The following is a 57,032-nucleotide window of genomic DNA, read 5'->3' on the forward strand; positions in this document are numbered from 1 at the left end:
GCGACGTCCTATACGCCATGCTCCGCGACAAGATCCCCTACCAACCCCGCCCAACGGCACCGATCCCCGCTTGACGAAACCCATAGGGACACCCCCCCGTGGGCGGGCGTGGCGGCGACCGACCCCTGGTTCGGCCACCTTTGCTCTGCTTCACCCCAGGAAACGCCGGCCGTCCGGTGTCCGGACGCGGGGTGTTGCCCCCGCTGAAGCAGAGCAAAGGGGGAATCGGGTGCCCCCCGTCCGCCGGTGCGGGGGCGTGGCTGATCCACTCGGGCTCACGGAAGTCGGGGCGTCCGGGTGGTGCGGATACCGCGACTTCCCGGACGTCGAGTGGATCAAGCGGCGTCGAGTGGATCAAGCAGTGTCGAGTGGATCGAGCGGCTGAGCGTCAGGCCGTACCCCAGGTGTAGGTCTGCTTGCGGAGCTTGAGATAGACGAACGCCTCGGTGGAGAGCACGCCCTCGACGGCGCGCAGCCGTTGCAGGATCTCCAGCAGGTGGTCGTCGTTGCGGCAGACCACCTCGGTGAGCAGGTCGAACGAGCCGGCGGTGATGACGACGTAGTCGACCTCCACCAGTTCGGCCAGGCGGTCGGCCACCGCCTCCAGATCGCCGTCGGTGCGCAGGCCGATCATCGCCTGTCGGGGGAAGCCGAGCTGGAGCGGATCGGTGACCGCGACGATCTGCATCACCCCGGCGTCGAGCAGCCGCTGGACCCGCTGGCGTACGGCGGCCTCGGAGAGCCCGACCGCCTTGCCGATGGTGGCGTACGGCCGGCGTCCGTCCTCCTGGAGCTGCTCGATGATCTGCTTGGCAACGTCATCGAGCAGAGCGTGGCTGGCGCCGTCACGGACGGTGACCCGCCGCCCGCCGTTGCCGTTCTCCTGCTGCCGGTTCGTCATCGACCGCTCCCCATGTCCGTTCCCGCGCGGTTAGCCTAGTGCCTCGCGCAGTCTGGCGTATTTCGTCGTCTAGAGCTAATCCCGCAACGGAATCCCTTGTAAGGAAGGTCACCCCATGTCAGGATCAGTCGTCAATCGCACCTGACCCTCCCGCCGGCGCCGTCACCCCCGTCCCCGCCGCCGACGATGACCCCCTTTAAGGAGTCGTCACATGCGTAGTCCCCTCCGGCCCCTTTCCCGGCGCGGCCTGCTCACCGGCACCCTCGGCTCGGCCACGATGCTCGCCGTCGGCGGCGCCCTGACCGGCTGCGGCACCAAGGGCGCCCAGCAGACCGAAGCCGGTTGCGTCAGCGAAGACCTCTCCGGCACCGAGAAGAAGCTCGCCTTCTCGAACTGGCCGCAGTACATGGACGTGGACGAGAAGGACGAGTCGAAGCGGCCCACCCTCGACGCGTTCATCGCCAAGAGCGGCGTCCAGGTGACGTACACCGAGGACGTCAACGACAACAACGAGTTCTTCGGCAAGGTGCAGAACCAGCTCGCCGGCTGTCAGCCCACCGAGCGCGACATCATGACCCTCACCGACTGGATGGCCGCCCGGATGATCCGGCTCGGCTGGATCCAGAAGCTCGACAAGTCCAAGATGCCCAACGTCGAGGCCAACCTGCTGCCGTCGCTGAAGGGCCGCTCCTTCGACAAGGACAACCAGCTCGCCATCCCGTGGCAGTCGGGCCTGGCCGGCCTCGCCTACAACGGCAAGGTCACCAAGGAGATCCGGACCGTCGACGAGCTGCTCACCCGCCCCGACCTCAAGGGCAAGGTGACCGCGCTGTCGGAGATGCGCGACACGATGGGCCTGCTGCTCCAGTCGAACGGCCACGACCCGTCGAACTTCACCGCGGCCCAGTTCGACGACGCGCTCAACAAGCTGAAGAAGGCGGTCGACTCCGGCCAGATCCGCAAGTTCACCGGCAACGACTACGCGCCCGACCTGGCCAAGGGCGACATCGCCGCGTGCGTCGGCTGGTCCGGCGACGTCATCCAGCTCGGCTTCGAGGACGAGAAGGTCAAGTTCGTGGTGCCCGACTCCGGCGTGATGCTCTGGTCGGACAACATGCTGGTGCCGAACAAGGCCACGCACAAGGGCAACGCCGAGCAGCTCATGAACTACTACTACGAGCCGGCGGTCGCCGCCCAGCTCGCCGCGTACGTGAACTACATCTGCCCCGTGCAGGGCGCGCAGGCCGAGATGGAGAAGATCGATCCGGAGCTGGCCGCCAACCCGCTGATCTTCCCGGACGAGGCGATGCTGTCGAAGTCCAAGGTCTTCATGGCACTGGACGAAAAGCAGGAGCGCGAGTACGAAAGCAAGTTCCAGCAGGTCATCGGGGCCTGACGACGGGATGGGCGGGAAGACAGTGGGACGCGAGACTCCGGCCGGCGACCTGCGACTGGCCAACCTCACCAAACGGTTCGGCATCTTCACCGCGGTGGACGACCTGAGCCTCACCATCCCGCAGGGCTCGTTCTTCGCCCTGCTCGGGGCGTCCGGGTGCGGCAAGACCACCACGCTCCGGATGATCGCCGGCCTGGAGGAGCCGACCAGCGGGCAGGTGCTGCTCGGCGACCGGGACATCGCCCGGCTGCGCCCGTACAAGCGGCCGGTGAACACGGTCTTCCAGAGCTACGCGCTCTTTCCGCACCTGAACATCTTCGAGAACGTGGCCTTCGGGCTGCGCCGGCGCGGCATCCGCTCGGTCGACGACGAGGTCATGCGGATGCTGTCGCTGGTGCAGCTCGACGACTACGGCAGCCGCCGGCCGGCCCAGCTCTCCGGCGGGCAGCAGCAGCGGGTCGCGTTGGCCCGCGCCCTGATCAATCAACCGCAGGTGCTGCTGCTGGACGAGCCCCTCGGTGCGCTCGACCTGAAGCTGCGCCGGCAGATGCAGATCGAGCTGAAGCGGATCCAGACCGAGGTCGGCATCACGTTCGTGCACGTCACCCACGACCAGGAGGAGGCCATGACGATGGCCGACACGGTCGCGGTGATGAACGCCGGCCGGATCGAACAGCTCGGCGCGCCGGCCGACATCTACGAGTACCCGGCCACCGCGTTCGTGGCGAACTTCCTCGGCCAGTCCAACCTGCTGGCCGGCGAGGCGGCCGGCACCACCGGCAGCGAGGTGCCGGTGACCGCCCACGGCGCCCGCTACTCGGTGCCCGCCGACCGGGCCCGCGCCGACCGCGGGCCGGTCCACCTGGGCGTACGCCCGGAGAAGCTGCACCTGGTCGACTCCGTCGACCAGGTCCCCGCCGGCCACCAGCACGTCACCGGGGTGGTCACCGACGCCTCCTACGTCGGGGTCAGCACCCAGTACCTGCTGCGCACCGGTTGGGGTAGTGAGCTGTCGGTCTTCGCCGCGAACAGCGGCGCGACCTCGCGGCTGGCCGTCGGCGCGGAGGCGGTGGCGCACTGGGACCCGCGGCACGCGTTCCTGCTGCCGCGGGAGCCGGGCGAGACCGACCGGACCACGCCGGTACTGGACGAACCGGTCGGTGTGACGCCATGAGCCTCGCGCACATGACCACCGGGCAGCCGGCGGCGGCCCCGCCGCCGGCCGCCCGGCGCGGGCGGCACCGGTTGCTGCCGTACCTGCTGCTGCTTCCCGGCGGGGCCTGGCTCTTCGTCTTCTTCGCCGTGCCGCTGTTCCAGCTCGCCGCCGCGAGCCTCTACGACCCCACCGGCTCGCTCTCCACCGGGTACGCGCTGACCTGGGCGTTCGGCAACTACCCGGACGCGCTGACAGCGTACTGGCCGCAGTTCGCCCGGTCGTTCCTCTACGCCGGGCTGGCACTGGTGCTCGCCCTGCTGATGGGCTACCCGCTGGCGTACGCGATCGCGCAGAAGGCCGGCCGGTGGAAGAACCTGCTGCTGGTCTGCGTGGTCGCGCCGATGTTCACCAGCTTCCTGGTCCGCACGCTGGCCTGGAAGACGATCCTGTCGGACAACGGCTGGCTGGTCGGGCTGCTGCGCGACATCCACCTGCTCGGGCCGGACGGCCGGCTGCTGGCCACGCCGTTCGCGGTGGTGCTCGGCCTGACGTACAACTTCCTGCCGTTCCTGGTGCTGCCGCTCTACGCCAGCCTGGAACGGCTGGACTACCGGCTGCTGGAGGCGGCGAGCGACCTGTACGCGAGCCCGGTCCGGGCGTTCCGCAAGGTCACCCTGCCGCTCTCCATGCCCGGCCTGGTCGCCGGAACGCTGCTCTTCTTCATCCCGGCCAGCGGTGACTACATCAACGCCGAGCTGCTCGGCACCCCGAACGAATACATGATCGGCAACGTCATCGACTCGGCGTTCCTGGTCCGGCTCGACTACCCGCAGGGCGCGGCGCTGTCGTTCCTGCTGATGGCGGCGATCCTCGCGGTGGTCTTCGTCTACCTGCGCCGAGCCGGCACGGAGGAGGTCCTGTGAGCGCGAGGAGTGCAGCGCAGCGGAGCCCCGCAGCCATGAACGAAAGGGGAACGCTGTGAGGTTCTCCCGTTGGCTGGCTGACCGTTGGGTGATGGGCCTGGCGCTGCTGGTGCTCGGCTACCTGTCGCTGCCGATCGTGGTGGTGGCCGGGCTGTCGTTCAACCGCCCGTCGAGCCGGCTCTCCTACGACTTCAACGAGTTCACCCTCGACAACTGGCGCAACCCGTGTGCCACCTCCGACATGTGCGACGCGGTGGTGCGCAGCGTGCAGATCGGCTTCATCGCCACCGTGGTCGCCACGCTGCTCGGCACGCTGATGGCGTTCGCGCTGGTCCGGCACCGCTTCCGCGGCCGGGCCGGGATCAACGTGCTGATCTTCCTGCCGATGGCCACCCCGGAGCTGGTGATGGGCACCTCGCTGCTCGCCCTCTTCGTCTCCGCCGGGGTGCCGCAGGGCTTCTGGACCATCGTCATCGCGCACGTGATGTTCTGCGTCTCGTTCGTGGTGGTCACCGTCAAGGCGCGGCTGGCCGGGATGGACTCCCGGCTGGAGGAGGCCGCGATGGACCTCTACGCCAACGAGTGGCAGACCTTCCGGCGGATCACCCTGCCGCTGGTGCTGCCCGGCATCGTGGCCGCCGCGCTGCTCGCCTTCTCGTTGAGCTTCGACGACTTCATCATCACGAACTTCAACGCCGGCACCACCGTCACCTTCCCGATGTACGTCTGGGGGGCCGCCCAGCGGGGCATCCCGCCGCAGGTCAACGTCATCGGCACGGCGATGTTCGTGATCGCGCTGCTGCTGGTGCTGGCCAGTACGCTGCGTGGCCGGCGGACCCGCCGGGCCGCCCTGCCGGTCAGCCCGGTGGGCGGCGGAACCGGCCGGCGCCCGTCATGACCCGTCCCGGCATCGGCCGGGCGCTGGCCGACGCGGCGCCCGTGCCGTACTGGCTGGACCGCCCGGAACGGCCCGACCCGCTCCCGCCGCTGCACGGCACGCACACCGCCGACCTGCTCGTCGTCGGCGGCGGTTACAGCGGGCTCTGGACCGCGCTGCTGGCCAAGCGGGACGACCCGGGTCGGGACGTGCTCCTGGTCGACGCGGGCAGCTGCGGCTGGGCGGCGTCCGGACGCAACGGCGGGTTCTGCGCCGCCTCGCTCACCCACGGGCTTGCCAACGGGGTCGAGCGGTTCCCCGGCGAGATCGACGAGTTGGAACGGCTCGGCCGGGAGAACCTCGACGCCATCGCCGCGACCGTCGCCGAGTTCGGCATCGACTGCGACTTCGAGCGCACCGGCGAACTGGCGGTCGCCGTCGAGCCGTACCAGCTCGACGGGCTCGCCGAGGAGGCCGAGCTGGCCCGCCGGTACGGCCACGACGTGCGGCTGCTCGACGCCGACGAGGTACGCGCCGAGGTCGACTCGCCGACGTACCTCGGCGGGATGTGGGACCGCGACCGGGTGGCCATGCTCGACCCGGCGAAGCTCGCCTGGGGGCTGCGTCGGGCCTGCCTGAGCGTCGGGGTGCGGATCGCCGAGCACACCCGGGTGACCGGGCTGCGCCGCGACGGGGCCGCGCTACGGGCCAGCACCGCCGGTGGCCGGGACGCCGCACCCGGGCACGTCCGCGCCCGGCAGGTCGTGCTCGCCACGAACGCGTTCCCGCCGCTGCTGCGCCGGCTGCGCTCCTGGCTGGTGCCGGTCTACGACTACGCGCTGATGACCGAGCCGCTCGGCGAGGACGAGCGGAAGTCGATCGGCTGGGCGAACCGCCAGGGTCTCGCGGACACCGGCAACCAGTTCCACTACTACCGCATCACCACCGACGGACGGATCCTCTTCGGCGGGTACGACGCCGTCTACCACTACGGCAACCGGACCACGCCGGCCCTGGAGCAGCGCTGGGACACCTTCAACGCGCTCGCCGACCACTTCTTCACCACGTTCCCGCAGCTGGACGGTCTGCAGTTCAGCCACCGGTGGGGCGGGGTGATCGACACCTGCACCCGGTTCTGCCCGTTCTTCGGCACCGCCTACGACGGGCAGTTGGCCTACGCGGCCGGCTACACCGGCCTCGGCGTCGGGGCCACCCGGTTCGGCGCCCGGGTGATGCTCGACCTGCTCGCCGGCGGGGACACCCCGCTGACCCGGCTCGACCTGGTGCGCAGCACGCCACTGCCGTTCCCGCCGGAGCCGTTCCGCGCGGCCGGCATCAACCTCACCCGCTGGTCGCTCGCCCGCGCCGACGCGCGCGAGGGGCGGCGCAACCTCTGGCTCCGTACGCTCGATCGTTTTGGTTTGGGGTTCGATTCCTGATGCGCATCCTGCTCGTCGGCGCCGGTGGCGTCGGCTCCGCCGCCGTATCCATCGCCGCCCGCCGCTCCTTCTTCGAAACGATGGTGGTCGCGGACTACGACCTGGGCCGGGCGAGCCGGGCCATCGCCGAACACGACGGCCGATTCGTCGCCGCCCCGGTGGACGCCTCGTCGGCGGAGGCCGTCGCCGCGCTCTGCCGGGAGCACCGGATCACCCACGTGCTCAACGCCGTCGATCCGCGCTTCGTTCTGCCGATCTTCGAGGGCGCGTTCGCAGCCGGGGCCGACTACCTGGACATGGCGATGTCGCTGTCCCGCCCGCATCCCACCCGCCCGCACGCGGAGACCGGCGTGAAGCTCGGCGATGAGCAGTTCGCGCGGGCCGACGAGTGGGCGACGGCCGGCCGGCTGGCGCTCTGCGGCATCGGCGTCGAGCCCGGGCTCTCCGACGTCTTCGCCCGGTACGCCGCCGAGGAGCTCTTCGCCGAGATCGACGAGATCGGGGTACGCGACGGCGCGAACCTCACCGTCGACGGCTACGACTTCGCCCCGTCCTTCTCCATCTGGACGACCATCGAGGAGTGCCTGAACCCGCCGGTGGTCTGGGAGGCCGACCGCGGCTGGTACACCACGGCGCCCTTCTCCGAGCCGGAGGTCTTCGAGTTTCCCGACGGGATCGGCCCGGTCGAGTGCGTCAACGTGGAGCACGAGGAGGTGCTGCTCATTCCGCGCTGGGTCGACGCGAAGCGGGTCACCTTCAAGTACGGCCTCGGCGACGAGTTCATCGAGGTGCTCAAGACGCTGCACAAGCTGGGGTTGGACTCGACCGCGCCGGTCCGGGTCGGCGGCGCCGCGGTGTCGCCCCGGGACGTGGTGGCCGCCTGCCTGCCCGATCCGGCCACCCTGGGCGAGAGGATGCGCGGCAAGACCTGCGCCGGCACCTACGTCACCGGCACCGGCGTCGACGGCCGCCCCCGGCGGGTCTACCTCTACCACGTGGTCGACAACGAGTGGTCGATGAAGGAGTACGGCCACCAGGCGGTGGTCTGGCAGACCGCGGTCAACCCGGTGGTGGCGCTGGAGCTGCTCGCCAACGGCGACTGGGCCGGGACGGGCGTGCTCGGCCCGGAGGCGCTGCCGCCACGGCCCTTCCTGGACCTCCTGACCGGATACGGCTCACCCTGGGGGATGCAGGAGCGATGAGTCGCTACGGAGCCATGTACGGACCCGACCTGACCTTCCTCGGGGTGCCCGCGTGTGACCTGTACGAGCCGGCGTCGTTCGCCGACGCGGACGTGGTGATCGTCGGGGCGCCCTTCGACGGCGGCACCTCCCACCGGCCGGGCACCCGGTTCGGGCCGTCGGCCATCCGGCAGGCCTGCTACCTGCCGCACGACGGCTCCCGCCCCTCGCTGGCGCTGCGCGTCGACGGCCTGCAGGACCTGCGGGTGTACGACGCCGGCGACGTGGAGATGTTCGCTGGCGACATCGAGCGGTCACTGGGCGCCCTCGAAGCCGCGGTGTACGCGGTCGCCGCGTCGGGCGCCATTCCGATCGTGCTCGGCGGCGACCACTCCATCGCCCTGCCGGACGCCACCGGGGTGGCCCGGCAGCACGGGCTGGGCCGGGTGTCGCTGGTGCACTTCGACGCGCACGCCGACACCGGCGACATCGAGTTCGGCAGCCTGCACGGGCACGGCCAGCCGATGCGCCGGCTGATCGAATCCGGGGCGGTGCGCGGCGACCGGTTCCTCCAGATCGGACTGCGCGGCTACTGGCCCGGCCCCGAGACGCTGTCCTGGATGGCGGAGCAGCGGATGCGCTCGTACGAGATGACCGAGCTGGTGGCCCGGGGGCTCGACGACTGCCTGTCGGAGGCCTTCGCCATCGCCACGGACGAGTGCGAGGGGGTGTTCCTCTCCGTCGACGTGGACGTGGTCGACCCGGGCATGGCGCCGGGCACCGGCACGCCCGAGCCGGGCGGGCTCACCTCCCGCCAACTGCTCGACGCGGTCCGCCGCTGCTGCTACGAACTGCCCGTGGTCGGGGTGGACGTGGTCGAGGTCGCCCCGCCGTACGACCACGCCGACATCACCGCGTACCTGGGCAATCGGGTGGTGCTGGAGGCGCTGTCGGCGATCGCCCGCCGCCGCCGCGACGCCGCCGGTGGTACGCCCTGGGATCCCCGCCAGCCCCTGCTCGACGGCCGCTGACCACACCGGCACCCCTGCCGGCCCGGTTGCCGGCTTGCTGGTCGGTGGTCGGCGGCCGGGCGGCGGGCGGCGGGGCGATAATCGGTCGATGGGCCAGACCACCGCCGAGCAGTCGCCACCCCGCCGCCCCGACGCGCGGGCGGCCATCCTGGTCACGCTCGGCTGGTACGCCGCGGTCATCGCGGCCGGCTTCGGCGGGGCCGCCCTGCTCTCCGGGGCCGTGCCGGCCGGCTGCGGCGACGAGTGCACCTCGGAGCGGGACGGCTGGCTGCTCTTCGGCCTCTACACCGTGACGCCGGCGCTCTTCGTGGCGATGCTGGTCAGCCTCGTCCTGCTCCGGCTGACGGTCACCCGTCTGCGCTCCGCCCTCGCGGCGGGCACCCTCTCCGCCGTACCCGTGCTGTTGCTCGCCGGCGGTCTGGCCGCCCTGGTCCTGCGGTAGTCCTGACTCCGCCGCGATCGGCTCGGTCTCCGCTGGCCGATCGGATGGTGACCGAGGGCGAGTTGTTGAGGCCGCAACCACTTTCGGTGACGATCGCTAACCGCGCTGCCTCCATCTTCGACGGCCGTTGCAGGTGAAGCGGCAGGTAGGAGGATCTCCGGAACGCCTGTGACGACGAGACTCGCGGCGTGACACATCAACCGCCACCATTTCCCCCGACGCCGGGCGGGTTCGTCGTGCCGCCCCGCCCGAACTGGTTCCGCCGGCTGAGTCCCGCGCAGCGCGCCCTGACGATCGTCGGCGCCGCGGCGCTGTCGCTCGTGTTGCTCTGCTGCGGAGGGACGACCGTCATCGCCGCCGTGTTCGGGGATCCGAAACCGAGCCAGTCGAGTAACGCCGCCGCCCAGCAGGGAGAGCCGATCGTCGCCGCACCGAACGGCGAGCCGACGAACGAGGCCCCGGGGCTGCCGGCCGAGCCCGCCAGCCCGTCGCCCTCCGCGACGTCCGCCACGCCGCCGCCGGCCGCCCAGCCCAGCCCGAAGGTGGAGACGCGCACCGTCACCGAGACGGCGACCATCAGGTACGGCCAGCGCACGGTGAAGGACCCCAATCTGGCCGAGGGCAAGCGAGTCACCCGGACCAACGGTGCGAACGGGGTGCGCACGCTGACCTACCAGGTGACCCTGACCGACGGCGTGCAGACCGCCAAGAAGTTGGTCAAGTCCGTGGTCACCAAGAAGCCGGTCACCCAGGTCGTCGCGGTAGGCACCAAGCCCGCGTCGAACTGCGATCCCAATTACAGCGGCTGCGTCCCGATCGCAAGCGACGTCGACTGTGCCGGCGGCGGTGGCAACGGCCCCAAATACGTGACCGGCCCCGTCAAGGTCATCGGCGACGACATCTACGACCTGGACCGAGACAACGACGGCTACGGCTGCGACGACTAACCCCCACCCCACCCCCACCCCCACCCCCACCCCCACCCCCCACCCCCACCCCCGCCCCCGCCCCGTCGATCATGCAGTTGTGGTGCCAGCTTGTTGGTGATCCGGGGCTTTTGCGAGGCACCACAACTGCATGATCGGCGCGGGGTGGGCGCGGGGTGGGCGCGGGAGTAGCACGGCGGGGGCCGGGGGCGGGGAGTTTCCACAGGAGGGTGGGTTGTCCACAGGGGCGCCTGCTCGGGGTCGAGCGCAGTGCTGGGGTGCGGCAGCGTGCCGGGGCATGCCAGAGCTGTACCGCTACTCGGATCTGCTGAGATCGGGCGTCACCCGGGAACAGGTGCGACAACGACTCGAGGCCGGGCAGCTGGGTCGGCTGTCGAGAGGGGTCTACGGCTCGACTGTCGATCCGATCCGCCGCCTGCCGGCGCTCTTCCGGCGGCTCCCCGAAGGAGCCGTCGTCGGGTTCTCCACCGGCGCTCAACTACACGGCTTCGGGACTGTCCGCGGGAACGTCCACGTGATCGTGCCCGCCGGTGTGGTCGTACCGAGGATCAGAGGCATCGTCGCCCACGAGGCCGTGCTTCCGGTGCGCGACCCGGTACGGCTGGCCGGAGTGCCCTGCGCGCCGGCTGCCCGATGTGCGGTCGACCTTGCCCGGACGGTACGCCGCATGGATGCGATGCCGTTGCTGGACCGGTGTCTGCGGGTGGGAGCGTGCCGGCCGGAGGAGCTTCTGACTGAGGTCATGCGGCATGCCCGGTTGCGCGGCGTATGCCAGGCCAGGCAACTGGTGCGGCTCGCCGACCCGCGTGCGGAGTGTCGGCAGGAGAGCCAGTTGCGGCTTCTGCTGATCGATGGCGGCCTGCCGGCACCCGAACCCCAGCTGTGGGTGCGGGACAGGAACGGCATCCCGCTCTACCGGCTTGATCTCGGCTACCGGAAACGCCGCGTCGGCGTCGAGTACGACGGCCAGACCCACCTCGACCGCGACCGCCTCCGGCGTGACCGGTCACGCATGAATTGGCTCGCGGCCAACGGATGGCGGATGCGCTACTTCACCGACGTGGACCTCTACCAACGCCCGCAACAGATCCTCGCCACCATCACCCCCCTCCTCCACCCCTGACCCCGCCCCTGCCCGGCCTCTGCCCGGTCGATCTTGCAGTTGTGGTGCCTCACAAACCGTGCGATTTGCCAGCAAGCAGGCACCACAACTGCAAGATCGCCGGGGGCGGGGGCGGGGGCGGGGGCGGGGGCGGGGGTGGGGGTTAGGTGGCTAGGTGGGAGCGGATCAGGAACCTCACGCCTTCGGGGGCTTCGAGGGAGAAGCCGCTGCCTCGGCCGGGTACGACGTCGACGGTGAGGCGGGTGTGTTTCCACAGTTCCCACTGGCTCGTCGACATCCAGAACTCGACCGGCTCCGGCACGCCGTCGATGCGCAGCGAGGCGAGCAGCACGTCGGAACCGCCGGTGCGGAACTCGCCGGCCGGGTAGCACATCGGGGCACTGCCGTCGCAGCAGCCGCCGGACTGGTGGAACATCAGCGGCCCGTGCTGCTCCCGCAGTGATCGGAGCAGCACGGCCGCGGCCGGCGTCACGCCCACCGGATCATCCATCAGAAGAAGCCGAGCTTCTTGGGGGAGTAGCTGACCAGTAGGTTCTTCGTCTGCTGGTAGTGCTCCAGCATCATCTTGTGGTTCTCCCGGCCGATGCCGGACTGCTTGTAACCGCCGAACGCGGCGTGCGCCGGGTAGGCGTGGTAGCAGTTGGTCCAGACCCGGCCGGCCTGGATCGCCCGCCCCGCGCGGTAGGCGGTGTTCATGTCCCGGGTCCAGACACCCGCGCCGAGCCCGTAGAGCGTGTCGTTGGCGATCTTCACGGCGTCGTCGAGGTCGGCGAAGGAGGTCACCGAGACCACCGGGCCGAAGATCTCCTCCTGGAAGATCCGCATCGAGTTGTCGCCCTCGAAGATGGTTGGTTCAACGTAGTATCCGCCCGACAAGTCGCCACCCAGGTCCGCACGCGATCCGCCGGTCAGCACCTTCGCGCCCTCCTGCCGGCCGATGTCCAGGTAGGACAGGATCTTCTCGAGCTGGTCGTTCGACGCCTGCGCGCCGATCATCGTGTCGGTGTCCAGCGGGTGCCCCTGCTTGATGGCCCCGGTGCGGGCGACGGCCGCCGCCAGGAAGTCCGAGTAGTGGCCCTGCTGGATCAGCGCCCGGGACGGGCAGGTGCACACCTCACCCTGGTTGAGCGCGAACATGGCGAAGCCCTCGAGCGCCTTGTCCAGGAAGTCGTCGGAAGCAGCGCTGACGTCGTCGAAGAAGAGGTTGGGGCTCTTGCCGCCCAGTTCCAGGGTGACCGGCTTGATGTTCTCGCTGGCGTACTGCATGATCAGCCGCCCGGTGGTGGTCTCGCCGGTGAACGCCACCTTGGCCACCCGCGGCGAGGAGGCCAGCGGCTTGCCCGCCTCGACGCCGAAGCCGTTGACCACGTTGACCACGCCGGGCGGCAGCAGGTCGGCCACCAGCGACAGCCAGTAGTGGATGGACGCGGGGGTCTGCTCGGCCGGTTTGAGCACGACGGCGTTGCCGGCCGCGAGGGCCGGGGCCAGCTTCCAGGTCGCCATGAGCAGCGGGAAGTTCCACGGGATGATCTGTCCGACCACGCCGAGCGGTTCGTGGAAGTGGTAGGCGACGGTGTCGTCGTCCAACTCGCCGAGGGAGCCCTCCTGGGCCCGGATCGCCCCGGCGAAGTAGCGGAAGTGGTCGATGGCGAGCGGGATGTCGGCGGCCAGCGTCTCGCGTACCGGCTTGCCGTTCTCCCAGGTCTCGGCGATTGCCAGGGATTCCAGGTTCTCCTGCATCCGGTCGGCGATCCGGTTGAGGATCAGCGACCGTTCGGCGACCGAGGTGCGGCCCCACGCGTCGGCGGCGCCGTGCGCGGCGTCGAGCGCCTTCTCGACGTCGTCGGCGGTGCCCCGGGCCACCTCGCAGAAGGTCTGCCCGGTGACCGGGGTGGGGTTCTCGAAGTACCGTCCGCCGTGCGGCTTGACGTACTCGCCGCCGATGAAGTGGTCGTAGCGGGACTGCCAGTGGGTGGGCGCGTCGTAGCGCGTCATGGTTACCTCCGCCGTCAAGGTGCGGTGAACGGCGGCGACGTTAGTTTCCCCGACGTTGCAGCCACGTTGCGCGCGACAGGTCGTACTCCCCGGCGAGCTGTTGGATGCGGGCCACCGCGAGGGGCCGGCGCGGCGCGCCCGGCGGCAGCGCCCGGGCCAGCGCCTGCCAGGCGGCCAGGTCGTCGGCGCCGGCGGGTGTCGCGGTCCAGGTCGTGAGCAGCGCCGGGTCCGCGGCGGCCAGCACGGCCGCGCGGAGCTGGCCGTCGATCAACCGGCGCAGGCGCGTCACGCCCGGTGCGTCCGACCCGGGCAGCAGAGCGCCGGGGTACGCCTCGAGCGCGCCCGCCGGGTCGCCCCGGTCGAGCAGTTCGATGACGGTACGGAAGTCGGCGCGCACCCTTGCCCGCAGCCGGTACGGGCGGGAGTCGAGCAGCTCCGGGCCGAGCACCCGGCGCAGCCGGGACAGCTCGGCGCGCAGGGTCACCGGGTGCAGCCGGTCGTCGCCGTACAGGTCGAGGCCGAGCTGTTCGCCGGTGCGCCCCTCGGGGTGGTCGATCAGCAGCGCCAGCAGCTCGCTGTGCCGTCGGCCGAGCCGGATCCGCCGCCCGTCGACGCGCAGCTCCGCCTCGTCCCGGCCGAGCGCGGCGACGGTGACCACGCCCGGCTCGACCGGATCGTCGGCCACGAGCTGCGCCTCGGCGGCCCGGGCGGTGGCCCGCACCAGGGCCAGGCTCTGCGGGTTGGCCAGGTGGTCGCCGCCGGTGATGTCGACCGCGCCGAGCAGCCGGCCGGTGCCCGGGTCGTGGATCGGCGCGGCGGCGCAGGTCCAGCGCTGCACCGGCCGGCTGAAGTGTTCGGTGGCGAAGATCTGCACACTGTGGTCGACCGCCAGGGCGGTGCCGGGGGCGTTGGTGCCGGCGTGCGCCTCGTCCCACCGGGCGCCGGGCACGAAGTTCATCCGCTCGGCGTGCCGGAGCACCCCGGGGTGCCCCTCCACCCAGAGCAGCCGCCCGTACGCGTCGCAGACCGCCATCAGGTGGGCGCCGTCCTGCGCGATGCCGCCGAGCAGGTCGCGGAAGAGCGGCAGCACTCGGGCCAGTGGGTGGGCGGATCGGTAGCTCTCCAGCACGTCGTCGGTCAGGTCGACCGGCGGCGTGGTCTCCGGGTCGAGCAGCGCCCCCGCGGAGCGGCGCCACGAGTTGGCGACCACGTCGCGCAGCCGCCGGTCGGTGCGGAGGGCTGCTTCCGGGCCGCCGGCGAGGAAGGCCTCGTGCGCGGCGCCGACCTGCGCGATCCGCTCCACCGGATCGACGCCGAATTCCAGGGCGAGCCACGGGTCGGCCATGGGCGACCTCCTCCGGCCCATCGTGACGCAGCTCACCCCCCAACGCCAAACGCGCGTGGTCGCGGGGACGCAGGCGGTCGGACGACGCGGCAGGGCCGCCACCGCCCCCGGGGTGGCTTGCGGGCATTTGTCCCCGGGGCGGTGGCGTGGAGGATGGCTGCGGCGGGCGCTTACAGAACCCTTAACTCCTGCCTGAGACGGTGTGCCGGACGACGACGGAACCACGGGAGCGGAAGCGTGCGGGTGCTGGTGGCGGACGACGAGTACTGGGCGCTGCTCACCGGCGCGCCGCACACCCGCTACGGGCCGATCTGACCCAACGTTGGGATCACGGTTCCGGCCGGCGGTGAACGATTCGGCGCTCCCCATCCGTACCAGGCGTCGTAGGACACCACCGGACGACGGGAGACAACGGTGAAGGTGCAGCGCAAGCACGTGCTGGCGGCTGGTGTGGCGGTGGCCGCCGTGGCGGCCGTGGCGGTGGGCACCGGCCTCGGGTTCGCGGACACCGCACCGGCACGGGCCTCGGTGTGCCAGGGGTCGGTGACGTTCTCGGCTGAGGGCGGGGCGCCGGCGGCGACCAGCGACCGGTTTCCGGTGGGCACCCGGCTGCGGGTGACCAATCTGGACAACAACAAGGCGGCCACGGTGACGGTGACCGGCCCGTCGGGCAGCTGCGTGCTGCTCAACGCCGCCGCGATGGAGCTGGTCCGCGAACCGGGCAAGAACGTCATCCGCCGCAACGTGGTGGAGCGGGTGGACGACGCCGCCGCCCAGCCCGCCCCGGCGCAGCCGGACGGCTCGGTCCGACCCGGTGCGGCCTCGCCCGGCGCGCCCGGTCCGGCCCCCCGCTCGGCCTGCTCGGGGGCGATCACCTTCTTCGCCGAGAGCGGGGCGGCGCCGGCGGCGACCAGCGACCGCTTCCCGGCGGGCACCCGGCTGCGGGTGACCAACCTGGACAACAACAAGGCGACCACGGTGACGGTGACGGGCCCGTCGGGCAGCTGCGTGCTGCTCAACGACGCCGCGATGGAGCAGATCCGGGAGCCGGGCAAGAACCTGGTCCGCCGCAACACCGTCGAGGTGCTGCGCTGACGGAGGCGGGAAGCAGGGGCCCGGATGCGGGCCCCTGCTGCCGGCTCAGCCGAAAGCGGCGTCGAGGATGTCCAGACCCCGGGTCAGCTCGGCGTCGGAGATCACCAACGGGGGCAGGAAGCGCAGCACGTTGCCGTACGTGCCGCAGGTGAGGGTGAGCAGCCCGGCGGCGTGACAGGCCGCCGACACCGCCGCGGTGGCGGCCGGATCCGGGGTGAGGGTGCCCGGCTGCACGAGCTCCACGGCGAGCATCGCGCCGCGGCCGCGTACCTCGGCGACCCGCGCGTCCCGCTCGGCGATGGCCCGCAGCCGAGGGGCCAGCACCGACTCGATCCGCCGGGCCGCGGCCGTCAGGTCCAGCTCGTGCATGGTCTCGATGCTGGCCAGCGCGGCGGCGCAGGCGATGGGGTTGCCGCCGTACGTGCCGCCGAGGCCGCCGACGTGCACCGCGTCCATCAGCTCGGCGCGGCCGGTCACCGCGGCCAGCGGCAGCCCGCCGGCGATCCCCTTGGCCAGGGTGATCAGGTCGGGCTCGACCCCCTCGTGCTGGCAGGCGAACCAGTCGCCGGTGCGGCAGAACCCGGTCTGGATCTCGTCGGCGACGAAGACCACCCCGGCGGCCGTCGCCCACTCGCGGAGCGCGGGCAGAAACCCCGGCGCCGGTACGACGAAGCCGCCCTCGCCCTGGATCGGCTCGATCAGCAGCGCGGCCACGTTCTCCGCGCCGACCTGCTTCTCGACCAGCTCGATCGCCCGGGCCGCGGCCGTCGCGCCGTCCAGCCCGCCGTCGCGCAGCGGGTACGACATCGGCACCCGGTAGATCTCTCCGGCGAACGGCCCGAACCGGTGCTTGTAGGGCATGTTCTTCGCGGTCAACGCCATGGTCAGGTTGGTCCGGCCGTGGTACGCGTGGTCGAAGACCACCACGGCCGGCCGCCCGGTGGCGTGCCGAGCGATCTTCACGGCGTTCTCCACCGCCTCGGCACCCGAGTTGAACAGGGCCGACCGCTTCTCGAACCCGCCCGGGGTCAGCGCGTTGAGCTGTTCGCAGACCGCCACGTACGACTCGTACGGCGCGACCATGAAGCAGGTGTGGGTGAAACGCTCCACCTGCGCCCGCACCGCCTCGACCACCTTCGGGGCCGAGTTGCCGACGTTGGCGACCGCGATGCCGGCGGCGAAGTCGATCCACTCCCGCCCGTCGACGTCGGTGATCGTGCCGCCGGCCGCGGAGTCCACGTAGGACGGAATGACGCTGCCGACCCCCCGGGCCACCGCGCTCCCACGCCGTTTGTGCAACTCGTCCGATGTCGTCATGAGTGTCAGCCCTCGATGTTGTGCATGACGTGCTTGATCCGGGTGTAGTCCTCCAGGCTGTAGACCGAGAGGTCCTTGCCGTGGCCGGAGTGCTTGAAGCCGCCGTGCGGCATCTCGGAGACGAACGGGATGTGCGTGTTGACCCAGACGCAGCCGAAGTCGAGCCGGCGGGTCATCCGCATCGCCCGGCCGTGGTCCCTGGTCCAGACCGACGCCGACAGGCCGTAGTCCACGCCGTTCGCCCAGCGCACCGCCTCGTCCTCGTCGGAGAAGCGCTGCACGGTGATGACCGGCCCGAAGACCTCGTCCTGGATGATCTCGTCCTGCTGCCGCAGGCCGGAGACGACGGTCGGGGAGTAGAAGTAGCCGCGCTCGCCCACCCGGGAGCCGCCGGCCTGGATCGCGGCGTGGTCGGGGAGCCGGTCCACGAAGCCGCTGACCCGGCTCAACTGGTTGGCGTTGTTCAGCGGGCCGTAGAGCACGTCGGCGTCGTCCGGTGCGCCGGTCTTCGTGTTGCGGGCCTGCTCGGCCAGCGCCGCCACGAAGTCGTCGTGGATGCCGGGGCCGGCCAGGACCCGGGTCGCCGCGGTGCAGTCCTGCCCGGCGTTGAAGTAGCCGCCGACCGCGATCGCCTCGGCCGCCGCCGCCAGGTCCGCGTCGTCGAAGATCACCACCGGGGCCTTGCCGCCCAGCTCCAGGTGGGTGCGCTTCAAATCGGGGGCGGCGGCGGAGGCCACCTCCATGCCGGCCCGGGTCGAGCCGGTGATCGACACCAGCTGCGGGGTGGGGTGGGAGACGAGGGTACGGCCGGTGTCCCGGTCGCCGCAGACCACGTTGAACACGCCCGGCGGGAAGAACTCCGCGGCGATCTCGGCCAGCAGCAGCGTCGACACCGGCGTGGTGTCCGACGGCTTGAGCACCACCGTGTTGCCGGCTGCGAGGGCCGGGGCGATCTTCCAGACCGCCATCATCAGCGGGTAGTTCCAGGGCGTGACCTGGGCGCAGACCCCGATCGGCTCGCGCCGCACGTACGAGGTGTGCCCGGCCATGTACTCGCCGGCCGACCGGCCCTCCAGCATCCGGGCCGCCCCGGCGAAGAAGCGGAACTGGTCCACCGACGGCGGCAGTTCCTCCTCGGCCGTCAACTGACGCGGCTTGCCGGTGTTGCGGACCTCCGCGTCGACCAGGTCGGCGGCCCGGGCCTCGACCGCGTCGGCGAGCTTGAGCAGCGCCTTCTGCCGCTCGGCCGGGGTGGCGTCCCGCCAGCCCTCGAAGGCGCCGGCGGCGGCCTTCATCGCCGCGTCCACGTCGGCGGCGCCGGAGACCGGTGCCTGCGCGAAGACCTCACCGGTGCACGGGTCGACCAGGTCGGCGTACCCGCCGTCCACCGGGTCGACGTACTGGCCGTTGACGAAGTTGCGCAGCTGCTGCTGGTCACTCATGAGGAGTCTCCGAGGGGTGGCCGAGGATGAGGTCAGCGGAGGTTATCGCAATCTGACTGCCATCTTCGCTACTGAATTCGCGGCAGACAAGGCCTTGGGCGACTGTTTCCGTGAGCCGACGGCGTCGTCTACGCTGCGCACGTGGAGCCGAGAGCCTGCTACGTCGCCGGTCGCCCCGTTCACGGTGAGGGCGACCTGACCGTCCACCATCCGTACGACGGCCGGGTGGTGGGGCGTACCACCCTGGCCACGCCCGACCAGGTCGAGACCGCCGTCGCGGCGGCGGCCGAGGTGGCCGCGGAGGCCGCGGCCCTGCCCGCGCACGCCCGCGCGGCGGCCCTGGACCACGTGTCGCGGCGGCTCGCCGAGCGGGCCGAGGAAGTCGCCGCGCTGATCACCGCCGAGAACGGCAAACCGCTGAAGTGGGCCCGCGCCGAGGTCGGACGGGCCATCTCCACGTTCCGCTGGGCAGCGGAGGAGGCCCGGCGGTTCTCCGGCGAACTGCAACGCCTCGACACCGATCCGGCCGCGGGCGGACGGATCGCGCTGGTCCGCCGGGCGCCCCGTGGCCCCGTGCTGGGGATCGCGCCGTTCAACTTCCCGCTCAACCTGGTGGCGCACAAGGTGGCCCCGGCGATCGCGGTCGGTGCGCCGATCATCGTCAAGCCCGCGCCGGCCACCCCGCTCTCCGCGCTGCTCCTGGGCGAGCTGCTCGCCGAGACCGACCTGCCGCCGGGGATGTTCTCGGTGCTGCCGCTGCCCAATGAGCGCGCCGCCGAGCTGGTCACCGACCCGCGGCTGCCGGTGGTCTCGTTCACCGGCTCCGGCCCGGTCGGCGCGGCGATCCGCCGTTCGGTGCCCGAGAAGCACGTCACCCTGGAACTGGGCGGCAACGCGGCCGCGGTGATCTGCGCGGACTGGACCTCGGACGAGGACCTGACCTTCGCCGCGCAGCGGATCGCCACCTTCGCGAACTACCAGGCCGGGCAGTCGTGCATCGCTGTGCAGCGGGTCTACGTGCACGAATGGATCTACGACGGTTTCCTGCCACGGCTGGTCGCCGCGGTGCAGGAGCTGCGCACCGGCGACCCGACCGACGAGCGCACCGACGTGGGGCCGCTGGTCTCGGAGGACGCCGCGCGCCGGGTCGAGGCCTGGGTGGACGAGGCCGCGGCGGCCGGCGCGACCATCGAGGTCGGTGGCCGGCGCGACGGCGCGACGTACCCGCCCACCGTGCTCACCGGAGTGCCGACCGACGCCAAGGTCGTCGCCGAGGAGGTCTTCGGGCCGGTGCTGGTGGTCTCCCGGGTCACCGACGACCAGGCCGCGTTCGCCGCGGTCAACGACTCGGCGTACGGGTTGCAGGCGGGCGTCTTCACCCACGACATCCAGACCGCGTTCCTCGCCGGTCGGGTGCTCGAGGTGGGCGGGGTGATCGTCGGGGACGTCCCGTCCTACCGGGCCGACCAGATGCCGTACGGCGGAGTGAAGGGCAGCGGCGTCGGGCGCGAGGGCCTGCGCAGCGCCATGGACGACTACACCGAGCCCCGCGTCATGGTCCTCACCGGCCTGCGCCTCTAGCCCAGCCTGACCGCCGGCGTTGCTCCGTGCCGGCCGCTGGCGGCTGGCCTGCGCCGGCCGCCGATCGGCGTCCATGGCGGGGCCTGCGGCGTCGGTCACCAGGTGCCGTCGTCGCGGACCCGGGCCGGCGCGCGGCCGAGCAGCAGGGTGGTCAGCGCCTCGTCGACGTCCGCGCCCAGGAACCACTCGCCGGCCTGGTCCAGCGCGAAGACCCGGCCCCGCTCGTCGACGGCGAAGATGCTGTCGCCGTGCTCGGAGCCGAACGGGAAGAGCCGCACACCCAGCACGGCGCCGAAGTCGGCCAGGACGTCGGCGCTGTGCGCGCCGTGCAGCGGGTTGGTGGTGAACCGGTTGATCCAGACCTGCTCGCCCGGCCCGCGCCGGCGGCTCGCCAGCGCCGGGAAGGTGGTGATCGCCCGTACGGCGGTGGGAAACGCCTCGTGCTGGTGCTGCCGGCCGACGATCTCGCAGGTCTCCCCGATCGCGCCGGTCGCCAGCGCCGCGTTGAAGATGCTGTCCTCCCAGCCCGCGTCCATCAGCGCGTCGCCCACCTCGGCGGGAAAACGCCCGGGGTGGTGCGGCGGACGCGACTCGGGCCGCCACACGGTGGTGAACGCCAACTCCGCCCAGGAGAAGACGTTGAAGAAGACCAGGAAGTTCAGGCACGAGTCGCAGGGGCGCTCGGCCGCGCCGCCGGCGGGGTCGCCCGGCTCACGAACCCGGAACACCTCGAAGCGGGCCGCACCGAGCAGCGTCTCGGCGTCGCCCATGCCCATCGGCGCGATGCCCTCGGCGGCGCGGCGGTGGTCGTACTCGTGCAGCACGTCGGAGACCACGATCAGCTCGGCGTGCCGGTCCCCACCGCGGGTCAGGTGACCCGGGGGAAGCTCGTCCAGATAGCGGCGGACCAGGGGATGGTGCCGCAGCCGCACGTCACCCTTCGCGCCCTGGGCCCGGAACAGCCGGCCGGCGACGTTCAGGTGCGCGGTGGCGGCCGGGGTCGGCAGCCGGCGGATCTCCCGGAGCACCTGGCTGGCCGGATCGACGGTACGCGGCGGGGTCGGCCCGGTCGGGCGGGTGCGCCGGTACATCTCCTCGACCACGGCGGGCGGCACCCGCGGCCAGGTGGTCACCTCGCCGGTCTCCCGGTCGACCACCGTCGTCGGCAGGTCTCCCGGCAGCGTCCGCGCCCGACCGGACACTGTGGACGAGATGACGAAGCCGAGGTCGAACTCGGCGACGATCGGGGTGCACTCGTAGCCCAGGCGTTGCGAATCGCGACGGGCCCAGACAGCGGCGAGTTGCTCGGCCTGTTCACGGTCGATCACGCATCGAAACTACCGGACCCCACGGATTTCGTGGCGCCCGGTATGGTTCGCCCTACACACGGTGACGGGGAGGGCGGCGTGGCGGAAAGCCTTGACCGGGAAGGGAATCAGCGCCTCCGGGCGCGGTTCGACGAGGTGTACGGGCAGTACCAGCAGCTCAGATCCGGTTTGGACGAACTGCGGGGCCGGCTCGCCGAGCTTCGGGTGACCGAACGCTCAGCCGACGGCCGGGTGAGCGCGACCGTCGGGCCCCGCGGCGAGCTGATCGCGGTGGAGCTGCATCCCGCCGTCTACGGGGACCGGGACGCCGCAGCGCTGAGCCGGACGATCACCGAGACCGTACGGCGGGCGAACGCCGCCGTGGCGACCGCCACCCAGGATCTGGTGGCCGGCTACCTACCCGCCGGCTCGGGCTCGATGGAGTTCCTCCGCACCGGTGACTTCAACGCGCTGCTGAGCCGGGCCGACACCAGCCTCGGCCAGGGCAGGTGACCGACGTGACCGACGGGCAGCTCTGGCTCGACCCCGGCCGGGCCCGACGCGGGGGTGCCGACCTCTCCCTCGCCGGCGAGGCGGTGACCGCGCGGCGCGCACAGGTCGGCGGCGGGATCGCGGCGGCGAGTGGGCAGCGGCCGTGGGGCCGGGACGACATCGGGGCGGCGTTCGAGCGGGCCTACCGGGGAGCGGAGGAAACCGTGCTGCGGGTCTGGGGCGGCGTCGGCCGGTGCCTCACCGGCCTCGGCGCAGACGTGGTGCGTTCGGTCGACGCCAACCTGGAGGCCGACGTCGCCGCCGGCGGGCGGCTCGACCGGATCGCCGACCCGCGGCGCCACCCGCGCTGACCGGCGGAGGCCCCGATGAGCCTGCTGCCCAGCCCGGTCCCGCACCCGCTGGACTACTCACCCTGGGACCTGCCCGGCTGGATGTACGAGGCGCTCGACTGGGTGGTCGGCGTCGAGTGGCCCGAGGGGAACGAGCGCGCCGTCTGGGACCTCGCCGACCAGTGGTACGCGGTGGCCGCCGCGCTGGCCGGCCCACAGGCCGACGCGACGGCCGCCGCCGCCGAGGTGCGCAGCGGCTACGGCGGCATCGGCGCGGTGGCGGAGGCCTTCGATGCGGCCTGGCGGCGGGTGGCCGAGGGCGACGAGGCGCCGCTGCCCATCCTGCTGGCGGTGAGCACCGATCTGGGTCGGCTCGTCGAGGAGTGCGGCTGCGACATCGAGGGCGCCAAACTTGAGGTCTGGATCGAGCTGGGCATCCTGGTCGTCGAACTGCTGTCGGTGGCCGTCGCCGCGGCGCTGACCGCCGGCGCGGCCTCACCCGCCGCCGGCGCCGCGATCACCGCCAGCCGCTTGATCGTGCAGCAGATCTTCAAGCGGCTCACCGCGCAACTCGCCCGCAAATCCCTTCAGCACGGGCTCCGCGAGGCCGGCGAGCGGGCGGCCAAACAGGTGACCGAGGCGGGCGTACGCGGACTCGCCCGGCGAGCGGCTGTCGGCGGGCTGACCGAGGCGGGTGAGGAGGCCGGGGTCAGCCTCGCCACCCAGGCGTACCAGAACTCCACCGGCCGCCGGCACGGTCTGGACCTGACCGACCTCGGCGCGTCCGCGGTCGGCGGGCTCGCCGGCGGGGCGGCCGCGCCGCTCGCGGGGCTCGGCCGGCACGCGAGCGGGTGGCCCGCGCGGGCCGGCGAGCATCTGGGCCGGGAGATGGTCGGCGAGGTGATCGCCGAGAACGCCGCCGGGCTGGCGACCGGGCAGGGCCTGACCTCGCTGGAGGACGCGGCCCGGGCCGCCGTCTCCGGTGGGGCCGGCTCGGCGACCGCGCAGGCCGACACCGCCCTCCGGGCCCGACTCGACGGTCAACTCTCCGCGCTGGGGGACACCGCGCTGACCTCGGCCGACCTCACGCCGGGACCGGCCGCTCAGCCGGTGCCGCCGGTCGGTCTGTCCGACCTGGATTTACCTCTGTCCCGCCCGGCGGTCGAGGCTCCGGGGCCGGACGCGACGGGCCACCCCGAGCTGCTGGCCAGCGCGGGCTCGGGCGGTGTGCTGGCCGGCGCGGCCCTGCCGGCGGATCCAGAACTGGCCCGCCCGGCCTCGACAGGCCCCGCGGAGCCCTCGACGCTCGGCCCGCCCGCCGCGAACTCGATCGACAGCACAGGCCGCCCGGCACCGGCCTCCGCCGACGTCACGCTGTCCGGGTCCACGCCGGTCACCGCCGGCGTTGCGGCACCCGAATCCGGGCTCGCCGCCGGTGACGCGGCGTCCGTCCCCGGTCCGGCCGCTGCCGGTGGCCCGGTCTCCGTTCCCGGTCCGGTGCCCGCCGGTGGCATGGTGTCCGTGGAACCGTTGGCCGGCGCGCCAGCAGTCAGCACGCCGGTGGCCGCAGCGCCCGCTGCCGTACCGATGCCGGTGACCGCGCCGACACCGAATCCAGCGCCAGCTCTGTCAACCGTGCCCACCCCGGGCTTCCCGGCGGCGGTCAGCACCGGCACACCGACCACACCGCCGCCCTGGGCATCCTCGATCGCCCCGCCGGCCGCCACCGACAGGGTGGATCGGTTGCCGCCGGGACGTCCGACGGCGGACACGGCGGCTACCGCACCTGCGCCGTCCCCGCAGCCGCTCCGTCCGGTTCCGCCTGCCCCGCCGGTTCCGTTGGCTTCGCCGGTGTCGCCGGTGTCGCCGGTCATGGCGGTGGCACCTGGACTTGTGAGCACCGAAGGACTGCGACCGAGGAGCCCCGAGTGGTACGCCGCTGTCTGGGCGGCCGACCGGGACGCCTTCGAGCGACGCCGCTACCGGGGCCACTTCGAGCACCAGCGGACGAACTACGAGGCGAAACTCCGCCGGGACCGGGCCGCGGAGCTGCGGGTGGCCGCCGACCGCAGCTACGACGAGGCCCGGTGGCTGATCGGCCAGGGACGCGCCATGGCGCGCGCCGCCCGCAACGCCGTCGCGGAGCGACTCTTCCAGGAGGGACGTCGCCGGGAACGCCGACGTCACCAGCAGTTGGACCTCGCCAAGGCGGCGCTGGCCGGCGCCGCCGCGCCGGCCGTGATCGGCGTCGGCGAGCCGGACTTCCGCGAGATCAACGACGACGTCGGCGACCTCGCGCCCGGTGCGGTCGAGACGGTCGACCGTTCGGCGCTGACGGGAGACGACCATCCGCCACCGGTCGACCGGAGCCGTTCCTACGGGCGGCCGGGCGGACTACGCCCGCCGTTGAAGCTGCACCAGACCGACGTCGAGCGGCGGATGCCCCGCGAGCCCGACGGTCGGGTCACCCGGACGGCGGATCCGCGCCGGGGCGGTTGGTTCCGGCTGATGAACGACGGCGGTCCGGCCGCCGATCCGACCCGGGGCATCAACTGCGTCGACTGCACGCTGTCGCTCTTCGACACCTGGATGCACGGCCGTCCCCGGGTGGCCGCGCCACGGACCTTCGACGCCTACGCCGCCGGCGACATCACCCGGCCGCTCAACGGCGAGCAGCACGGAACCCGACGGATCGAGGACGTCACCGGGGGACGGTTCCAGCGGCTCTGCGAGCCCGGCGCCGACGCTCCGCCGGCCCAGCGGCGGCACGCCGTCGACCGCGGCTACCGCAACCTGCACGACCAACTGCTGTTGGGCGGGCACGGCAGCTACGCCTTCGTGGTCAACACCTGGGAGGGCGGCGGTTCGCACATCTGGGTCGCCGTCAACCAGAACGGCAGCGTCCTCTATCTCGACCCGCAGACCGGCCGGATCGCGTCACAGCCGATCTACCGGCACACCGGCGCCCCGTACCCGTACAACGTGGTGGACGTCGACATCCTCGTGCTCGGCCCGGACGGCCGCCCGATGCCGATGTCCGGCCTCCGCCGGGGTCGGTTCAGCGTCCGCCCCGACCTGCCCGAATACCCACCCGCCACCGAGCACGAAGGGTACGGCGATCCGTACCTCAACCGCATGCACCTGATCGCCGGCCCAGGATCGGCCGCAGGAGCGGGGGACGTGCCGGTCGGAGCGATCCTGGCCGGCAGCCCAGACCTCGACGCGGCCTTCGCCGCTGGGGTGGCCCCGAACGAACTGGCTGCCGTGCTGGACGCGCCGACGTTACGGCGACTCGTACCGCAGCTTGACGAACTCGCGGCGCGGGACCTGGCCACTTTCTTCGCCGATCCCCGGGTACGGGGGATGTTGGACGAGTCCCAGCAGAGGCCGCCTACAGAGGAGCCACAGCTCGCCGAGAAACTCGTCCGGCAGGTGGTGGAACGGCCCGACCTGGCGCGCATGATCCTGGCAACGCCCGAGCTGCTCAGCTCGTTGACCGCCCGTCCGCTGACGCTGTACCACCTCAGCAGCCACCAGCAGGCGGTGGACGCGCTCGGTGAGGTGCTCGACGACATCGCGGTACGCGGCGCCGAGACGGTGGCGGCGGAGGCTCCACGCCCGCCCCGACCGACCCCGCTCACTGAGGAGCAACGGCGCATCAGCCGCAGCGTCGCCGTCAAGCCCGATGGGGTATCCCAGCAGGGATTTGCCCATGATCGTCGGACCGACGCCTCCTACCGCAAGCGCTATCTCGACGCCCTGTACCGTGACGCCGCTGCCGCGCAGGTGGACCTGAATCAGCTCGCTATCGCGCTCGCTCATGTCGACGGGGTGCAGGTCGGCCAGCCTGGTTGGCGGAAGCAGCCCAAGGACCGGCGACGGGCCGAGGACAAGGTGAACAAGTACAAGGGCGATGCCTCGTGGCTGCGCGACCTCGCTGCGGCGAAGGTCGAGTTCCGATCCCTCGACCCTCTCTACGCGGCACTCGCCCGGGTACGCGATCACCCCGATCTCGCAATAGTGGGGTTCGAGGATCGGTTCGTTGAGCCCCAGGACAGCGGCTACCGGGACGTGCAACTCATCCTCAAGATGCGGAACGGCCATCTCGCCGAATTCCGGTTGCACCTGGCGAGTCTTGACGAGGTAGCCGTCTGGGAGCACTCCCTGTTCGAAGTGCGACGTGATCTAGAATCTCTCGCACGCGCTGAGGGCCGACCACTGACTCCTGAGGAGCGGGCGATCGTAGCGGGAATTCTGCGTAAGGAGCAGGAGCTCTTCTGGCGAGCGTTGCTGGCGACGTACGAGGAGAACGGTTGATGACGGGAATGCCCGGCCTGGTGCTGCCTTCCTACTACCGCTATTACGAATCCCCGGTCAAAATCGTTGCCACCCCTGATGGTGGGGCGCGCGTCTGGCGGATATCGATAGACACCGGCGGCTGGCTGGAAGAGAACGAGCTCTTCCACGAGATTGTGTTCGCGGTCGGCGGCGAGATCTTCCGTCGTCGGGTTGAAGAGTTCGTGCAGGAGGTGGAGGCCTACCGTTCCCGCTACCTCTCCGGCGAAGGTCCGGTCTTCGCTCTCTACGAAACAATCAAGGCGATCGAGGAGGCGGCCGAACGCGAACGACGTGACTTGACGGTGCAGGAGATTGCCTTGATCCGCGGAATCCGGCGAAAGACGTTCGTCATCTTTGAGGAGCAGCTTCAGCATGCGGGAGATCCGGGAGCCGACCCCGGGTTGGTGGCATAGTCGATGGGGCTGGCCTATTACCTGATCTGCCCCGAGAGTGCCGAAGAGAGTCCGCGCGGCATCTTCGTGATGGACGTGCGCAGTGGGGGCGCGATCCTGTGGAACCATCGCGGGCGCTCCTGGGTCTACGATCCGGGTCTGGTCACTCGATTTCTCGACGACTACCGGAATGCCGACCGATACCAGTCAGTGGAGCGTCAGGTCGTCCAAGGGTTCGTCCGCGATATCACCGGCCAGACGGCGCTGCCGGATGAAGCGGCATTCCGCGCCATGCTGGCAGGCGGCGCCGGCCACCAGAGGGCGAGCGGCGGCCGGTAGCAACGGCCCGTCGTGATGCTTCCGCCCACCTAAACTGGTTGCCGCCCCATTCCCTTCTCGACAAGGGTCGCTGGTATGGCTGATTCGCCCGCTGACAACGCCAACGACAAGCCTGGAGACGGTGCCTCCGCCCCGGGCTTCGCCTGGTCGAACATGTTCGTGCACCCCGACGAGGACCCACGCTCCGAGGGCGGCTTTGACGACGAGCGGACGATTCTCGTCGGGTATCTCCGCGACCAGCGGCTCACGTTGCAGTTGAAGTGCGCCGACCTGGACGCCGAGGCGTTGGCCCGGCGGGCCGTGCCTCCGTCGACGCTGTCGCTGCTCGGGCTGGTCCGGCACATGGCCGAGGTGGAACGTGGCTGGTTCCGCCGGGTGATGGCCGGCGAGGAGGCGCCGAAGATCTACTCAACCGAGAGCGACCCGGACGCCGACTTCAACGGCGCGGTGGCGGACCCCGACGTGGTCGACGAGGCGTGGCGGAACTGGCGGACGGAGGTGGAGTTCGCCGAGCGGCTGGTAGACGAGACGGCCGACCTCGGCGCTCGGGGGCGTACGCGCCACGGCAACGAGATCTCGCTGCGCGAGCTGCTGGTCCACATGATCGAGGAGTACGCCCGGCACAACGGCCACGCCGATCTGCTCCGCGAGCTGATCGACGGCCGGATCGGCCAGTAGGACTCCGGTAGACCATCGTGACCTGCGACGCGGCGATTCCGGCCACCCATCGACCCGGCGGGAGCCGGCCTCGATGAACCACCCGCAGAGCCAACCGCCGGAGGCGAGCCGGGCAACCGTGACGGCGGGTCGCGGCGGGCCGCGCACCGTGGCGGAGGCGATCGCCGTACAGGAGGAGTTGCGGGGCCGGGTCGATCTGGTGGGGCCCGGTCCGACCGCGCCCGCGACGGTGGCCGGGCTGGATGTCGCGTACGCCGAGAGCGGTGACCTCCTGGCCGCGGCCGTGACCGTGCTCGACGCCCGCACGCTCGACGTCGTCGACGAGGCGGTGAGCGTCGGGCGGCCCGCCTTCGGGTACGTCCCGGGGCTCTTCGCCTTCCGTGAGCTGCCCGCGCTGCTCGCCGCGCTGGACGGGCTGACCACCCGTCCCGACCTGCTGGTCTGCGACGGGCACGGGCTGGCCCATCCGCGCCGGTTCGGGCTCGCCTGCCACCTGGGCGTGGTCACCGGCCTGCCGGCGATCGGGGTCGGGAAGACGCCGCTGATCGGTTCGTGGACACCGCCGGCGGCCGAGCGGGGTGCCTGGTCGCCGCTGCGCGACGGCGACGAGGTGGTGGGTCGGGTGTTGCGCACACGCGCCGGGGTGAAGCCGGTCTTCGTCAGCGTCGGACACCGGATGAGCCTGGCGAACGCCACCGACCAGGTGCTCGCGTTGACGCCCCGCTACCGGTTGCCGGAGACCACCCGCGCCGCCGACCGGTTGTGCCGCGACGCCCTCGCCGCCGGGCAGGCAGCCTCCACCCGGGACGCCGTCACGCAGGAAGCCCGGCGTGCTGCCGCCACCCAGGAGGCCGCCACGCGAGAGGCCGGCGGGCGGGAAGCCGCCGGCCGGGACCGGACGGAAGCCGGAGTGGACGGGCCGCCAGGAGGGTAATGCGGCGCACATCCGGGGCGCTCTATGACCAGTGGGCCAGGTGGGGCGGTAGTAGCCTGACCGGCGGACCCCACCCCGGGGTGGAGAGACGGCGAGGTGGTCATGGCGGTACGTCGGCACGCGGCGCGGTTCGCGGCGGTCTGCGCATTGCTGGGCGGCCTGGTCGCGCTCGGCGCGTCTCCGGCGCAGGCCGACGAGGACTCGGTGCGGGTGCGTTCCGCCAGCAGCTTCAACGCCGGCGGCTCCGCGCAGGGCGTGAATGTGGAGGTGCGCAAGCGCACCGACGGCTGCGTGATGCTGCGTACCTCGCTCGGGCTGCGCCTCTCCGGCCTCGCCGCGAACCAGGTCACGGTGCAGGTCAACTACGGCGGACGCTGGTTCCCGGTGCCCCTGGGCGGCGGCGACGGCGCGGTGACCACGCAGCAGACCTCGCCGGCGAAGCCGACCCTCTGCAAGGGCAAGGGCATCACCGTCCGGTACCGGGTCGGCTTCGCGGCCGGCGCACCGGATGGTCGGCTCACCGTGATCGGCGAGGCGACCACCGCGACCGGACGGGAGCTCGGCCGAGGCGCCGCCTCGTCCCGGGTGGTCAACAAGCGCGCCAGCGCCTCCCCGACCCCGTCGAAGAAGCCGTCGCCCACGCCGAGCCCGGTGGCCACCGTGGCGGCTGCCGACGCCGGCACCACCCCGGCCGCGCTCGCCGAACCGACCGGCGGCCCCGACACCACCGCCGCCGAGGAGTCCGGCGGCCTCTCCCCGGTGATGTTCTTCGGCATCGCCCTGGTCGCCGTCGGGGCGTTGTTGATCGTCTTCCTGGTCCGGCGGTCCCGGGCGGACAAGGCCTCGGTCGACGAACCGGGGATGCCGTTGCCGGGCAACCCGGGTGGCACCACCTACCGCTCCGCCGGTGGCCCCTCGGCCGCGCCCGGCAGGCCCAGCCAGGTGTACGGCCAGCCGCCCGTCCCCGGCGGGACGTACGGCGCGCCATCCCCGCGGTCGAGCGGCGGCGTCTACGGTGCCCCGCCGGCCGCAGCGCCGGACGGTGGGGTCTACGGCGCCCCGCCGGCCGGTCCGCCGGACCCGACCCGTGCGCTGCCCGGGCAGCCGGGCGCCCGGCTCCCCGCCCAGCCCGGCCCCGCCGCGCCGACCGGGTCGCCGGCTGCCCCGAGTTCGGCGCCGCCGGCGCCCGGGCTTCCGGGCGGCCCGCCGCCGCCGGCCGAGGGGGGCGACCACACGGTCTTCATGCCCCGGCTCCCCGGCTGAGCGAGGCGTAGCCGGTGCGCTCCGATACGCTCAGGGTGCTTGCCGACCTGCACCCAAGGAGTAGAACCGGTGTCTGATCTGTCCCAGGTTGTGAAGGCGTACGACGTCCGAGGGACGGTGCCGGACCAGTGGGACGAGCGGGCCGCCGAAGCCCTCGGAGCCGCCTTCACCCAGCTGCTCAACGCCACCGACGAGCCCGGCGACGCCGTCGTCATCGGCTACGACATGCGGGCCACCTCGCCCGGGCTGGCCGCCGCGTTCGCCGCCGGCGTCCGCGCCGAGGGGCGCTCGGTCATCGAGATCGGCCTCGCCTCCACCGACCTGCTCTACTTCGCCTCCGGCACGCTCAACCTGCCTGGGGCGATGTTCACCGCCAGCCACAACCCGGCGCAGTACAACGGCATCAAGATGTGCCGGTCCGGCGCCCGGCCGATCGGGCAGGACAGCGGGCTCGCGGAGATCCGCGACCGGGCCCAGGCGCTGCTCGACAAGGGCGAGTCCCGCCCTGCCGGCGAGCCGCACCGCCCGGTCGAGCGCCGGGACATGCTTCCCGACTACGCGGCGTACCTGCGTAAGTTGGTCGACCTCTCGGGTATCCGGCCGCTGCGGGTGGTGGTCGACGCCGGCAACGGGATGGGCGGCTTCACGGTGCCGAGCGTGCTCGGCGACGCCGCGCTCGCGCCGTTGCCGCTGGAGATCGTGCCGCTCTACTTCGAGCTGGACGGCAGCTTCCCCAACCACGAAGCCAACCCGCTGGACCCGGCGAACCTGGTCGACCTCCAGCGGGCGGTGGTCGAGCACGGCGCGGAGATCGGGCTGGCCTTCGACGGCGACGCCGATCGCTGCTTCGTGGTGGACGAGCGGGGTGAGCCGGTCTCGCCGTCGGCGATCACCGCCCTGGTCGCCGCCCGGGAGCTGGCCAAGCACCCCGGTTCCACCGTCATCCACGGCCTGATCACCTCCAGCGCCGTCCCGGAGATCATCCGCGAGCACGGCGGAGAGCCGGTGGTCGCCCGGGTGGGGCACTCCTTCATCAAGGCGGAGATGGCCCGCACCAACGCGATCTTCGGTGGCGAACACTCGGCGCACTACTACTTCCGGGACTTCTGGTTCGCCGACACCGGCATGCTCGCCGCCATGCACACCCTCGCCGCGCTCGGCGAGCAGTCGCTGCCGCTCTCGGTGCTGGCCGGCGAGTACGAGCGTTACGTCGCCTCCGGCGAGATCAACTCGACGGTCGCCGACCAGGCCGGCACGGTGCGCGACGTACGCGCCGCCTACCCGGACGCCGAGGCCGACGAGATGGACGGGCTCACCCTTCGCTTCCCGGACGGCGCGTGGTTCAACCTGCGTGCCTCCAACACCGAGCCGCTGCTGCGACTCAACGTCGAGGCGCCCACCCAAGCGCGGATGATCTCTCTCCGCGACGAGGTGCTCGACCGGGTTCGCCGATAAGATCGCCTGCGCCGCCGGCACCGCCGACGGCTGAAGCCGCACACGTGGAAGGAGCCGCGCCGTGGCCCTGGATCCGCAGTTGCTCGAGATACTGGCCTGTCCGGACACGCACCACGCACCGCTCGACTACGACGCAGCGGCGCAGACGCTGACCTGCACGGAGTGCGGCCGGATCTTCGAGGTCCGCGACGACGTGCCGGTGCTGCTGCTGGACGAGGCGCGCGGCGGTCCGGGGCAGCAGCCGTGATCGACGGTACGGCCGGGGTCAGCGGTAACCGCAACGCCGACGAGGCCCTGCTCGACGACGCCGCCGCGCTGGCCGAGCGCGACCCGGGCGGCATGCTGCGGCACACCGCCTCGGCCGGCGCGCAGGTGCGCGAGTCGGCGGCACTGGCCGCCGAGGCGAACCTCGGGGTGCTCGCCGACGACGGGCGGCCCCGGGCCGTGGTGATCGCCGGTATCGGCACCGCCGGACGCACCGGGGACGTGCTCGCCACGGTCGCCGGACCCCGCTGCCCGGTGCCGGTCATCGCGCACCGCAGCGCCGGCGTGCCCGGCTGGGTCGGCGCCGCCGACGTGGTCATCGCGGTGAGCGCCTCCGGTCGCAGCCCCGAGGCGTTGGGCGCCGCCGAGGCGGCCCACCGGCGGGGCGCCCGACTGGTCGCGGTCGGCGCGCCCGACTCGCAGCTGCAGTCGGTTGCCGAGCGGGCCCGCGCCCCGTTCATCCCGGTGCCCCGGCGCGCGCCGGCCCGGGCCAGCCTCTGGGCGCTCACCGTCCCGGTGCTGCTCGCCGCCCGTTCGCTCGGGCTGGTCAAGGTCAACGAGGCGGACCTCGCCGAGACAGCGGCCCGGCTGGACGCGGACGCCGACCGGAGCCGGCCCACCGCGGAGTCCTTCGTCAACCCGGCCAAGTCGCTCGCCCTCGGCCTGTCCGGATCCATCCCGATCGTCTGGGGCTCGTCGCCGCTGGCAACGGTCGCGGCCCGCCGGTTCGGCGACACCCTCTCGGCCAACGCCCGCTACCCGGTGGTGACCGGGGCTCTGGGCGAGGCCGGCCGGGGGCGGGTGGGGCTGCTCGACGGCGTCTTCGGCGGCCTGGTCGAGGGGGAGCGGGACATCTTCTCCGACCCCGACGAGGACACCAGCGACGCGACCCGGCTACGGCTGGTGCTGTTGCGCGACGGCGGACTGAACGCGGAGGACGACACCGACGAGCCCCTGGCGGTCGAGGAACGCCGCGCGGAGGCGGTGCAGACGCTGGCCGAGCGGCGTGGGGTGCGGTGCGACGTGGTGACCGCCGAAGGCGGCTCCGCGCTGGAGCGGCTCGCCTCGCTGATCGCCGTCCCGGACTTCGCCTCGATCTACCTCGCCCTGGCCCACGGGCTGGACCCGATGGCGGTACCGGCCATCACCGAGATGAAGGAGCTGTCGAACCAGTGAACGAACGCAGTGAGCGGCACGGAGCGCTGGACGCGGGCCGCGCCGCACGGCGATGCGGAGCGGTGGCGTGAGCGAACGCAGTGAGCGAACCGGCCGGCTCAGCAGCGCGGCGTCTCGCGCCGCCGTGCAGCGAAGCGGAGCGGTGGCGTGAGCGCCAGCGGCGGAAGCAAGGCGATCGTCGCCGCCCTGCTGGCCAACGTCGGCATCGCCATCACCAAGTTCGTCGCGTTCCTGCTGACCAGCTCCTCGTCGATGCTGGCCGAGGCGATCCACTCGGTCGCCGACTCGGGCAACCAGGCGCTGCTGCTGCTCGGCGGCAAGCGGGCCAAGCGGGAGGCCACCCCGCAGCACCCGTTCGGCTACGGCCGGGAGCGCTACATCTACGCGTTCATCGTCTCCATCGTGCTGTTCAGCGTCGGTGGACTGTTCGCGCTCTACGAGGCGTACCACAAGTGGCACGACCCGCACGGGATCGAATCCTGGCAGTGGGTGCCGGTGACCGTGCTGGTGGTGGCCATCGTCATGGAGTCGTTCTCCTTCCGGACGGCCATCAAGGAGTCCAACCTCGTCCGGGGCAGTCAATCCTGGGTGAGGTTCATCCGCCGGGCCAAGGCCCCGGAGCTGCCGGTGGTGCTGCTGGAGGACTTCGGCGCGCTGGTCGGTCTGGTCTTCGCCCTCTTCGGCGTCAGCATGACGCTGGTCACCGGCAACGGTGAGTGGGACGCGGCCGGCACCGCGATGATCGGCGTGCTGCTGGTGACCATCGCCGCGGTGCTCGCCGTCGAGACCAAGAGCCTGCTGCTCGGCGAGGGCGCGGAGGCGCACGACCTGGCCGCCATCGAACGGGCCGTGACCGACGGCCCCGAGGTCGAGCGGATCATCCACATGAAGACGCTCTACCTCGGGCCGGAGGAGCTGATGGTCGCCGCGAAGATCGGCGTGCCGCAGTGCGAGACCGCCGAGGAGTTGGCGGCCGGCATCGACGCCGTCGAGGCGCGGATCCGCGCCGCGGTGCCGACCGCCCGGGTCATCTACCTGGAGCCGGACATCTACCGTGCCGACGCCGCCCGCGAGGGCAACGGGTCCGCCTCGTCGGCCGCCGCACCGCAGGACGCGTCGGACGAGGCGGCCGGACGGCCCGGGAGCTGACAGGTGGAACTGCTACACGGACCGATCCGGGACTACGCCTGGGGTTCCCGCTCCGCCATCGCCGCCCTGCAGGGGCGTCCGGTGCCGAGCGACGGGCCCGAGGCGGAACTCTGGCTCGGCGCGCACCCGGGCGCCCCAGCCTCGATCGAGCGCGCGGGCGCTCGGGTGAGCCTGACCGACGTGCTGGCCGCCGAGCCGGAACTCTGGCTCGGCGACCGGGCCGTCAACCGGTTCGGCACCCGGCTGCCGTTCCTGCTCAAGGTGCTCGCCGCCGACGCGGCGCTGAGTTTGCAGGCCCACCCGGACGCCAAGCAGGCCCGGGCCGGGCACGCCGCCGACCTGGCGCGCCCGGCCGGGGAGCGCAACTACGTCGACCCGTACCCCAAGCCGGAGCTGCTGGTCGCGCTCTCGGACTTCGAGGCGCTCTGCGGTTTCCGCGACCCGGCGGCGTCGGCGGCGGCGCTCGCCGCGTTCGGCGTACCGGCGTTGGAGCCGGTCGTGGCCGCGCTGCGCTCCGGCACGGCGGGGCTGCGCACGGCGGTACGCACGCTGTTGACCTGGCCGCAGCACGAGCGGGCCGGGCTGGTGGCGGCGGTGGTCGCGGCGCCGGCCGACGGGCCGGACGCGGCGTTGGCCCGCGAGCTGGCCGCCAGCTATCCGGCCGATCCGGGAGTGCTGGTCGCGCTCCTGCTCAACCACGTGCGGCTGGAGCCCGGTGAGGCGATCTGGATGCCGGCCGGCAATCTGCACGCCTACCTGCGCGGCACCGGCGTGGAGATCATGGCGGCCAGTGACAACGTGCTGCGCGGCGGCCTGACGCCGAAGCGGGTGGACGTCGACGAGCTGCTGCGGGTGCTGCGCTTCGAGGTGCTCGACGAGCCGGTGAGTACGGCGCATCGGGTGAGCCCCGGGGTGGACTGCTGGCCGGTGCCGGTGGACGACTTCGCGCTGCACCGGGTCACGGTGGGCACCGAGGTGCCGGCGGCGGAGCTGACGGTGGCCGGTCCCCGGGTGGTGCTCTGCGCGAGCGGCTCGGTGACGGTGGACGACGGGTCGGGCGCGTTGACGCTCGCCTCGGGCCAGGCGGCGATCGGTGGCGCGTCGGGAGGTCCGGTGCGGATCAGTGGATCCGGTGAGGCGTACGTCGCCTCCTCCGGCCTGCACTGAACGCCGACGCAACGGCCGCCGCCGTAGCGGCAAGTCCGACTTTCCCGAAATGGCTTGACGAGTAGCTCGCGCAGTGTGACTCTATGAGTACGCAGCGTTATCGCGACGACGGTCCGAGAACGTGCGGGGAACCAAACCGGGGGGATGCACGGGGCGGCCGGGTGGTGGGCGGGAGACCGTTCACAACCGACCGCCCCGTGCGCTGTCCGCCACCGGTCCCCGCGTCGACGACCGGCCGGGCCACCGCCGCCCGGCGCGCGTAAGGTGGAGGGTCGCGCAGCACATCGTCCGACAGGAGCTTTCATGACCAGCACCCTCCCGGTGTCCAGCGGGACGCCGTCCGAGGCCCGGCCGAGCACCGTCGCCGAGGGCGACTACAAGGTGGCGGATCTGTCGCTCGCCGAGTTCGGCCGCAAGGAGATCCGGCTCGCCGAGCACGAGATGCCCGGCCTGATGGCGATCCGCCGTGAGTTCGCCGACGCCCAGCCGCTGGCCGGCGCCCGGATCACCGGTTCGCTGCACATGACCATCCAGACGGCCGTCCTCATCGAGACCCTGGTCGCGCTCGGCGCGCAGGTCCGGTGGGCGTCCTGCAACATCTTCTCCACCCAGGACCACGCCGCCGCAGCGATCGTGGTCGGTGCGGAGGGCACGCCCGACGCGCCCGCCGGTGTCCCGGTCTACGCCTGGAAGGGCGAGACGCTCGAGGAGTACTGGTGGTGCACCGAGCAGGTGCTCACCTGGCCGGACGGCCAGGGCCCGAACATGATCCTCGACGACGGCGGTGACGCGACCCTGCTGGTCCACAAGGGCGTCGAGTTCGAGAAGGCGGGCGTCGTGCCGCCGGTCGAGTCCGCCGACTCCGAGGAGTACGCGGTCATCCTGGGCCTGCTGCACCGCACGCTCGCCGAGGACGGGCAGCGCTGGACCCGGGTCGCGTCCACCATCAAGGGCGTCACCGAGGAGACCACCACCGGGGTGCACCGCCTCTACGAGATGCACCGCGCCGGCACGCTGCTCTTCCCGGCCATCAACGTCAACGACGCGGTGACCAAGAGCAAGTTCGACAACAAGTACGGCTGCCGGCACTCGCTGATCGACGGCATCAACCGGGCCACCGACGTGCTGATCGGCGGCAAGATGGCCGTCGTGCTCGGCTACGGCGACGTGGGCAAGGGCTGCGCCGAGTCGCTGCGCGGCCAGGGCGCCCGGGTCGTGGTGACCGAGGTCGACCCGATCTGCGCGCTCCAGGCCGCGATGGACGGCTACCAGGTCGCCACCCTGGACGACGTCGTCGAGCAGGCCGACATCTTCATCACCGCGACCGGCTGCTACGACGTCATCACCAACGAGCACATGGCCCGGATGAAGCACCAGGCCATCGTCGGCAACATCGGCCACTTCGACAACGAGATCGACATGGCCGGCCTGGCCAAGCGCTCGGACGTCACGCGGGAGAACATCAAGCCGCAGGTCGACCTCTGGCGCTTCGACGACGGCCACGCGATCATCGTGCTCTCCGAGGGCCGGCTGCTGAACCTGGGCAACGCCACCGGGCACCCGAGCTTCGTCATGTCGAACTCGTTCTCGAACCAGACGATCGCCCAGATCGAGCTCTTCACCAAGACCGAGGACTACCCGATCGGCGTCTACGTGCTGCCGAAGGCGCTGGACGAGAAGGTCGCCCGTCTGCACCTCGACGCGCTCGGCGCCAAGCTGAGCACGCTCTCCAAGGAGCAGGCCGACTACCTTGGCGTCTCGGTGGAGGGCCCCTTCAAGCCCGAGCACTACCGCTACTGATCGACGTCCGAACGGGCCGGCCGCGGGTGCGGTCGGCCCGTTCGTCGTATCCGGCCGATCAGTGCGGGCCGGAGCGGCGCCGGGGGCGGATCCAGGTCCAGACGCACCAGGCGAGCCAGGCCACCGACACCGCGGTCGCCAACGCCCGCAGCCGCAGCGCGCTCAGCAGGAGGATCACCGCGAGGACCGCCAGCCACGGCCCGAAGCCCTTCACGACCGCCACCGTCCACGTACCAGCCGGCGGACCAGGGCGGGGGCGGTCCACGAGTAGACGCAGTAGGCGATCCAGAGCAGACCGGCCAACCCGGCGAGCAGATCCAGCCCGGCCAGGTTGAGCCCGACCATCACTGTCACCGCGACCAGCCAGGTGCGCAACATCCCCCACCGGTGCAGCGGGCGCAGCGGCAGCAGCAGCGGGTGGGCCAGCACCCGGGCTTCCCAGGCGGCGTTGGCGGCGTCGGCGTCCGCCGGATCATGCGCCACCGCCTGCCCGAAGGACCGGTGCGCGGCATCCATCCGGCCGCGTTGGGCGGCGGCCAGCCCGTGCAGCGCGAGCGCCGCCGGGTGCTCCGGCCAGACACCGAGGAACTCCCGGGCGATCTGCTCCGTCGCCCGGTCGTCGCCCCGGGTGTACGCCAACTGGAAGCGGGACGCGAACACCGCCGGCGACTCCGGGGCGAGCGCGGCGGCCCGGGCGAGCAGCTGTTCCGCCTTGTCGGTCTGGCCCACCGCCGTGCAGAGGTCGGCGTACTGGCAGAGCAGCCAGGGGCTCTCGGGGGCGATGGCCAGCCCGTCGAGCAGCGCCTGTTCGGCCGGGGCGTACTCGCCGCGGTGCCGCAGTGCCAGGCCGAGGCGGCCGAGCAGCTCGGGGTCCGGCCCGAGCTCGGCCAGCCCCTGCCGGGCGGTGGCCACCACGTCGTCCCACCGGTCGAGGTCGGTGAGGGCGGCGGCGCGCAGCCGGAAGGCGGGCGCGCCGATTGCGACGTCGGCGGGGAGCCGGGCGAGTTCCTCCAGGGCGGCGTCGGCCCGGTTCACCTCGAGCAGGTGGGCGGCCCGGGAGAGCGCCAGGTCGGGTGCGGTCATCCGCGATCGACCAGCAGGACCAGCGCGCCCTCGACGAAGCCGAGGAGCAGGATCGCGGCGATGCCGGGCAGCCAGAGCGACGCCGGTTCGCCGCCGCGCAGCTCGTACGCCCGGAACCGGGTCTTCTGGGTGGCCGAGACGGCCAGCCAGACCAGCGCGCCGGCGAGCGACCCGACCAGCCGGGCCGGCCGGGCGTTGGCGTCGGGGAGCAGTGTCACGGTGACCACGATCCGGGCGATCAGCGCGGCCAGGCCGGCGCCGAGCACGGTCAGTACCGCCCGGCGGGTAAGGCCGAGCCGGGCGCCGTTGAGGAGCGCGAGCACGGTGACCGCGGTCGGGCCGCCGAGGATCGCCGGCACCAGCAGCGACTGCGGGCGCCACGGCTTGCGTTTCGTCTGATAGTCGGCCGGCGCGATGGTGGGGGTGAACAGATCGTCGGGCACGGTCGTCCTGTCTGCGGTAGGGGCCGTGCCGGATCCTGCCACAGTCCACCGGCTCGCCGCCCGCCCGCGAGCGGCCACTTGAGCGGTCTCCGTGAGCGGCCGTCGTCAGTGGTCGCGCGGACGGGTGGTGCTGGTCATGAACAACTTGACGAGCCCCTCTGATCAGGAGGAAGGTGTGGCTGCCCTAAGTTAGCTGAGGCGTACCTAACGACCCGGAGCTCCGATGTTCGCCACCTATCTGATCGGCCTGCGCGAGGGCCTGGAAGCGACCCTGGTGGTCAGCATCCTGGTCGCGTTCCTGGTGAAGTCGCAGCGCCGGGACCGGCTGCCCCAGGTGTGGGCCGGCGTGGGCCTGGCGGTGGCGCTCTCGGTGCTCTTCGGCTGGCTGATCGAGTACACCTCCACCACGCTGCTGGCCCGCTCCGAGGACCGCGAGCTGTTCGAGGCGGTGACCTCCGTCGCGGCCGTCGTGTTCGTCACCTGGATGATCTTCTGGATGCGCCGAGCGGCCCGGTCCATCGCCGGCGAGCTGCGCGGCAAGCTGAGCGAGGCGCTCGCGGTCGGCTCCCTCGCGGTGGCCGGGATGGCCTTCCTCGCGGTGATCCGGGAGGGGCTGGAGACGGCGCTCATCTTCTACTCGGCGGCCCAGGGCGCGGCCGGCGACACCGGACCGCTGCTCGCGCTGATCGGCGGCATCGCCACCGCCGTGGTGATCGGCGGACTGCTCTACGCCAGCGCCCTGAGGATCAACCTGTCCCGCTTCTTCACCTGGACCGGCGCGTTGCTGATCCTGGTCGCCGCCGGCATCCTCAAGTACGGCGTGCACGACTTCCAGGAGGCCGGCGTCCTGCCCGGCCTGAACAACCTGGCCTTCGACATCACTACCCTGCTCGACCCCAGCACCTGGTACGCGGCCCTGCTGGCCGGGATGTTCAACATCACCGCCGCGCCCACGGTGCTCGAGACGATCGCCTGGGTCGCCTACGCGGTGCCGGTCCTGGTGCTCTTCCTGCGCCCGGCCCGCCGGGCGACGGCGACCGCCCCCAAGCCCGTGCCGCAGGCGGGCGCCGGCAGCCACGCCGCGCCGCAGGCGAGCACCGACAGCCACGCCGCGGCGCAGGCGGGCGCCCACAGCAAGGCCGCGCCGCAGGTCGGCGCCGACAGCGAGGCCGCGCCCGAGACGGGCACCCGGACCGAGGCCGACATCGACGAGCCGGCGTCCGCGCCGCACCGTGCCTGACCTGACGAGGAGAACTCAACAGATGCGTACCACCCGTTTCCTGGCGCTGGCCGCCGTCGGCGTGCTGGCCTCGGCCGGCGTCGCCGCGTGCTCCGACAGCGACGAGGGAGGCCCGGCCGCGGCCGGTGGCCCGATCGTGGTCAAGGCCAGTGACACCGCCTGCGACGTCGGCGACACCGACCTGAACGCCGGGACGGCCACCTTCAAGATCACGAACTCCGGCGGCAAGGTGACCGAGTTCTACGTCTACGCGAGCGGCGACCGGGTCATGGGCGAGGTGGAGAACATCGCCCCCGGGCTCAGCCGTGAGCTGCACGTCGAGCTGCCCGCCGGCACGTACGAGACGGCCTGCAAGCCCGGGATGAGTGGCAAGGGCATCCGGGGCGCGTTGAAGGTCAGCGGATCGGCCGCGCCGTTGACCGAGGACGCCGCGCTCGCCGGCGCCACCGAGAGCTACCAGCGCTACGTCAAGAGCCAGACGGCCGCCCTGCTGGAGAAGACCGAGGAGTTCGTCGGCGCGGTCAAGGGCGGGGACGTGGCGAAGGCCAAGGAGCTCTTCCCGGTCGCCCGGACCTACTGGGAGCGGATCGAGCCGGTCGCCGAGATCTTCGGTGACCTCGACCCCAAGATCGATGGCCGCGAGGAGGTCATCGAGGAGGGGATGGAGTTCACCGGCTTCCACCGGATCGAGAAGGACCTCTGGACCACCGGCGACATCAGCAAGGACGGCCCGATCGCCGACCGGCTGCTGGTCGACGTCAAGGAGATCGTGAGCAAGGCCAACGCCGAGAAGCTCTCCCCGCTCCAGCTCGCCAACGGCGCCAAGGAACTGCTCGACGAGGTGGCCACCGGCAAGATCACCGGTGAGGAGGACCGCTACTCGCACACCGACCTCTGGGACTTCAGCGCCAACCTCGAGGGCTCGAAGGCGGCCATCTCCGCCCTCCGGCCCGCGCTGGAGCAGCGCTCGCCCGACCTGGTCAAGCAGCTCGACACCGAGTTCGCCAACGTCGAGGCGCTGCTCGGCAAGCACCGGGCCGGCGACGGCTGGAAGCTGCACACCGCGTTGAGCAAGACCGAGCTCAAGGAGCTCTCCGACGGCATCAACGCGCTCGCCGAGCCGATCAGCAAGGTCGCCGCGGTCGTCGCCCGGTGACCGTGGACAGGGGGAGTCGATGAGCGGAAGCAGGGTCTCCCGGCGCCGAGCGATCACGCTCGCCGGCGCCGGGGTGGCCGGTGTCGCCGGAGTCGCGGTCGGCGCTGGCGCGCTGACCCGTGGCCCGGCGGAGCACGCCGCGGCCAGCGACCACGCCGCGGGCGCGGTGCCGTTCCACGGCGAACACCAGGCCGGAATCGTCACGCCGGCCCAGGACCGGCTGCACTTCGTCTCGTTCGACGTCATCACCAAGGACCGGGCCCGCCTGGTCGAGCTGCTCCAGGAGTGGACGGCGGCCGCCGCCCGGATGACCGCCGGCCGGGACGCCGGCGTGCTCGGCGCGGTCGGCGGCATTCCGGAGGCGCCACCGGACGACACCGGTGAGGCGCTGGGCCTGCCGCCGTCGCAGCTCACGTTGACCATCGGCTTCGGGCCGACGCTCTTCCGGGACGCCCAGGGCCGGGACCGGTTCGGCATCGCCGACCGGCGCCCCGCCGCCCTGGCCGACCTGCCCCGGTTCCCCGGTGACGCGTTGCAGCCGCAAATCTCCGGCGGCGACCTCTGCGTTCAGGCGTGCGCCAACGACCCGCAGGTGGCGGTGCACGCGATCCGCAACCTGGCCCGGATCGGCATGGGCGTGGTGAGCGTGCGTTGGTCACAGCTCGGCTTCGGTCGGACCTCGTCCACGTCCCGTGACCAGGCCACCCCGCGCAACCTCTTCGGTTTCAAGGACGGCACCGCCAACCTCAAGGCCGAGGACGGCGACCTGCTCGCCGACCAGCTCTGGGTGCCGGCGGGCGACGGGCCGGAGTGGATGACCGGTGGGTCGTACCTGGTCACCCGCAAGATCCGGATGTTGGTCGAGACCTGGGACCGGACCTCGCTGGCCGAGCAGGAGGAGATCATCGGCCGGGCCAAGGGCAGTGGCGCGCCGCTCGGGCAGCGGGACGAGTTCGAGGAGCCGGACTTCGCCGCGAAGGGCGAGGACGGCCAGCCGCGGATCGCCGAGCACGCGCATGTCACGCTGGCGCACCCCAGCCGGAACAACGGCGCGCACCTGCTGCGCCGTGGCTACAACTTCGTGGACGGCTCGGACGGCCTGGGCCGGCTGGACGCCGGGCTCTTCTTCATCGCCTACCAGCGCGACCCGCGCAAGCAGTTCATTCCGATCCAGACCCAGCTCGCCCGGCACGACGTGCTGAACGAGTACCTGCGGCACGTCTCCAGCGGCCTCTTCGCCTGCCCGCCCGGGGTCCGGGACGGCGGCGACCACTGGGGGCGGACGCTCTTCGCCTGAGCCCTGCCCCCGCTGCGGTGGGGTGGCTGGACGCTGTCGACCTGCACCGGAAATGGGGCGGGGCCGCGAACCCGTAGCTCAGCTGCCGGGTCGCTCGGCGGTCGCGCTCGCGGGGCGTACCACTGCGGGGCCGGCCTGGGTCGGCGGCGCGGAGGTGGTCGACGGCCGCAGCAGCGGCGGGCCGGCCTGGGCCGGTGGCGCCGGTGGCTTCGCGGCCGGCGCGGCGACCTCAGGCGCGGCCGGGCGGATCGGCTCGGCCGGCGGGGTGGGCATCAGCTCCGGCCAGAGCGCCGCGGTCGCCGCCCGGGTGCGGCGCATCCGATGCATCGCCCGGCGGTGCCGCTCGCCGAGGACCGCGGCCAGGTAGACGGTCTCCGACGCGGCCAGCGGCGGGGGCGGGGTGGTCACCGCGGCCACCTCGGTCCAGAGGCCCCGGGCCAGCCGGGTCCGGTCCGGCTCGACGAGCTGGTGCACCCGGGCCAGATAGTGCCGGGCGGCGAGCGCCAGTTCGTCGTCGAGCCGGGTCAGGTCCAGCGTGTACGCCCAGCTGACCAGCGGCGGTACGGCGGTCGGGACCGGCCGCCACACGGCTGCGGTGCGGGTGTGGATGACCAGCGTGCCGGCCACCAGGTCGCCGAGCCGACGGCCGCGCCGGTCGGTCAGCATCACCGTCACTCCGGCCACCCAGCTGAGCAGTGGCAGCACCAGGCCGGGCCACTCGACGGCGACCCCCACCAGGGCCCGGGTCAGTGACTGCCGCAGCTCGACCGGGCCGCCGTCGGCGCTGACCACCCGCAGGCCGACCGCGAACTTGCCCGGGGTGCGCCCGCCGGCGAACCGCTCGAAGAGCACCGGGTAGCCGACCAGCACCAGGATCAGCGCGATCGTGCCGGTCGCACCGGTGATCGCGGCGTCGACCAGCTCGATCGGCAGGGCCGCGAAGACGAGCCCCGCCAGCATGGCCAGCACCAGCGCGAGAGCCAGCTGGCACAGCACGTCGACCAGTAGGGCGAGCACCCGGGAACCGAGTCGGGCGGCCCGGATGTCCAGCTCGACGGCCTCGCCGCTGACCAGCCCGGCGTCGCTTTCGGCGACCGTTCGGGCGGCTGCCCGGGTGCCGGCGGGCGATGGTGGTTGCGCGCTCACCCCGACAGTGAACACTATGATCGCCGGGACGGGGGTGGGGCGTGGATCTCGACGCGTACGTCGCGGAGCACGGTGGCCAGTGGCGGCGGCTGGAAGAGCTGTGCAAGCGTCGCCATCTGGACGCCGCCGACGTCGACGAGCTGGTTGTGCTCTACCAGCGCGCGACCACTCAGCTCTCCGCGCTGCGCAGCCGGTCACCCGATCCGGCGCTGGTCAATCAGCTCTCCCAGCTGGTGCTGCGGGCCCGGGCCCGGCTCACCGGCCGGTCCCGCCCCTCCTGGGCGGCGGTCACCCGCTTCGTGCTGGTCGGCTTCCCCGGCGCGGTCTACCGTGCCTGGCCCTGGTGGTGCGGGGTGGCGACCGGCTTCAGCCTGCTCAGCTTCTTCCTGATCTGGTTCGTCGCGAACAACCCGGACACCGCCGGCGCGTTCATCGGCGAGCAGGCTGCGGCGGAGCTGGTCGACTCCGGGTTCGCCGGTTACTACACCGAGTTCTCCGCACCGACCTTCGCCTTCCACCTCTGGACACACAACGCCTGGATCGCCGCCCAGTGCCTGGCGTCCGGGGTGCTGATCGTGCCGGTCTTCTACCTGCTCTGGGAAAACGCGCTGAACATCGGCGTGGTCGGCGGGGTGATGGTCTCCTACGGCCGGGCGGATGTCTTCTTCGGCCTGATCACCCCGCATGGCCTGCTGGAGTTGACCGGGGTGTTCGTGGCCGCCGGGGTGGGGTTGCGGACGGCCTGGGCCTGGATCGCGCCGCCGGTCGAGCTGAGCCGGGGCCAGGCGGTGGCCCGGGCCGGGCGCTCCGCGATCCTGGTCGCCGTGGGCCTGGTCGGGCTCTTCGCGGTCTCCGCGTTCGTCGAGGCGTTCATCACCCCGGCGCCGGTGCCGATCGCGCTCCGGGTGGCCTGCGGCGCCGCCGTCTGGCTCGCCTTCCTCGCCTACGTCCTCATCCTCGGCCACCGCGCCACCGCCACCCCCGCACCCCACCCCGTTGATCAGCCGAACCTGGTTGATCATGAAGTTGTTGCCGCGACACGCCGAGGCGGCGGGCAATAACTTCATGATCAACCGGAGGGCGCCGGGCGCCCGGCGCCGGTGGGGGCTGGTGGGCGTTGGTGGTTCAGAGTTGGCCGAGGGCCTTGAGGCGTAGGTAGGTGTCGGCGAGGGTGGTGGCCAGGGCGCCGGCCGGGGCGTCGACCACCGTGACGCCGTGCCGGGCCAGGGCGCTGCGGACGCGGTCCCGCTCGGCCAGCGCCCGCCAGCCGGCCGCCGCGGCGTAGGCGTCCTCCGGTCGGGTCGGCGTGCCGGCGGTCAACGCCGACAGCACCGGGTCGTGGGTCGCCGCGATCAGCACCCGGTGCCGGGCGGCCAGCCGGGGCAGCACCGGCAGCAGCCCCTCGCCGAGCGCGCCCGCCTCCAGCGCGGTGAAGAGCACCACCAGGCTGCGCTGGCGCTGCCGGCGGAGCACCTCACCGGCGATCAGCTCGAAATCCGTCTCGACCAGCGCCGGCTGGAGCGGGGCGAGCGCGTGCACCAGCCGGGGAAGCAGCGCCGGTCGGCCGGTGCCGGTGACCGTGGCCCGGACCGCGGTGTCCGCGGCCAGCAGGTCGACCCGGTCGCCGGCCCGGGCGGCGAGCGCGGTGAGCAGCAGGGCCGCGTCGATGGCGGTGTCCAGTCGGGGCTCGTCGCCGACCCGGATCGCCGACGTGCGGCCGGTGTCGAGCACGCAGACCAGCCGCCGGTCCCGCTCCGGCCGCCAGGTACGCACCAGCACGTCCGCCTGCCGGGCGCTGGCACGCCAGTCGATCGACCGCACGTCGTCGCCGACCACGTACTCGCGCAGGGTGTCGAACTCGGTGCCCTGGCCGCGTCCCCGGCTGACCTGGGTGCCGTCGATCACCCGCAGCCGGGCCAGCTTCTCCGGCAGATGCCGTCGGGAGTCGAACCGGGGCAGCACCCGCAGGGTCCACGGTGGCGTGGCGGGCCGGCCGGCGCGCTGGCGGAACGCCAACCGCAGCGGGCCGAACGAGCGGACGGTCAGCGCGGCGGCCGCCCGGTCACCGCGCCGGGTCGGGGTGAGCCGGCTGGGCAGCAGCAGCGTGCCGCCCGGGGGCACCGTGACGATCCGGTGCGGCGGGATGTCCGGGCGGGCGCCGGCCGACGGCACCCAGGCGTCGCGCACCTGGGCGCGCAGCGTACGCGGGGAGGGGTTGTCGATTTGGAGGGTGACCGTCGCGGTGCCGCCGAGGCGGACCACCCGCTCGCCCTCGCGCTGCGCGGTCAGCTCCGCCGGCGGGACCGCCAGCAGCCGGTCCACCCCCACCAGCAGCAGCACGCCGCCGGTCATCAGCAGCACCCCGGCGAACGGCGACGGCCAGAGCGGCAGGGTCAGCGCCCCGACCGCCAGCAGCACCGCCGCCCGCCACGTCATCGCGGCGTCGGCACGGTGGCGAGCACCGTGTCCAGTACCGCGTCGACCGCGACGCCCTCCAGCTCCACCTCCGGCCGCAGCCGGAGCCGGTGCCGCAGGGCGGGCCGGGCCACCGCCTTGACGTCGTCGGGAACCACGTGGTCCCGCCCGGCCAGCCAGGCCCACGCCTTGGCGGTGTTCAGCAGCGCGGTGGCGCCACGCGGCGAGGCGCCCAGCTCCAGGGCGGGGGTGCTGCGGGTGGCCCGGCAGAGGTCCACGAGGTAGCCGAGGAGCGGCTCGGCGACGTGCACCCCGCCGACCGCCGCCCGGGCCGCGGCCAGATCGGCCGCGGTCGCCACCGGCCGTACGCCGGCTGCGGCCAGGTTGCGCGGGTCGAAGCCGGCGTGGTGGGCGCGGAGCACCCCCAACTCCTCCTCCCGGCTGGGCAGCGGCACGGTGAGCTTGAGCAGGAACCGGTCGAGCTGCGCCTCGGGCAGTGGGTAGGTGCCCTCGTACTCGATCGGGTTCTGGGTGGCGGCCACGATGAACGGGTCGGGCAGCGGGCGCCGTCCGCCCTCCACCGACACCTGTCGCTCCTCCATCACTTCCAGCAGCGCCGACTGGGTCTTCGGCGGGGTCCGGTTGATCTCGTCGGCGAGGAGGATGTTGGTGAAGACCGGGCCCTCGCGGAAGGTGAACGCGGCGGTGTGCGGGTCGAAGATCAGCGAGCCGGTGACGTCGCCGGGCATCAGGTCGGGGGTGAACTGCACCCGCTTCGAGTCCAGGTCCAGCGCGGTGGCCACGGTACGGATCAGCAGCGTCTTGGCCACCCCCGGTACGCCCTCCAGCAGCACGTGCCCCCGGCAGAGCAGGGCGATCACCAACCCGGTGACCACCGCGTCCTGGCCGACGACCGCCTTGCCGACCTCGGCCCGCAGCCGGTGCAGGGCGGCACGCGCGTCGTCGGGGCCGATGTGCGGCAGCTCGGTGGTTCCGGCGGGTCGGGTCACCGGGGTCCTCCTTCGGTCGGGTCGGGTCGTGGCGGTTCGGCGGGGTGCGCCCGGTCGGGCGGAAAGTCGACGACGGTCCGGACGATCCGGTCCAGCGACCGGGCCAGGTCCAGCAGCTGCCGGTCGGTGTCCGGGTCGGCGCCGTACAGCAGCTCCTCGGTCTCGCCCGGGCCGTCGCCGGTGCGGGCGGCGACGGCCGCGGCCACCCGGTCCGACGGTGTGTCCACCGGCAGGTTCAGCCGGGGCAGCAGGCGGGTCAGGGTGGCGGCCCGCAGCGTCCGGGCCGCCGGTCCGCGCGCGCCGGCCCGACGGTAGAGCCGGGCCCGGCCGAGAACCGTCTCGGCGGCCCGTACGGTCACCGGCAGCGGTTCCGGTGCCGGCGCTCCGAGTCGGCGGGCCCGCCAGAGCACGGCGAGCAGCAGCGCCAGCGCGAGCTGCGCGAGCAGGGCCCAGAACCACAGCGGGAAGGCGGCCCAGAGCGGGTTCGGCGGGTTCTGGTCTGCGCTGCCGGCCGAGTTCTCGCCGCTTTGTTCGCCTCCGCTCGACGAGTCGTCGGAGCCGCTGCCCGGTGCGCCGGGCCGGGGGTTGGGGGTGCCGCTGCCCGGCTCCTCGCCGGGGGAGTCGCCGGGTTCGGACGTCTCGCTCGGCTGACCCGCGGTGCCGGGGGCGCCCGGCGGGGGTGGGGCGGGACCGTCCAGATCCAGCCAGAGCACCCGGCCGCGCACCCCGAGCAGGGCGGTGGCCAGTTCCCGGTTGTCGGGCTCGTCGATCCGGTCGTTGCGGAACGGGTCGTCGGCGCCCACCACCACGGTTTCGGCGGCACCGGGCAGCCGGGCCAGCCCGGCCGCGAAGCAGAGGTCGACGTCGCCGTCGGACGCGTACCGCTGGCGTGCTGCCGCGGCCTGGCGCACCGCGCCCAGCTCGGTCAGCGGGCAGGCTCGTCCGGCGGTCTCCGGACCGACCAGCTTGGTGGTCCAGCGCCGGTCGGTCCGGTGCAGCGGCACGGCGGCGCCGGCCAGCACCCGTCGGGACGGGTCCACCAGCACCAGCCGGGTGCCGGTGGGCAGCGTGCTCAGCCCGCCCAGAGTGTCCGGGTGCAGCAGGTCGGGGGCGGGCACGAACAGGGTGGCGGGACCGGCGCGGGTGGCCAGCAGCGCGGGCACGAGATCGGTCTCCCGCTGCACCGTGACTCCGCGCTGGCGCAGTGCGTCGGCCAGCCGGCTGCCACCGTGCCCGCTGGTCTCCACCGGGGAGAGGTAGCCCGGGTCGTCGGGGTCGGGCCGGTCCACCGCCCGGGTGATCAGGCTGGTGGCGATCAGCGCGGCGACCAGCCCGAACGGCACGGCGATCCGGTACCAGCGACGCCGTGGACGGGCCGGCGTGGGGCGCGGCGCGGCGGAGTCCGCGGTGGCCGGTCGGGCGGCGGTCTGCGGTGTGGCGGTCACGGTCGGTCCTCCCGGGCGCCGGCCGGCTCGGACCGGGCGGCCGGCCCGCCGGCGTTGCCGAGGGCGTCGGTTCCGCCGCCGTGCTGCCCGGGGACGGTAACCGGGCCGCCGGCCGCTCCGGGTACGCCGTCCGCTCCGGTTACGCCGCCCGGTCCGGGTACGCCGCCCGGCGCGGCACCGGTGCTGGGCGGCTCGACGAGCGCCCGGTGCAGGTCGGCGGCGAGTTCCCGCATCCGCCGGTCGTGCTCGGCCGAGGCGGGCCGCTGGGCGTACCAGAGCTCGGCGAAGATCGCACCGGCGGCCGCGACCGGCGGGCCGGTGGGCGGCCGGTTCCGCGCCGCGGTCGCGCCGACCTCGAGCACGGTGAGCCCGGGCTGCCGGGGCACCACCTGTCGGCTGACCAGCTCGCCGATCATGTCGCGCAGCCGCTCCCGGACCGCCTCGGCGTAGCGCCCCTCCGCGGCGAGCCGGTCGGCCAGCGAGAGGTGTGCGGGGCCCGGAGTGTCCGGCGGCAGCGGCGCGAGCGCAGTCGGCTCGGTCGCGGGGGCGGCCTTGCGTGCGGGGCGTCGCCGGCGTCGGAAGCGGGGGAGCCGGGGCCGGCGCAGTCGGGGCAGGCGCAGCCGGGGCAGGCGGATCCGGGGCAGCCGGCGGGGTACCCAGGCCGGAAAGGTGTGCCAGGCCAGCGCGGCCAGCGCCGCGGCGACGACCAGCAGCAACGCCACCAGCGGCAGCGGCACGTGATCACCGAGCGCCGCCGTGGTCTCGGTCCACCACCGGCTGAAGCTCATCGGCCGGCCGCCCGCAGGACCGGCTCCGGCGTGCCGGCCGGCGCTCGGGAGAGCAGGATGTCCAGGCCTTCGGTGCGCATCCGGGTCTCCAGGTGCAGCACCGCGTCGAGGCAGGCCAGCGCCGGGTAGGCGACGCTGTTCACGCCGGCCCAGACCAGCAGGGCGACCGGCACCGCCCAGCCGGCGTCGAACAGGTCGAGCCGGTTCAGCCCGAGCAGTGCGCCGGTCGCCAGGCCGACCCGGAGCACCCACCAGCCGAGATAGCCGAGCAGTCGGATCAGCCCGGCCCGGGCCCCGCCGCGTACGGCCAGAGCCGCCGCCCGGGGCAGGGCGCGTGGCGCCGAGACGCGGTCGACGACGAGCGCGGGCACGAGCCCGCCGAGCAGGGCGAACCCGACGAGCCAGGCCGGCCCGAACAGCGCGGCGGTGAGCATCAGCGCGCCGACCACCGGCGCGAGCAGCAGCGTGGACCCCCACCGGGCGCCGGCGGGCCGGAGCACCTCGCGGGGACGGGCGGCGCTGCCGAGCAGTGCCGCTCCGGCGGCCCGGGCGGCCGGGTTGCCGAGCAGCGTGATGATCACGGCCTCGGTCGCCGCGCCGACGGCCAGCAGGAGCCAGTACGAGGCGAAGTGCCCGCTGGCGAACCACCAGATCGGCGGGCCGGCGCCGGCTGCGAGCCGCAGGGGCAGCAGCAGGAGTTGTTCGCCGACGGCGAGCACGGCGGCGAACGGCACCAGTATCCGGGCCTGTTCGCGCAGCAGCAGGACCGCCGAGTCCAGCAGCTCGCCCACGGTGAGCGGGCGGCGCGGAAGCACGGCGATCGGGCCGGCGTCGGGCACGCGTACTCCTGGGGGACGAGCGACGGTGGCGCGCGGCGGCGCACGCAGGGATCATGGTTACACGCCCGGTTCGATCCGGTGGTCCGCAGGTCGGTGCCGGCGCGCGGTCCCGGCGGCGCGGATCTCTGTGGCAAGCTTGCCGGCGGCGATACTGTGCCGGGTGACGCCGGTCCCACCGAACTGAATGGGGATGGAATATTAATCCCATGAGAGCCCGGGTACTGGTGGTCGACGACGACCCCGCGCTCGCGGAGATGCTCGGCATCGTGCTGCGCAGTGAGGGCTTCCTGCCCTCATTCGTCGCTGACGGGGAACGGGCGCTGGCCGCGTTCCGCGACAGTCGGCCCGACATCGTGCTGCTTGACCTGATGCTGCCCGGAATGAGCGGTATCGACGTGGCGCGGGCGATCCGGACCGAGTCCGGTGTGCCGATCGTGATGCTGACCGCCAAGAGCGACACCGTCGATGTGGTGCTCGGGCTGGAGTCCGGCGCCGACGACTACGTGGTCAAGCCGTTCAAGCCCAAGGAGCTGGTGGCCCGGATGCGGGCCCGGCTGCGCCGGGGCGAGGACGTGGCGCCGGAGATGCTGACCATCGGGCCACCCGGCAACCAGATCAGCATCGACGTCCCCGCGCACACGGTCAGCCGCAACGGCGAGGAGGTGAAGCTGACGCCGCTGGAGTTCGACCTGTTGGTCGCGCTCGCCCGCAAGCCGCGTCAGGTCTTCACCCGCGAGGTGCTGCTCGAACAGGTCTGGGGATATCGGCACGCGGCCGACACCCGGCTGGTCAACGTGCACGTGCAGCGGCTCCGGGCCAAGATCGAGCCGGATCCCGAGCGGCCGGAAATCATCCTCACCGTGCGGGGCGTGGGCTACAAGGCGGGTACCGGATAGCCTGGTCACACTGTGGCCTCCTCCCCGCTCCCGCACCCCGAGACAGCGATTCCCCGCCGGCGAGGCGTCGGCGGGGAGCTGTGGCGTGCGCTGGTCGGGCGGGTCGCCCGGCTGATCGCCGGCGGGCACCAGACCTGGCGGCGCTCGCTCCAGGTCCGGGTGGTCACGATCACCCTGGTCGCGTCGAGCCTCCTGGTCGGCGGGTTCGCCTATCTGATCGCTGACAAGATCACCGGAATTCTGCTGGAGAACGCCAAGACCGACGTTCGGCTCCGGCTCAACAGCGGCGCGGACTACACGGCCAAACAGGTCTACCTCTACGGCCAGCCGCAGGAGGCCCAGCTCCAGGAGACCATCGAGGGCACGGTCAACTACCTGGCCGGCGGTGACCCACAGCAGACCAGCGGGGTGGTGGTCGCGATCACCGCGGACGGCTTCCCGGGGCTCATCCAGACCCGGACGGCCCCGGTGGCCAACGTCCAGCCGCTGATCAGCCGGGAGCTGCGGGCCGCGGTCGCCAACGGCAACGTGGCCAGCCAGATCGGCACCGGCCGGCTCACCGGCGAGCGGACCAAATACCTGGTGTACGGCTCGCCGGTGCCGACCCGGTTCGGCCAGATCGAGCTCTACTACCTCGTGCCGCTGGCCCGCCAGGACGCCACCGCCGCCGACGCGCGAGCCACCGTGGTGGCCACCGGTGCGGCCCTGGTGGTGCTGCTCGGGCTGCTCGCGGCCCTGGTCACCCGGCTGGTGGTCAACCCGGTCCGGGTGGCCGCCCGGACGGCCCAGCGGCTCTCCGCGGGCCTGCTCGACCAGCGGATGGTGGTCAACGGGGAGGACGACCTCGCGCTGCTCGCCGCCTCGTTCAACCAGATGGCGACCAACCTCCAGCGGCAGATCATGCGCCTGGAGGAGATGTCCCGGCTGCAACGCCGGTTCACCTCGGACGTCTCGCACGAGCTGCGTACCCCGCTCACCACGGTCCGGATGGCGGCCGACCTGATCTTCGCCGAGCGCGGCGAGTTCGATCCGGCGGTGTCGCGCAGCGCCGAGCTGCTCCAGGCCGAGCTGGACCGGTTCGAGGAGTTGCTCACCGACCTGCTGGAGATCAGCCGGTTCGACGCGGGCTTCGCCATGCTCGACTCCGAGCCGACCGACCTTGTGCCGGTCGTGCACCGGGTGGCGGAGCGGCTGGCCGGCCTGGCCGAGCGGGTCGGCGTGCCGATCGAGCTGGACCTGCCCGGCACCGAGGTGATCGCCGAGGTGGATCCGCGTCGCGTCGAGCGGGTGCTGCGCAACCTGGTCGGCAACGCGGTGGAGCACGGCGAGGGCCGGCCGGTGCTGATCACGCTGGGCATTGACGAGGCCGCCGTGGCGATCACCGTCCGGGACCACGGCGTGGGGCTCAAGCCGGGCGAGGAGAAGCTGGTCTTCAACCGGTTCTGGCGGGCGGACCCGTCCCGGGCCCGGCAGACTGGCGGCACCGGGCTGGGTCTGTCGATCAGCCTGGAGGACGCCAGGCTGCACGGCGGCTGGCTGGAGGCGTGGGGCGCGCCCGGGCAGGGCGCCCAGTTCCGGCTCACCCTGCCGGCCCGCGCCGGGGACCGGCTGACCACCTCGCCGCTGCGCCTGGTGCCCGAGGACGCCCGGCTGCCGTTCGGCGGCCCGCGCGACGGCGGCCCGTTGGCGATCGGCCCGGGCTCGGACGGCGCACTGGCCATCACCCCGGCGCCGGCCGTCGACGCGCAGACCACTCGGGCGGAGGTGCGTTCGTGAGGCGACGGTTCATGGCCGGGGCGCTCTGCGGTGCCCTGGCGGTCGCCGGGTTCACCGGGTGCGGCATCCCGGAGCGCTCCGACGTGCAAATCGATGAGCGGCGGGAGCCGGCGGCCGAGTCCGGCTCGGTCAACGGCCGGCCCAGCGAGCCGCCGAGCCGGGCGTCGAGCGGCGCGGACGCCGAGAAGTTCGTCGGCAATTTCCTCGCCGCCGCGGCCGGCGAGCCGGACCGGGCGTACTACCGGGTCAAGCAGTTCATCGCTCCGGAGGCCAAGGGCAAGCTGCAGGAGAAGCAGGGCAGCGAGGTCGCGTTGACCGTGGTCCGGCCGGTGGACCGGCCGGTCTTCACCGGAAACAGCGACGGCACCACCACGGTGCGGATCGCCGTGCAGCAGCTGGGTCTGCTCCGCACCGACGGCGTCCTGGTCCCGCCCGTCTCCACCGAGACGCAGTACGAGTTCAAGTTGCGCAGCGCGTCCCCGGCCGGCCCGGGCGACGACGGCGGCGGTCTCTTCGTCCTCGACCCGCCGAACGTGCTGCTGCTCAGCGACACCGCGCTGCGGGACTACTACCAGGGCGAGTCGATCTACTTCTGGAACACGGCGCGGACCCAGCTGGTGCCCGACCAGCGCTACCTGCCGCTGGCCGTGCCGGCCGAGCGGCGGCTCAACGAGGTGGTGAAGTGGCTGGTCGGCGGTCCGTCCGACTGGCTGCGGCCGGGCGTGGTGGGCCTGCCCGACCGGACCGAGATGATCAACAACGCCACCGGCGGGAACGGCCGCTGGGAGGTCAACCTGGACATGTCCAGCGACGACCGGGCGAGGGTCGACCAGCTCGTCACCCAGCTCGCCTGGTCGCTGCCGGAGCTGGACGGTCAGCTGGAGCTGAAGATCCGCAACAATCCGGCGGCGACCGCGGACCTCGCCGAGCGGCGGCGGTCGAATCTGCTCTACCCGCTCAGGCAGGGCCCGCAACGTTTCGGCGTGTACGAGGGGTCGGTCCGCCCGCTCGACTTCACCGGTGAGCCCAGTGGTCCCGTGCCGGTGAAGCCCGAGGAGAACCGCAACGTGGTGTCGGCCGGATTCGCCCGGGCCGGCGAGGAGGTCCTCGCCGCGCTGGTGGTGAAGGCGTCCGGGCGTCAGCGGTTGGCCGTCGGCGCCGGCGCCAACCCGGTGACCCTCTTCGCCAAGAGCCCGGACCACGGCGCGTTCGGCCGGCCGGTCTGGCTGCGGGCCGCCGACCCGCAGCAACCCCAGGGGCTGGTGGTGGCCGACGGCAAGCTCTACCGGTTCAACCTGAGCGGGCAGCTGAACCAGGTGGTGCTCAACCTGCCGGCCGGTGAGGTGACCGCGGTCGCCGCCTCGCTGGACGGCCAGCGGATCGCCCTGATCGCCGGGGGCGCGCTCTACGTGGCGGCGGTCAACCTCGACGGCGGCGCGGTGGCGGTCGGGCCGCCCCGACGGGTGGTCACCTCGCTGACCGGGCTCTCGGCGGTGGACTGGGGCGGTGAGGACCGGCTCTTCGTGGCCGGCTCGGGCGGCCGGTCGGCGATCAACGAGATCACCGTGGACGGCGCCCTGCAGACCCCACTGACCAACGAGGTGGGCGCCAAGGTGACGCACCTGTCCGCCTACCCGACCAACCCGAGCGTCCAGGTGCCGGCCGGGGCCTTCATGTACGAGGCGAACGGGGTGGCCTACCGGAGCAACCCGCTCGACCGGATCCAGCCCGAGCAGGTGCTCGACGTCGCGCCGCCGCCGACCGGCGTCCGCCCCGGCAACCCGTCCGCCCCCTTCTTCCTCTACTGACACCGTGCGCGGCCTCGGCGGGCTCTGGACCGACCTCGGCGACCTGGTGCTGCCCGCCGACTGCGCCGGCTGCCGGCAGCGCCGCCCCGGGCTGCGGCACGGGGTCTGCCCCGAGTGCGTGGCGGTGCTCGACGCGCTGAGCCCGCACCCGGTCCGCCCCACTCCCGCCCCGCCCGGACTGCCACCCTGCTTCGCCCTCGGCCCGTACGCCGGACCGCTGCGCGAGGCGCTTCTCGCGTACAAGGAGCACGGCCGGCACGGGCTGGCCCGGCCGCTGGGCGCGTTGCTCGCCGAGGTCGTCGCCGGCGCCGTCGGCCCGGTCCGGCCGGTGGCGCTGGTCCCGGTGCCGGACACCGCGGCGGCGGCCCGAGCCCGCTACGGCGACCACCTGGACCGGCTGGCCCGGGTCTGCGCCGACCGGCTGCGCCGGGCCGGTTGGCCGGTGCGGGTGCTCCGGCCGCTGCGGGCGCTGCCCCGGCCGGACTCGGTGACGCTGGACAGCGCCGGTCGCGCGGCCGCCGCCGAGGCGGCGTTCCGGCCCCGGCCGGCCCGGTGGGCCGAACGGCGCACTGCGGACGCGGCGGCGCTGGTGCTGCTCGACGACATCGTCACCACCGGGGTCACCCTCGCCGCGGTAGCCCGCACGCTGCGCGCGACCATCGGTTCACCCACGGTCGCCGCGGTGCTCGCGGCGACCGAGAAACGGCAACAGCCGTAACCGTTCGTGTTTCCGTTTCACCCGTAGGTGTAATGAGCTGTGAAAATCCTGGCCGTTCCGGCAACCAGGGGTGACTGCCGGGGGAACAGGAGTTAGCGTTTTCCTGTCGGGGGTAGGAGGTCTTCCCACCCGCTCCCGGCGGGGAAAGGAGGCGTAGCCGCACTGACCGGTCGACGCCGAGCGGGGGTCTCCCCCCGGGCGAACGGCCGGGTCGACCGGATCGAAGACGTCCGAACAAGGGAGGTCACGTGGACATCGTGGTCAAGGGCCGAAATGTCGAAGTGCCGGACCATTACCGGGTGCACGTAGCCGAGAAACTCGCCAAGATTGAACGCTACGATCACAAACTTATTCGAGTCGATGTCGAGCTGTTCCACGAGCGCAATCCGCGCCAGGCCGATCATTGCCAGCGGGTGGAGATCACCTGCGTTTCCCGTGGCCCGGTGATCCGGGCCGAGGCCTGCACGAACGACTTCTACAGCGCGCTCGACGCCGCCATCGCCAAGCTCGACACCCGGCTGCGCCGTGCGGCCGACCGGCGCCGGGTCCACCGGGGCCGGCACGCCCCGCTCTCCGTCGCCGCCGCCACCGCCGGCCTGCCGGTCGCCGACCTCGGCAGCGACCCACTGGGCGCGCTCAGCGACGACGGTCGTGCCACCACCGCCACCGCCACCGCGGTCGCGGAGCGGGTCGAGGAGGAGCACGACGACCAGCCCTGGCACATCGCGCGGGAGAAGGTGCACCCCGCCGAGCCGATGACCATCGACGACGCCCTGTTCCAGATGGAACTCGTCGGCCACGACTTCTACCTGTTCCAGGACAAGGAGTCCGGCCGTCCCAGCGTGGTCTACCGTCGGCACGCCTACGACTACGGAATCATCTCGCTGGCCACCTGAGCGCCGGTCGGGTCGACCCGGAGAGCCGCGGTGGTCACCACCGCGGCTCCCCGACCCGTCAGTGGAACTCCGCCGGCAGCAGGCCGAAGACGAGGTCGTCGAGCCGGGTGTCGTCGAGGCCGGGCAGTCGGCCGCGGAGCAGACCCTCCCGGCGGAAGCCGACGTTCTCCAGCACCCGCTGCGAGGCGACGTTCTCCGGCACGGTGGCGGCGGCGAGCCGGGCCAGGCCCGCCGGTCCGAAGCCCCAGCCGGCGAGGAGTCGGACGGTCCGGGTGGCGTACCCCTGGCCGCGCCACTCCGGCAGCAGCGCGTAGCCGATCGTGCCCTCACCGGCGTGCGGGTCGCTCACCGAGAGCCCGCAACTGCCGGCCGGCGCACCGCTCGCCGCGTCGAGGATCAGCATCCGGGCCAGCTCACCGGTGAGCCACTGGCTCTCCGACAGCAGGCACCGGCGGTCGATCGCGGCCCGCTCCGGCGGCACCGGCGGAGCCTGGTTCGCGACCACCTCCGGCCGGGTGTGCAGCCGGAACATCACGTCCGCGTCCGCCGGGGCCAACCGCCGCAGGGTCACCACACCGTCGGTCAGCCGCCCCTGCGGCAGGTCGGGCAGCGGCCGCGGGGCCGGTCCGGACGGGTCGTCGGCGAGGCGTACCCAGGTCAGCAGGTCGTGCCGACCGCCGCCGCGCGTCTGGCCGGCGCCCCGGCGTAGCCCCTCGTAACGGAAGCCGGCGGCCAGGGCCACCCGCTGACTGGCGGCGTTCTCCGGGTGGGTGAACAGTTC

At 72.8% G+C, this 57,032-nt stretch carries 51 protein-coding genes and 1 pseudogene (1 of these 52 running past the window's edge); 35 read left to right on the top strand and 17 right to left on the bottom strand.

What is annotated here, in order from left to right; all coding sequences use genetic code 11:
• Window positions 1-388 precede the first annotated feature (388 nt).
• The gene (locus ACIP9D_RS09650) at window positions 389-901 is read right to left on the bottom strand and encodes an Lrp/AsnC family transcriptional regulator (RefSeq protein WP_350868842.1); all 513 of its coding nucleotides are present in this window, start codon (window positions 899-901) and stop codon (window positions 389-391) included.
• Window positions 902-1,112: 211 nt separating this feature from the next.
• Between ACIP9D_RS09650 and ACIP9D_RS09655 the strand changes: the two genes are divergently transcribed.
• From ACIP9D_RS09655 to ACIP9D_RS09700, 10 genes are all read left to right on the top strand, one after another.
• Window positions 1,113-2,297, top strand: coding sequence for a spermidine/putrescine ABC transporter substrate-binding protein (locus ACIP9D_RS09655; protein WP_350868844.1), 1,185 nt, complete (start codon window positions 1,113-1,115; stop codon window positions 2,295-2,297).
• A 7-nt stretch (window positions 2,298-2,304) separates the two neighbouring features.
• Window positions 2,305-3,471: an ABC transporter ATP-binding protein gene (locus ACIP9D_RS09660; protein ID WP_350868845.1), complete on the top strand. Its 1,167-nt coding sequence runs from the start codon at window positions 2,305-2,307 to the stop codon at window positions 3,469-3,471.
• Window positions 3,468-4,376 (top strand): ABC transporter permease, encoded by a 909-nt coding sequence (locus ACIP9D_RS09665; protein ID WP_350868846.1) that lies wholly within the window; start codon window positions 3,468-3,470, stop codon window positions 4,374-4,376. The genes ACIP9D_RS09660 and ACIP9D_RS09665 overlap by 4 nt, the downstream gene beginning before the upstream one ends.
• 55 nt (window positions 4,377-4,431) lie before the next feature.
• A complete protein-coding gene (locus ACIP9D_RS09670; protein WP_350868848.1) occupies window positions 4,432-5,274 on the top strand; it encodes an ABC transporter permease in 843 nt (280 codons plus the stop codon).
• Window positions 5,271-6,692 (top strand): FAD-dependent oxidoreductase, encoded by a 1,422-nt coding sequence (locus ACIP9D_RS09675; RefSeq protein ID WP_350868850.1) that lies wholly within the window; start codon window positions 5,271-5,273, stop codon window positions 6,690-6,692. The genes ACIP9D_RS09670 and ACIP9D_RS09675 overlap by 4 nt, the downstream gene beginning before the upstream one ends.
• Window positions 6,692-7,894, top strand: a complete 1,203-nt coding sequence (locus ACIP9D_RS09680; protein ID WP_350868852.1) for a saccharopine dehydrogenase C-terminal domain-containing protein — start codon at window positions 6,692-6,694, stop codon at window positions 7,892-7,894. Before ACIP9D_RS09675 ends, ACIP9D_RS09680 begins: the two co-directional genes overlap by 1 nt.
• Entirely contained in the window at window positions 7,891-8,904 is a 1,014-nt protein-coding gene (gene speB, locus ACIP9D_RS09685; RefSeq protein ID WP_350868854.1) for an agmatinase, read from the top strand. The genes ACIP9D_RS09680 and speB overlap by 4 nt, the downstream gene beginning before the upstream one ends.
• Before the next feature lie 88 nt (window positions 8,905-8,992).
• Window positions 8,993-9,346, top strand: a complete 354-nt coding sequence (locus tag ACIP9D_RS09690) for a hypothetical protein (protein ID WP_350868856.1) — start codon at window positions 8,993-8,995, stop codon at window positions 9,344-9,346.
• Window positions 9,347-9,534: 188 nt separating this feature from the next.
• Entirely contained in the window at window positions 9,535-10,293 is a 759-nt protein-coding gene (locus tag ACIP9D_RS09695) for a G5 domain-containing protein (RefSeq protein WP_350868858.1), read from the top strand.
• 277 nt (window positions 10,294-10,570) lie between these two features.
• Window positions 10,571-11,416, top strand: a complete 846-nt coding sequence (locus ACIP9D_RS09700) for a type IV toxin-antitoxin system AbiEi family antitoxin domain-containing protein (protein ID WP_350868859.1) — start codon at window positions 10,571-10,573, stop codon at window positions 11,414-11,416.
• Window positions 11,417-11,558: 142 nt separating this feature from the next.
• Here ACIP9D_RS09700 and ACIP9D_RS09705 read toward each other — a convergent pair whose 3' ends face one another.
• The 3 genes from ACIP9D_RS09705 to ACIP9D_RS09715 are packed head-to-tail and all read right to left on the bottom strand — an operon-like array spanning window position 11,559 to window position 14,756.
• On the bottom strand, window positions 11,559-11,906 hold the full coding sequence (locus ACIP9D_RS09705; RefSeq protein ID WP_350868861.1) for a DUF779 domain-containing protein: 348 nt from the start codon (window positions 11,904-11,906) through the stop codon (window positions 11,559-11,561).
• Window positions 11,906-13,411: an aldehyde dehydrogenase gene (gene adh / locus ACIP9D_RS09710; RefSeq protein ID WP_350868862.1), complete on the bottom strand. Its 1,506-nt coding sequence runs from the start codon at window positions 13,409-13,411 to the stop codon at window positions 11,906-11,908. Before adh ends, ACIP9D_RS09705 begins: the two co-directional genes overlap by 1 nt.
• A gap of 40 nt (window positions 13,412-13,451) precedes the next feature.
• Window positions 13,452-14,756 carry a GAF domain-containing protein gene (locus ACIP9D_RS09715; protein ID WP_350868864.1) on the bottom strand — a complete coding sequence of 435 codons (1,305 nt, stop codon included), beginning with the start codon at window positions 14,754-14,756 and terminating at the stop codon, window positions 13,452-13,454.
• A 414-nt stretch (window positions 14,757-15,170) separates the two neighbouring features.
• On the opposite strand from ACIP9D_RS09715, the gene ACIP9D_RS09720 reads away from it, so the two are divergent.
• Entirely contained in the window at window positions 15,171-15,851 is a 681-nt protein-coding gene (locus tag ACIP9D_RS09720; RefSeq protein WP_350868866.1) for a hypothetical protein, read from the top strand.
• Between the two features lie 45 nt (window positions 15,852-15,896).
• Here ACIP9D_RS09720 and gabT read toward each other — a convergent pair whose 3' ends face one another.
• Both gabT and ACIP9D_RS09730 read right to left on the bottom strand, forming a co-directional pair.
• The gene (gabT, locus tag ACIP9D_RS09725) at window positions 15,897-17,168 is read right to left on the bottom strand and encodes a 4-aminobutyrate--2-oxoglutarate transaminase (protein ID WP_350868868.1); all 1,272 of its coding nucleotides are present in this window, start codon (window positions 17,166-17,168) and stop codon (window positions 15,897-15,899) included.
• Window positions 17,169-17,173: 5 nt separating this feature from the next.
• A complete protein-coding gene (locus ACIP9D_RS09730; protein ID WP_350868869.1) occupies window positions 17,174-18,610 on the bottom strand; it encodes a gamma-aminobutyraldehyde dehydrogenase in 1,437 nt (478 codons plus the stop codon).
• Between the two features lie 141 nt (window positions 18,611-18,751).
• Here ACIP9D_RS09730 and ACIP9D_RS09735 point away from each other — a divergent pair, with 141 nt between their 5' ends.
• Complete coding sequence (locus ACIP9D_RS09735) at window positions 18,752-20,191, top strand: aldehyde dehydrogenase family protein (RefSeq protein WP_350868871.1); 1,440 nt, start codon at window positions 18,752-18,754, stop codon at window positions 20,189-20,191.
• A gap of 95 nt (window positions 20,192-20,286) precedes the next feature.
• Here ACIP9D_RS09735 and ACIP9D_RS09740 read toward each other — a convergent pair whose 3' ends face one another.
• On the bottom strand, window positions 20,287-21,519 hold the full coding sequence (locus ACIP9D_RS09740) for an SUKH-3 domain-containing protein (RefSeq protein ID WP_350868872.1): 1,233 nt from the start codon (window positions 21,517-21,519) through the stop codon (window positions 20,287-20,289).
• A gap of 78 nt (window positions 21,520-21,597) precedes the next feature.
• On the opposite strand from ACIP9D_RS09740, the gene ACIP9D_RS09745 reads away from it, so the two are divergent.
• From ACIP9D_RS09745 to ahcY, 14 genes and pseudogenes are all read left to right on the top strand, one after another.
• On the top strand, window positions 21,598-22,011 hold the full coding sequence (locus ACIP9D_RS09745) for a YbaB/EbfC family nucleoid-associated protein (protein WP_350868874.1): 414 nt from the start codon (window positions 21,598-21,600) through the stop codon (window positions 22,009-22,011).
• A gap of 5 nt (window positions 22,012-22,016) precedes the next feature.
• Window positions 22,017-22,361, top strand: a complete 345-nt coding sequence (locus tag ACIP9D_RS09750) for a hypothetical protein (RefSeq protein ID WP_350868875.1) — start codon at window positions 22,017-22,019, stop codon at window positions 22,359-22,361.
• Between the two features lie 15 nt (window positions 22,362-22,376).
• The gene (locus tag ACIP9D_RS09755; RefSeq protein WP_350868877.1) at window positions 22,377-26,657 is read left to right on the top strand and encodes a toxin glutamine deamidase domain-containing protein; all 4,281 of its coding nucleotides are present in this window, start codon (window positions 22,377-22,379) and stop codon (window positions 26,655-26,657) included.
• Complete coding sequence (locus tag ACIP9D_RS09760; protein WP_350868879.1) at window positions 26,657-27,091, top strand: hypothetical protein; 435 nt, start codon at window positions 26,657-26,659, stop codon at window positions 27,089-27,091. The genes ACIP9D_RS09755 and ACIP9D_RS09760 overlap by 1 nt, the downstream gene beginning before the upstream one ends.
• Before the next feature lie 3 nt (window positions 27,092-27,094).
• Complete coding sequence (locus ACIP9D_RS09765; RefSeq protein WP_350868881.1) at window positions 27,095-27,409, top strand: hypothetical protein; 315 nt, start codon at window positions 27,095-27,097, stop codon at window positions 27,407-27,409.
• Between the two features lie 75 nt (window positions 27,410-27,484).
• Window positions 27,485-28,087 carry a DinB family protein gene (locus ACIP9D_RS09770; protein ID WP_350868883.1) on the top strand — a complete coding sequence of 201 codons (603 nt, stop codon included), beginning with the start codon at window positions 27,485-27,487 and terminating at the stop codon, window positions 28,085-28,087.
• Between the two features lie 73 nt (window positions 28,088-28,160).
• Window positions 28,161-28,868, top strand: a pseudogene (gene nfi, locus ACIP9D_RS09775) (deoxyribonuclease V); the annotation flags it as partial.
• Window positions 28,869-29,123: 255 nt separating this feature from the next.
• Window positions 29,124-30,284, top strand: coding sequence for a hypothetical protein (locus ACIP9D_RS09780; RefSeq protein ID WP_350868884.1), 1,161 nt, complete (start codon window positions 29,124-29,126; stop codon window positions 30,282-30,284).
• 69 nt (window positions 30,285-30,353) lie between these two features.
• Complete coding sequence (locus ACIP9D_RS09785; protein ID WP_350868885.1) at window positions 30,354-31,739, top strand: phosphomannomutase/phosphoglucomutase; 1,386 nt, start codon at window positions 30,354-30,356, stop codon at window positions 31,737-31,739.
• Between the two features lie 61 nt (window positions 31,740-31,800).
• The gene (locus ACIP9D_RS09790; protein WP_350868887.1) at window positions 31,801-31,986 is read left to right on the top strand and encodes a Trm112 family protein; all 186 of its coding nucleotides are present in this window, start codon (window positions 31,801-31,803) and stop codon (window positions 31,984-31,986) included.
• The gene (locus ACIP9D_RS09795) at window positions 31,983-33,179 is read left to right on the top strand and encodes an SIS domain-containing protein (RefSeq protein ID WP_350868888.1); all 1,197 of its coding nucleotides are present in this window, start codon (window positions 31,983-31,985) and stop codon (window positions 33,177-33,179) included. Before ACIP9D_RS09790 ends, ACIP9D_RS09795 begins: the two co-directional genes overlap by 4 nt.
• 147 nt (window positions 33,180-33,326) lie before the next feature.
• Complete coding sequence (locus tag ACIP9D_RS09800) at window positions 33,327-34,328, top strand: cation diffusion facilitator family transporter (protein ID WP_350868891.1); 1,002 nt, start codon at window positions 33,327-33,329, stop codon at window positions 34,326-34,328.
• Between the two features lie 3 nt (window positions 34,329-34,331).
• Window positions 34,332-35,495, top strand: coding sequence for a mannose-6-phosphate isomerase, class I (gene manA, locus ACIP9D_RS09805; protein WP_350868893.1), 1,164 nt, complete (start codon window positions 34,332-34,334; stop codon window positions 35,493-35,495).
• A gap of 303 nt (window positions 35,496-35,798) precedes the next feature.
• Entirely contained in the window at window positions 35,799-37,295 is a 1,497-nt protein-coding gene (gene ahcY / locus ACIP9D_RS09810; protein ID WP_350868894.1) for an adenosylhomocysteinase, read from the top strand.
• 58 nt (window positions 37,296-37,353) lie between these two features.
• Here the strand turns inward: ahcY and ACIP9D_RS09815 are convergent, their stop codons facing one another.
• The 3 genes from ACIP9D_RS09815 to ACIP9D_RS09825 are packed head-to-tail and all read right to left on the bottom strand — an operon-like array spanning window position 37,354 to window position 38,821.
• A complete protein-coding gene (locus tag ACIP9D_RS09815) occupies window positions 37,354-37,509 on the bottom strand; it encodes a hypothetical protein (protein WP_350868896.1) in 156 nt (51 codons plus the stop codon).
• Window positions 37,506-38,378, bottom strand: a complete 873-nt coding sequence (locus ACIP9D_RS09820; RefSeq protein WP_350868898.1) for a tetratricopeptide repeat protein — start codon at window positions 38,376-38,378, stop codon at window positions 37,506-37,508. The genes ACIP9D_RS09815 and ACIP9D_RS09820 overlap by 4 nt, the downstream gene beginning before the upstream one ends.
• Complete coding sequence (locus ACIP9D_RS09825) at window positions 38,375-38,821, bottom strand: hypothetical protein (protein ID WP_350868900.1); 447 nt, start codon at window positions 38,819-38,821, stop codon at window positions 38,375-38,377. Before ACIP9D_RS09825 ends, ACIP9D_RS09820 begins: the two co-directional genes overlap by 4 nt.
• A 223-nt stretch (window positions 38,822-39,044) precedes the next feature.
• Here ACIP9D_RS09825 and efeU point away from each other — a divergent pair, with 223 nt between their 5' ends.
• The 3 genes from efeU to efeB are packed head-to-tail and all read left to right on the top strand — an operon-like array spanning window position 39,045 to window position 42,514.
• Window positions 39,045-40,061 (top strand): iron uptake transporter permease EfeU, encoded by a 1,017-nt coding sequence (efeU, locus tag ACIP9D_RS09830; protein ID WP_350868902.1) that lies wholly within the window; start codon window positions 39,045-39,047, stop codon window positions 40,059-40,061.
• A gap of 22 nt (window positions 40,062-40,083) precedes the next feature.
• Window positions 40,084-41,217, top strand: coding sequence for an iron uptake system protein EfeO (gene efeO, locus ACIP9D_RS09835; protein WP_350868904.1), 1,134 nt, complete (start codon window positions 40,084-40,086; stop codon window positions 41,215-41,217).
• Between the two features lie 19 nt (window positions 41,218-41,236).
• Entirely contained in the window at window positions 41,237-42,514 is a 1,278-nt protein-coding gene (efeB, locus tag ACIP9D_RS09840) for an iron uptake transporter deferrochelatase/peroxidase subunit (RefSeq protein WP_350868906.1), read from the top strand.
• Between the two features lie 78 nt (window positions 42,515-42,592).
• Here efeB and ACIP9D_RS09845 read toward each other — a convergent pair whose 3' ends face one another.
• Window positions 42,593-43,660 (bottom strand): RDD family protein, encoded by a 1,068-nt coding sequence (locus ACIP9D_RS09845; RefSeq protein WP_350868907.1) that lies wholly within the window; start codon window positions 43,658-43,660, stop codon window positions 42,593-42,595.
• A 41-nt stretch (window positions 43,661-43,701) separates the two neighbouring features.
• On the opposite strand from ACIP9D_RS09845, the gene ACIP9D_RS09850 reads away from it, so the two are divergent.
• Window positions 43,702-44,721 carry a stage II sporulation protein M gene (locus ACIP9D_RS09850; protein WP_350868909.1) on the top strand — a complete coding sequence of 340 codons (1,020 nt, stop codon included), beginning with the start codon at window positions 43,702-43,704 and terminating at the stop codon, window positions 44,719-44,721.
• 64 nt (window positions 44,722-44,785) lie between these two features.
• Here ACIP9D_RS09850 and ACIP9D_RS09855 read toward each other — a convergent pair whose 3' ends face one another.
• Genes ACIP9D_RS09855 through ACIP9D_RS09875 form a run of 5 tightly spaced genes read right to left on the bottom strand, consistent with a single transcriptional unit; the run spans window position 44,786 to window position 50,157 of the window.
• Window positions 44,786-46,096, bottom strand: a complete 1,311-nt coding sequence (locus tag ACIP9D_RS09855) for a DUF58 domain-containing protein (RefSeq protein ID WP_350868912.1) — start codon at window positions 46,094-46,096, stop codon at window positions 44,786-44,788.
• Window positions 46,093-47,085 (bottom strand): MoxR family ATPase, encoded by a 993-nt coding sequence (locus ACIP9D_RS09860; protein WP_350868915.1) that lies wholly within the window; start codon window positions 47,083-47,085, stop codon window positions 46,093-46,095. Before ACIP9D_RS09860 ends, ACIP9D_RS09855 begins: the two co-directional genes overlap by 4 nt.
• Window positions 47,082-48,530, bottom strand: a complete 1,449-nt coding sequence (locus tag ACIP9D_RS09865; protein WP_350868916.1) for a DUF4350 domain-containing protein — start codon at window positions 48,528-48,530, stop codon at window positions 47,082-47,084. The genes ACIP9D_RS09860 and ACIP9D_RS09865 overlap by 4 nt, the downstream gene beginning before the upstream one ends.
• Window positions 48,527-49,318: a DUF4129 domain-containing protein gene (locus ACIP9D_RS09870; protein ID WP_350868918.1), complete on the bottom strand. Its 792-nt coding sequence runs from the start codon at window positions 49,316-49,318 to the stop codon at window positions 48,527-48,529. The genes ACIP9D_RS09865 and ACIP9D_RS09870 overlap by 4 nt, the downstream gene beginning before the upstream one ends.
• Window positions 49,315-50,157: a hypothetical protein gene (locus ACIP9D_RS09875; RefSeq protein WP_350868920.1), complete on the bottom strand. Its 843-nt coding sequence runs from the start codon at window positions 50,155-50,157 to the stop codon at window positions 49,315-49,317. The genes ACIP9D_RS09870 and ACIP9D_RS09875 overlap by 4 nt, the downstream gene beginning before the upstream one ends.
• 206 nt (window positions 50,158-50,363) lie before the next feature.
• Between ACIP9D_RS09875 and mtrA the strand changes: the two genes are divergently transcribed.
• The 5 genes from mtrA (at window position 50,364) to hpf (ending at window position 56,251) form a co-directional block, all read left to right on the top strand.
• A complete protein-coding gene (mtrA, locus tag ACIP9D_RS09880) occupies window positions 50,364-51,053 on the top strand; it encodes an MtrAB system response regulator MtrA (protein ID WP_350868921.1) in 690 nt (229 codons plus the stop codon).
• Window positions 51,054-51,143: 90 nt separating this feature from the next.
• Window positions 51,144-52,829 (top strand): MtrAB system histidine kinase MtrB, encoded by a 1,686-nt coding sequence (gene mtrB / locus ACIP9D_RS09885; RefSeq protein WP_350869935.1) that lies wholly within the window; start codon window positions 51,144-51,146, stop codon window positions 52,827-52,829.
• Complete coding sequence (locus tag ACIP9D_RS09890; RefSeq protein ID WP_350868923.1) at window positions 52,826-54,637, top strand: LpqB family beta-propeller domain-containing protein; 1,812 nt, start codon at window positions 52,826-52,828, stop codon at window positions 54,635-54,637. Before mtrB ends, ACIP9D_RS09890 begins: the two co-directional genes overlap by 4 nt.
• A 46-nt stretch (window positions 54,638-54,683) precedes the next feature.
• Window positions 54,684-55,355: a ComF family protein gene (locus tag ACIP9D_RS09895; protein ID WP_350869936.1), complete on the top strand. Its 672-nt coding sequence runs from the start codon at window positions 54,684-54,686 to the stop codon at window positions 55,353-55,355.
• 248 nt (window positions 55,356-55,603) lie between these two features.
• Window positions 55,604-56,251 (top strand): ribosome hibernation-promoting factor, HPF/YfiA family, encoded by a 648-nt coding sequence (hpf, locus tag ACIP9D_RS09900; RefSeq protein WP_350868924.1) that lies wholly within the window; start codon window positions 55,604-55,606, stop codon window positions 56,249-56,251.
• Between the two features lie 58 nt (window positions 56,252-56,309).
• Here the strand turns inward: hpf and ACIP9D_RS09905 are convergent, their stop codons facing one another.
• Window positions 56,310-57,032 carry the 3' portion of a GNAT family N-acetyltransferase gene (locus ACIP9D_RS09905; RefSeq protein WP_350868927.1) on the bottom strand. It continues 387 nt past the right edge of the window, so the window shows 723 of its 1,110 coding nt (coding positions 388-1,110); its start codon lies beyond the right edge, outside the window — the gene reads right to left on this strand; it ends in the stop codon at window positions 56,310-56,312.

Origin of the sequence: Micromonospora sp. NPDC093243 (assembly GCF_044753725.1) — a bacterium.
GTDB lineage: Bacteria > Actinomycetota > Actinomycetes > Mycobacteriales > Micromonosporaceae > Micromonospora.

Bases quoted from the DNA above. Each gene is read 5' to 3' on its own strand.
- ACIP9D_RS09760 (WP_350868879.1), top strand. From the start codon at position 26,657: ATGACGGGAATGCCCGGCCTGGTGCTGCCTTCCTACTACCGCTATTAC.
- ACIP9D_RS09675 (WP_350868850.1), top strand. From the start codon at position 5,271: ATGACCCGTCCCGGCATCGGCCGGGCGCTGGCCGACGCGGCGCCCGTG.
- ACIP9D_RS09665 (WP_350868846.1), top strand. From the start codon at position 3,468: ATGAGCCTCGCGCACATGACCACCGGGCAGCCGGCGGCGGCCCCGCCG.
- ACIP9D_RS09680 (WP_350868852.1), top strand. From the start codon at position 6,692: ATGCGCATCCTGCTCGTCGGCGCCGGTGGCGTCGGCTCCGCCGCCGTA.
- ACIP9D_RS09660 (WP_350868845.1), top strand. From the start codon at position 2,305: ATGGGCGGGAAGACAGTGGGACGCGAGACTCCGGCCGGCGACCTGCGA.
- ACIP9D_RS09770 (WP_350868883.1), top strand. From the start codon at position 27,485: ATGGCTGATTCGCCCGCTGACAACGCCAACGACAAGCCTGGAGACGGT.
- ACIP9D_RS09820 (WP_350868898.1), bottom strand. From the start codon at position 38,378: ATGACCGCACCCGACCTGGCGCTCTCCCGGGCCGCCCACCTGCTCGAG.
- ACIP9D_RS09780 (WP_350868884.1), top strand. From the start codon at position 29,124: ATGGCGGTACGTCGGCACGCGGCGCGGTTCGCGGCGGTCTGCGCATTG.
- gabT (WP_350868868.1), bottom strand. From the start codon at position 17,168: ATGACGACATCGGACGAGTTGCACAAACGGCGTGGGAGCGCGGTGGCC.
- ACIP9D_RS09650 (WP_350868842.1), bottom strand. From the start codon at position 901: ATGACGAACCGGCAGCAGGAGAACGGCAACGGCGGGCGGCGGGTCACC.
- ACIP9D_RS09690 (WP_350868856.1), top strand. From the start codon at position 8,993: ATGGGCCAGACCACCGCCGAGCAGTCGCCACCCCGCCGCCCCGACGCG.
- ACIP9D_RS09730 (WP_350868869.1), bottom strand. From the start codon at position 18,610: ATGAGTGACCAGCAGCAGCTGCGCAACTTCGTCAACGGCCAGTACGTC.
- ACIP9D_RS09705 (WP_350868861.1), bottom strand. From the start codon at position 11,906: ATGGATGATCCGGTGGGCGTGACGCCGGCCGCGGCCGTGCTGCTCCGA.
- ACIP9D_RS09715 (WP_350868864.1), bottom strand. From the start codon at position 14,756: ATGGCCGACCCGTGGCTCGCCCTGGAATTCGGCGTCGATCCGGTGGAG.
- efeO (WP_350868904.1), top strand. From the start codon at position 40,084: ATGCGTACCACCCGTTTCCTGGCGCTGGCCGCCGTCGGCGTGCTGGCC.
- ACIP9D_RS09855 (WP_350868912.1), bottom strand. From the start codon at position 46,096: ATGACGTGGCGGGCGGCGGTGCTGCTGGCGGTCGGGGCGCTGACCCTG.
- efeB (WP_350868906.1), top strand. From the start codon at position 41,237: ATGAGCGGAAGCAGGGTCTCCCGGCGCCGAGCGATCACGCTCGCCGGC.
- efeU (WP_350868902.1), top strand. From the start codon at position 39,045: ATGTTCGCCACCTATCTGATCGGCCTGCGCGAGGGCCTGGAAGCGACC.
- ahcY (WP_350868894.1), top strand. From the start codon at position 35,799: ATGACCAGCACCCTCCCGGTGTCCAGCGGGACGCCGTCCGAGGCCCGG.
- ACIP9D_RS09655 (WP_350868844.1), top strand. From the start codon at position 1,113: ATGCGTAGTCCCCTCCGGCCCCTTTCCCGGCGCGGCCTGCTCACCGGC.
- ACIP9D_RS09700 (WP_350868859.1), top strand. From the start codon at position 10,571: ATGCCAGAGCTGTACCGCTACTCGGATCTGCTGAGATCGGGCGTCACC.
- speB (WP_350868854.1), top strand. From the start codon at position 7,891: ATGAGTCGCTACGGAGCCATGTACGGACCCGACCTGACCTTCCTCGGG.
- mtrA (WP_350868921.1), top strand. From the start codon at position 50,364: ATGAGAGCCCGGGTACTGGTGGTCGACGACGACCCCGCGCTCGCGGAG.
- adh (WP_350868862.1), bottom strand. From the start codon at position 13,411: ATGACGCGCTACGACGCGCCCACCCACTGGCAGTCCCGCTACGACCAC.
- ACIP9D_RS09755 (WP_350868877.1), top strand. From the start codon at position 22,377: ATGAGCCTGCTGCCCAGCCCGGTCCCGCACCCGCTGGACTACTCACCC.
- ACIP9D_RS09765 (WP_350868881.1), top strand. From the start codon at position 27,095: ATGGGGCTGGCCTATTACCTGATCTGCCCCGAGAGTGCCGAAGAGAGT.
- ACIP9D_RS09870 (WP_350868918.1), bottom strand. From the start codon at position 49,318: ATGAGCTTCAGCCGGTGGTGGACCGAGACCACGGCGGCGCTCGGTGAT.